The organism is Rhizobium sp. 05N49, from assembly GCF_056396805.1.
This window is the reverse complement of record NZ_JBFTME010000018.1, coordinates 56,836-110,772: the sequence shown is the minus strand read 5'-3', so window position 1 is coordinate 110,772 and position 53,937 is coordinate 56,836. Positions and strand designations below refer to the sequence as shown.

Here is a 53,937-nt window from a genome sequence, read left to right as displayed (position 1 = left end):
CAAGGCGCGCCGCGATCTCGCGACGCAAAAAAGGGCGCGGATCAGTTCCGCGCCCTTCTAATGTGTCCCGGCCGTCGTGAACAGGTTACTTTGAATTCTTATGGCTCTGTTCGCCAGCCTTGACGTGCTGTTCGTGCGTGCCGCCCTGCTTGCCGGACGAGCTAGAGCTCTTGTCGGACGACGATGACGCACTCTTGCTGCCGCCCGACTTTGCACCGCCTTTTGACTGCGAACCACTTGTCGATGCCATAATTTACTCCTCCTTTTTCGAGATCGGATTGACCCCGCCTTCTTAACTTCGCTTAACCTAATCTGTTCCTCAGGATATGGGGGCCATTACGTCTTCGACCTTCGCTGAAGCACGATCCGCGCCGTTCACAACCGCTCACGCTTTCCTCGCGCGCAAAAAACACTGTCGCTGGAGCAACCAGAAGGGCAAGACCCCCCGAAGACCTTGACGTGTTCCGTCAGTGCTTCCTCGCAGCGTTGTCATCGGTAACTGGCGCGCCTCAAGAACCGTCTGCGTCTTCTAGAGCTTGAAGTTCGTCATCACCTTCAGCGTGACGAACGTCGCACGTCGAGTTTCCAGATATTGCCGAGCGATCGGAGGCGGCAGGCTGGAGGCCTCAGTAGGTGCTCGTCGCGGTGATCGAGCGCGTCTATAACCGGGCGCTAATGATGGAACAAATGCCGAGGTTGAAAACGTCAACCGGAAGGGAGTCCTATAGATTATGCGGGCCGTGCCGCACCCTGCCTGTTTTTACACCAGTGAGCTCCTGAGCGGTCCGCCTGCCCCCACAGGGGAGGTTTTGACCCTTCAATTCCGCTTTATTGTAAGAACAGCGCGAGAAGCCGCAGACGCCTTGGTCAAGGGCTGGCCGTCTAGCGATGGCGAAGAGTATTTCGCCGCGATGAGGGCCGTGCGTCGATGTGATGATCGGGGATGCCAGTCCGCCACAGCTGCGAGAAGTCATCGTCACGGCGGCAGGCGAAGTGGGTGTCACTGTTGTCGCCGTGGTCCACTGATCAGACAAACAGAGATCAACGACCAAGCTCAGCCCAAGTAGTCGACCCGCCGCGCTCCACGCATGAAAAGGTGGCAACGGGAAGGCGCGATCGGCCGGCAAGGCTTCTCCTCCGGTTATGTAGAAAAGGCGCAGGAACCGTCTCGTCCTGCCGGCGTTCTGCTATCGATGGAGACGGTAGATGGATCAGGAAGAGTATAACTGGATAAGTCGCCGGGCGCATCAAATCTGGCAGGGCGAAGGCTGTCCGGACGGGCGGGATCGCGAACACTGGTCGCAGGCGGTCGCCGACTGGCAAGCGAGAGGCCATAGCGAGCCGCCTCTGGGTCCCGACGCTGGGACCTTTCCCGTCCGCAGGGTCCTCGTTGTGGACGACGAACCGCTCATCAGATTTGCGACAGTCGATGCGCTCGAGGAGGCGGGATTCGAGGTCCTGGAGGCCGGCAACGCCGACGAAGCTCTTGCCGTATTCGAAGCAACCCAGATCGACGCTGTCTTCACCGACGTTAACATGCCGGGTTCCACCGACGGGCTTGGCCTGATGACACGCGTCCGGGCGCGAGCGCCACAAACACGTGTCATCGTCACCTCGGGCCATGTCCGTCTTGGTGCGTTCGACCTTGCGAGCGGCGTCTCGTTCGTTCCCAAGCCGTACGATCATAGTGCGATTGTAGACATGCTTAAGGCGTCATTCGGTTCATTTCCCGGTCCCATTTAAGAAAGGGCACCGATGAAATTTTTCTTTCACCTCCGCGACGTGGACTCCTATGAAGAGGACCACGAGGGGATCGAATTCCCTTCGGTTGCGCAGGCCGTCGCCGAGGCAAGACGGTCCGCTCGGGAAATGGTTGCTGAACTTGTTTTGCATGACGACGTGGTCGATGGCCGATCCCTTGATATTGCGGGAGACGACGGTTCAGTCTTGGCAACCGTAGCGTTCAAGGACGCTGTTCTTATGCAATGAAATCAAAATTACGAACATCTGCGGCCGCATCGGGCGTCCGCCGTGTTATGAAGGAGAAAAGCTATGATGAGTGGTCCTTTGAAGGCCCTGCTGGGCGTGATCGCGGTGGCTGGTTACCAGAACCGTGACAAGATTGGCGAATTGCTGCGCGGGATCCAAAATCCGCAACGTAGACAGGACGCCCGACCAACAACTTCAGGTGAAGCTCCAGGGGGCCTAGAAGGGATTTTCGGTGGGCCTGGTGGATTTGGCGATCTCCTTAGCGGACTGTCGACAGGCGGAATCTTAAGAGGTGGTCTCGGCGACCTGCTGAAGACGTTCCAGCAAAATGGTCACGGAGAAAAAGCAGAAAGCTGGATCAGTCCGAGCTCCAACGCTCCGATCGATGGTGGCCAACTAGGTGAAGCTCTCGGTCCCGACATTCTCAACGAACTTGCTGCGAAGACCGGCCTTTCCCACGAAGAGATCTTAGAGCGGCTAAGCAGCGACCTGCCGAAGGCTGTTGACGATCTGACGCCTGATGGAAAACTGCCAGACGGGGAAGACGAATTGCCCTCAGCCGGCAGTAACCCGGCCGGTTTCGGCACGAAGGTTTGATGAGCACGCCGGGCCGTTGGCAGAGCGACAGCCTGCGGGCGTGGTCTTGAGCGTCGGCTCGGCTCGGCTCGGACAGATTTACGAATCGATCCTTGCAGCTCGTCGGCTGCAGACGGTGACCGCCCGACGCGATGATGAATCGCGCATTGAGCTCGGGTTTTGGAAATCATCTTCGCGCGTGCTGTGGGTGTCCGCCCCTTTCTGGCACCCGTTATCTATCTGCCTGCGCGATCCCACAGAATGCAGCTCAAACTAGCCCGCCCCGGCAGGCCTTTTTTGTTCTATGGGGCGGGAACAAAACAAGGCTTTTCAAGTATTTGCCTTGGGACCGCGCGGGGGCTAGCTCGTCTACCCTTCCCTTCAAAGAAACCGTGCGGTCCCACCATACAAGCCTCTTCGGCTCTAGCACGATGCTTGACCCGCGTTGGGCTACTCCATCACCGGGTGATGACCGAACTTATGCCGCGATCGTCGACGGGAAGATCCCGACCGCTTTTTATTGTCCAGGATGACTGCGCGACGCGTTTCAGGATCTAATCGACATGCGGCGGTGGCTGGAGGCCCAAGAGGCACTCGTTGCGGTGCTGAGCGAACAGCTTCCTGTTGAGTGTTGGCTCCTGATGTAGCCGGAACACCATTGAAACATCTTGCAAGTTATGGGGGGCGTGCGGCGCCCTCCTTGTTTTTTAGGGCACTGAGATGCTGCGCGGTCCGCTTTTGCCCGAACCACTCCCGAGTACCGCGTAGAAAACCATGACCGTGGCTTTCGTTAGAGCGTGAAGGTGGAGCGATTGATCCATGACTGCGAGACCCGGCTCGCCGCCCCGTCAGCCGGCTGCCACCCGGGTTGTGATCAATGCAATCCGGGGCGGGTGTTCGTGATGCAGGACTAATCCACACGTACTTCTGACGGGGGCAAGAAATAAGGGCGTGCGCCGGCCCCATCTACCGGGTTCGATGGTCGGGCGTGCCGCCTCGGCTCCACCCTCAGCTGTTCGGGCCGAGCCGGATATCTAGGTTCGTTCGCCGCCTCGCCAGTAGCTGTCGATGATATGCTGGCCATTGTTGACAATCCGCTGACCGAGGTCGGGATCGCCGCCTTGCAGCGTATCCGGATCGCCGCCGCATAGACGGACGAAAGTCACCTGCTGAGCCGTGAACATGAAATAGTCTTTGCTGGTAGGCTCGAAATCGAGACCCGCCTCCGCAAGTTTTTCCGCGACTTCGGCTGCCGCGCCGTCGATTGCCTTGAAGACCTTTTCTAACATCGAGCGCTCTGCCGCCTCCCGGATCTCGAGGAAACGGCGCTGTTCGGACGTCTGCACGGAGCAGCTCTTCTCTGTCATATCTTCTCCATAAGTCATAGTTGGCGCCCATGGATGCGTTATCTCAGGTGGAGACGCAGTAGTCGCGGATGAAAGTCCGGAAGTTCAGCATTTTTGACGCTGCGCTCGCCAAAGTGACCAGGAAACGTCCGTTACGATAAACCCCACAAGCGCATCAGTTCGAGAGGAGCTGAAACGTCGGATGCAAGTACGAAAGGATCCTTCGGGTTCGACCGGTCACTCGCGCGCTTCTTGACGGGCAGTCCGTGGGCCAGGTCGGCGACGGAATAAAAAGTTACTGAGGATCCATGTGCAGTCCGTCAGGAGTGCAGTTCTCCCCAGGCCTTTTTCTGAATATGGCTCGATTCCCGATTGATGTTCATCGCTTCCAGCCACTGGTCGACGCTCGCGTTTGCGTTCTTTGGATTTACGACGCTGTCGGCCGTGCCGTGCCAAATGCTGATCGAAGGCCATGACCGCCGCTCGGGAGAGATGCCGACGATGCGGCTGCCCCATCCTTCAGCGGGTGTCGGAGCACCCGCCCTCATCGCGCGAAGAGCCGACATCGCCTCGCGAGCAGCGCCGACCGGCATCCCGGCGACGATCGCTGCGCCTGCAAAAAGATCGGGATAGGTAGCCACCAAGACTGCGGTCATTGCTCCGCCTGCCGAAAGGCCGACAACGAAGACCCGTTTCCGATCGACACCATAACGCTTGCCCGCGTGTTCGATCATCTGCCTTACGGAGAGCAGCTCGCCACGATCGCGGGCGACAGAGCTCGGCCGAAACCAGTTGAAGCAGCCGTGCGGATTGTTGCTCTTCGACTGCTCGGGATAGACGACGACGAAGCCCTTTTCTCTTGCGAGACGGGAAAAGCCGCTCGCAGCGTCCAGGCTCTCGGGCGTCTGGCCGCACCCGTGAAGCACGACCACCACCGGCGGGCGCTCAGGCAGCTTGGGCGGCGCGAAAAATTTCATCACGAGCCGTCCCGGATTGCTGCCGAAGCCCACGATCGTCTCGAGCCGTTGCGGCGCCTTGCGCGTTCGCCGCCGGCGCGGCGGCTGCAGAACGGCTTCGACGAGCCTGACAATCTTCTTTTGTGACCGTATCGCCCTCGACAGGGATCTGGAAAAACCGATCTTCAAGAGGCGACCGCTTCCAGCTTTGCGAGCAAGGCCCGCAGGCCCGGCTGGCTTTCCTCGCCGACGGCGACCTTAAGTGAACACCATTTCTGCCTGCGCACCGTCTTCTCGGGGAATTCCGTAGAAAGTCCGGTGGCCTCGAGGAGGCGAACGGCAACGAGATGGCCCTTGGGTAAGCCCCAGCGACCATTTCTTTGGCTGCCGATCAAAAGGATGCAAAGCACGCGCTTGCCGTTGCGACGATAGCAGATGGCTCCAGCCTGCGCGACCCGGGACCTTGCCGTCGGTGTCGAGGAAATGAGCGGGTTGTCCGCGAGCATGTTTTCGATTTCTTCCTACGTTTCATCAAAACGATGTGGCACCGAACTACGACAGGTAGGTCGGCGTTTAACAGCTTCCACTATCAACCGGAGTTCATCTTTGTCGTCAGAAACCGAATTGAAGATCGATCTTTCGGAGGAAGCTCTCGAGCGCCTTGTTGGTTCCCATCTGCTAGGCGAGGCCGGACGGATTATCGAGCAGCGATCAACATACTTCGATACCCCGGATCGCAGGCTTTGGCGGGAAGGATGCACGCTTCGCATCCGTAAGGTCGGCGAAGCGCGCATGCAGACCGTCAAAGCCACCGGACCCGCACGCTCACTGTTTGCGCGGTCGGAGTGGGAAACGCCCGTCAACCGAGACGAGCCCGTCGTCGATCATACCAGTCCCCTCGCCGGCGAGTTCGGCAGCGAGCTCAAACTGGAACCGGTGTTCGACGTCGTGGTTGAACGGCGGCAATGGGATATCGAGGAGAACGGCTCGCGCTTCGAAGTCGTTGTCGATCAAGGAGAGGTTGTCGCCGGCGACCGTCGCTCCCCGATCCGCGAGGTCGAGGTCGAACTTAAAGACGGAAACCCGAGCGACCTTTTCGTCTTCGCGCGAAGGATCGACGCCGTCACGGGCTTCCGGTTTGGCGTGCGCTCGAAGGCTGAGCGAGGCTTCGCGCTCGTCGAAGCTCAGAAACTGGTCTTCAAGTCAGAACCTATCCATCTCGACCCGGACATGAATGCGGCTGCGGCATTCCAAGCGATCGCCGTTTCCTGTGTCCGGCAATTCCGATTGAATGAGGACGTGCTCCTCCAGAAGCGGAACTCGGAGGAGCTGCATCAGGCCCGCGTCGCTCTTCGACGGCTGCGGTCGGCTTTCTCCCTTTTCAGGGAGCTCATCCCGAGCGACGAAGCGCTTAGGCTCAGGGAAGACCTGCGATGGATCGCCGCTGCGCTCGGGGAGGCGCGAAACGTCGACGTCCTGCTCGCCAAGGCAGAGGATGCCGACCTTGTCCTCAAGCTCAAGTCAGCCAGGGACGTCGTTTACCGGGATGCAATTGAAGCATTGAATTCTCCGAGGTCACGGGCCCTGATGCTCGGCCTGATAGAATGGCTCTGGAGCAGGGACTATTCTTCCGGAGACATACCTGGCGCTCGTGATTTTGCAGCGCGCGCGCTCGACAAGCTGCGCAAACGGATAAAGAAGGGCGGGCAAGCGCTGGCGAAGATGGACGACGAGCACCGTCACGAGGTTCGCAAGGACGCGAAGAAGTTCCGGTATGCGGCGGAATTCTTCGCATCGCTGTTCGACGACAGACGAGGCGCCCGTCGACACAGGAAATTCCTCGCTGCGATGGAACTGCTTCAGGATGATCTTGGCAGCCTGAACGATCTTGCGACCGGCCCCGATGTACTGCAGAAGCACGGTCTATCGGACCACCCGGCGAAGGATTCGGTCCTTTCCCATGCAGACAAGGAGGCGTTGATCCATAGGGCGCAAGCGTCGGTCGATGAGGTGCTCGATACGAAGCGGTTTTGGAGATAGCAGCACCGCCTTGGTGGTTTGGCGAGCGATGCCGCGATGGACGAGCGGCCAAGTCTACGTTACGAGCCGCCATTGTCACTCGCCCCACCGAAAGCCAAGATTGGCCCAAGTCAGGGCTGCAGGGATTCGGCGCGACGCCTGATCCTGATCTCGATACGACGCCGTTCCTTGACGTTTCCGGCCCGTCCACTGGTGAGCGTGTCGCCGGGAATGACCAGCTGCGCAGCTGACATCGGCAAGACGGTCACGTCCTTCAGCTTCGGATTTGCCTTTAGGATATTTGCAACGGCGATCGCCCGCGCGAGACCGAGCCCGGCGTTGTCGGCTGGCTGAAGCGTCTCGACCGGAAGCGCGCCGTCGATCACTTCGATCGATGCGTCGTCGAGATTGGACATGCTCCTGGAAAGGCGCTGTTCGTCCGTATGTCCGATCACCTCGATCACATCGACCTTGTAGCGCTCAAGATTGTCGGCGATCTGGTCGGCGATCGATGTCTCAAGCCTGTCTTCGAACTCCGGTGTCAATGCGGCGCTACCTGACGTGAAATAATAGCCGCCGGCTTCGGAAAGGTTGATGATCGGTGGCCACTCATGGGGTTCGGTCTGACCGTGTAACAGCTGTTCGAGCCGGTCACGAGCCTGGTCGAGCGGGATATTATTCGCCACCAGCACCTTTCCGACCGCCGCAAGCTTGGCGAGATCAGCGGGGCTCGCATCATTCATTTTCAGCCTGTCTATGATCTGTCGGGCAGAGACGAGCTCGCGCCATTCGCTCTCGAATTTGACCCGATCGGCTGCCGACATGTTCGCGCCGAGCTTGGACTGTGCCTCGACAAGCTGGGCGGAAAGTTCCTTGTTCTGCTGTTCCAGCTGGGCGAGCCGTTGCTCGGCGTCCATCCGGTGCCTGCGTTCGGCCGTGATCATGGCGGCCGCGACCAGCAGCAGGCAGAAGACCAGCAGAAGCATGGATTCTGCCATCGTCAGCCCCAGAATGAGGCCGCGGTTATAGCCCTTGTGTTCCAGCTTTGGACCTGCGCTTGCCCTTGTCACCATTTGAACAACCGTCGCTTCGGCTCGCCCGGCGCTGGATTGGCTTTCGTCCTTTCAGGAGCCACCGACACCGGTTCTGTATCCACGGTCCTGTCCTCGCCCGCCACTATATCCTCGACAACCTCTGGGATTCTCGCAAGGCTGGACGACGACGAACCGTTCCGGTCACGCTCGAGAGCTTCGGCGATGCGATCGAGTTTGCTGTCGATGCTGCTCAGTGGCCTGAGCGCGTCGTCCACCGTAACAGTCTGCAAGCGCGTCTGCGCCATCACCTCCTCCATCCGCCGCAGATGGGCATCGGTCATGTCCCTGATGGCATCGATCGTGGGGGTCAACTCGAACCGGATCACATCTTCGGGCGGCCTGATCTCTCCAAGACGGGTCCCGACGCCCTCAACCGCAACCCCGAACCGGTCGATGATCGTCGAAAGTCTATCCGTGGTCTCGTTGAGTTTGCGACTTGCTTCTGCGGCCTGATCGGTCACCGAGCGATTGTGATCCCCGATGATCGATGAAAGCCTGGCCGCGGCTTCCTGGATCGGGATGATCGCCTCCTTGGTGATAGATTCGATCACCTTGCGGATTTCCTCGCCGTTTTTTTCCGCCTGACGACCGATCTCCTCGAAGCCCTCCGTCAACATCTGGTTGCTGACCCTGCGGTAGTTGGAGAACTCGCGGGCGGACGTGTCGAGCTCGGTTCGCACCCGCCGCGTCATTTCCGCAAGCTCGTGACGGGCGCTGCGTTCGATGTCGATTGGGTCGCGGCGCATCTGGTTGAAGAGGATGCGGAGTGTGACGCCGGCGATCGTCGATGTGACTGCGATCCCGAAGTTGCGCACGATCGTCTCGATCGACGTCTCGCCAGCAAACAGGTAGAGCGATACGCCAAGGCTCGAGAGGGTGAACAGAAACCCCATGTAGTAGAGGTTGTCGCCGGCCTGCTCGTTGTGCAGGCGGAAACCGGCAAGCGCGATCGATGCCAGGAAATAGACCGCCATCAGCACCAGGGGCACGGCGGTCACAACAAGGGTCGACCAAGCCGCGAGCTTCGCCGTCCAGATGAAGATCATTCCCCCAATCGTCACCACTGCAAACAGCACAACAGGCGCCCAATCGCGAAATGCGGTTCTTCCTGTCTCGTTCGACGCCATCACTCCAGTCCCTCCAGACGGGTGAAACCTGCGAACTCTCCGTTGTTCTTCTCCACCCAGGATTTCCAGAATGCCGCCAGGTCCTCCATCTTGAACTTTTGGCCCGGCCGCTGGAACGCCAGGATCCTGACCTGCACCCCATCCAACGAGGTCCTGAATTTCTCGCGCGCAGCACTGCTGTCGAATTTGGCGATCGAAACGCCGTCGCGATAGCTGGAAAACGCCGCAGTATGTTCGACCATGTCCGAGGCAATGTACAAGGTTTTCGGAATGCCAGCAGGCAAAGGCTGGAAGGCTTCGAGGTTAATGCGCTGAATGCCGGCCATGATCGGCGAAAACTCGCCTGAAGCGCCAGACCCGAGTTTTCCCGCGATGTCGTCGAGCGGCTTCTGGAAACCTTTCTCCCAGCGCTGCTGCACGAGCTTCGGATTGCTGGTCCACTCGTTGGCGAGATCACCGCTGCCCGGATTGCAGCCGTGGAAGGTTCTTTGAAGCTCGCCTTCCTTTTCGGTCAGCGCATAGACGTCGATCGCACCGCTGACGGGGACGCCAGACACAAGCCGCTGGAACTGGTTCTTCAAATCGAGGGACGTCGTGCCGGAAATCGGATCCGTGACATCAAGAAGGACGGCGGTCTCGCTGGTCGGACCCGTCGTCGGGCAGAGCGAGGCCTTGTCGAGCGAGACCGCGGACATCGCCTGATACTTCAGCCACCCAAAAGCGCCGATCATGGCCAGTGCCACTGCCGACAATGCAATCGTCGCCACCACAGCACCCGTCGAAAAGCCGCCTTTCCTTGAACGACTGTTACGCCGCCTGTTCCGCGCCAACGCCCGCCTCCGGGAATAGATTGTCCAGTCTGTGATACTGCTCGACGGCGACCTCGAAGGCAGAGCCGATTTTCCTGATCTGATCGCTGAGTTCGGCCTGGGCGACCTGGACGCGTTCCGACAGAACGCGATCGTCCCATTCCCCGCTGATTTTGAGGACCGGTACAATCCGCTCCAGCGTGTAGGCGCTCGTGAAGTACAAAGGCTCCGGTTCGCTTCTCGCGGCCCGGTTCGCCTCACGATAAGCCGTCAAAACAGCATTCGCCGTGCGCTCGAGATGACCCTGGTACTCGGCAAACAGCCCAGCCGTACGGATTCGGTGGGCGATGATCGCGGCCGACTCCTGCCGGCGCGTGCTCAGGTCTCTGACGATCTCCTCGATCTTGTCGTTGTGGTCGTCGCGAATTTCCCGAAGGTTGTCGATCAGATCAAGCTTTCCGGAAATGTAGTTTCGCCGCGCCTCGTCCAGCCGACGTTGGACGCCAGCAAAACCCGGATACGGGTCTGTGAGCATGCAGCCGTCAATAAACGCCAGGATCGAGAAAAAAATGCCGATCGCAAACAGCATCCAGGAATTCAATTCGCTCAAACCTAGCGGGTTTTCGCGGATCCGGCGGACGACTTCGGTCCCGGCCCCGTCGAGGATCGTGGCCGATACTTCGCGATAATGGGCGAGCGCAATATTCACGGCAAGCGCAACGACAATATAGCCGACCAGGCCGAACAATCCGCCGAGCTTCATGAGCCAGGACCGGTGCACAAGATTGCGAACGCAGAAGAAAGCGAATAGCAGTGCAGCGCCAATGTTGAGGACGGCAAAGACGACCGCCTCGGTTATGCCGCCGATGATGCCCTGTTCGCTGCCCTTGGCCAGAAAGTTGCCGTTCATGACGATCTCGATGAGGACGAGAACGATGAGCAGCGCGATCTTGACGCTCGTTGCGCCCGCACTCGGGACCTTTGCCGCGCGATCCAGCCGATGCTGCCTCTTGAAAGACCTCATTTCGTCCTCGGCAATCTTGAGATCGCGGCGCAAGCCGTGGAGTTCGTCGACGCCGCTGGCGATCTCGGCCTTGAAATCCGAAAGGCTAGAGGCGTTTGCCTGCCGGATCAGCCCGAACTGTCCCTCGAAATCGAGATTGCGCAACCGCCCGTCGAAGGTCTGGAACTGATCCTCAAGCAGCTGATAGGCGGACGCTTTTTCCTGCTCGATGCGACCGACGATCCGCTGTTCGACCTCATCGAGGAACTGGGCCGATGACGCCGGACGATTGGCCCTGCCGTTCTCGTCTCCCTTTTCGCGCACATCCAAGGTCTGGGTAAGCTTGTCCGTATCGAGTGACGGGAAAATCTCGGTCGATGCCCGGAAGTCGTGGCTGGATTCGCGAACGCTGGTCCAGAGCTTGTTCAGTGCGTCAAACGGCAATGCATCCTCGTCGGAAACATGATTGCGAAAATCCTAACATGCAATGCGTAGCGTAGTGGTTGTGATCGGTCCAGCAGCAGCATCCTCTTAGAGGGTTTAATTGCGGACCACGGTTAATCTGTGTCGTGTCGGCTATCCTGTCGCTTTAATCCTCGAATTCTCACCGCGCCATCGGATGGCGCCCGCGAAGCGACCATCTACAACAGAGTCCACCCGGGCTCGACCTGACGTGCAACGGTGGGAATGTCCACGCAGTAGATATTTCGACAGTCGAGCGTGTTTGGACCCCGATTATCGCGTGCCACTGCTTCAGCGTGTCCGATTTCCGCTGGAGGGCTTAGCATGCTCTTTGCTTTTAATTCCGCCGTGGCGGGATGATAAAGGCCTGATCGGGCCTCAAGGAGATGGTGGGATAATCGCTGCCGCTCGTCCCCAACAAAGAACGCTCGGCCTAGTCCTGCCACCGGCGCAGATCCGTCTGGTCGTGATAGCCCATACGGTCGGGCGTGGTGATAAATTCAATCGTCGTGCCCCATGGCATGCGGCAGTAGCAGACCTTGTTTCCAGGGCCTTTTTCGGTTGCGTAGGGTATAGCGCGCGGCGCGGTAAGAGAGGTGCCTCCAGCTTTTTCAAAGCGTTCTACCGACGCGTCGATGTCGTCGGTGTAGACACCGAAGTGAGTAATCCCAAAGTCGCTCGCTCGAACCGGCTTGGCTTGTGCGGGGCCATGCATTTCAAAGAGCTCGATGTCAGGTCCGGTACCGATCTTGACCATCGCCTGTGCGCGCACGACCGTTCCGGGGAAAGCACCGGTAGCCCGTTCGAAGTCGGGTCCCTGACGCGGCGCATCCCGCGGTCCGAAGGACTGGTAGATCACCTGACCGCCGAAAGCTTCCACCAAGAACGATTTTGCTGCTTCGATGTCGGGCACTGTGATGCCAATATGATTGACGCCGCGAATGACAGGTGCGGTCATGACAGTTTCCTTTCTTATTTAATCGATCGAATGCGGTAGGTGCGGGCGCAACTTGCCCGCAGCGTCGCGATCCGCCCCGCGACGGGGCGGCCGCAGAGTTTCAGCTGGCCTTGAGGAAATCGATGAGAGCGGCCGCCACTTCTGCCGATCGCTCGTCCGCGACATAGTGGCTGCACCGCTCAATCGAGCCGCCCGTCACATTGCTGGCGAACTCCTTCAGCATCGGGACCATATGCGCACCGAAGCGCTGATCCCCGCCGAGACCTAGTACTGGTATCTCGAGCGGTCGCTTCTTGTACTCCAGCGCGGCCGCATGATCGCCGGCGAGGGTACGATACCATTCCATGCCGGCGCGCGTGCGGCCAGGAAGTGCCAACGCTTTCGCGTAGATCTCGATGTCCGCCGGATTGAAGGTGCTGTGATCGTAGAACCGCTCAGCCATGAAGGTCGAAACATAGTCATATTCACGGCCATGGATCAGGCGCTCGGGTAGATCCCGGTTCATATGGAAGCTGAAGTGCCAGAGCCTTGCGATCGTCGCCTCCCATTGCGTCCAGCCGGGAAGCGGAACGTCGAGCACGGCCAGGTGGGTGACAGCCTCCCGATAGATGGCGGCCTGCGGCAATGCCACCATTCCGCCAATGTCATGACCGCACACGGCGTAGCGTTCATGCCCAAGGGCAAGCATGACCTCATGCGCGTCGCGCGCCATCGTCGCTTTGTCATAGCCGTCAAGCGGGCAGTCGGAAAAACCCGCGCCCCGCAGATCCATGGCCACCACGCTCAAATGCTCGGCCAGCAGCGGCATCACATGGTGCCATTCCCACCAGGTTTCCGGCCAACCGTGCAGGAGAAGGATCGGCGGGCCTGAGCCCCCAGTGGCGGCGTTGATCTTGATCCCATTCGCCGGCACCAGTTGCTGGGTAAACCCCTTCAGAGTTGCGATCATGGTCACTTTCCAGTCGATGTTGACGTTAGCAAAGCTCGCGGCCAGCGTTCAGGGCTGGTCGAAATCGGTGGCGATCGTGATGTCGCGCCATGCGTCGATATCGCTGCGGAAGGAAGCCAGCTTTCGCTCAGCGATCGAATGCGCGATCTGGCCGAGCGGCAGATGAAGCGGAGCGTCATCGGCGTCGACTGCCTGCAGGATCACCGAAATCGCCTTGTCGGGATCGCCCGCCTGATTGCCGTTGTTGGTTGCGCGATAATGCCTACGCGAGCTCGCGGCGTATTGCGGCATCTCATTGGCCGCCATCGTGATCGAACGGCCAAGGAAATCGGTGCGAAACGGCCCGGGCTCGACGATCAGCACGCGGATGCCGAACTGCTTCAGCTCGCCGGCGAGCGCTTCGGAAATTCCTTCTACGGCGAACTTGGCGGCATTGTAATATCCGGCACCGCCGCTGCCCGCGATGCCTGCGCCGGACGACATGTTGACAATCGTTCCGCCTGAACTTCGCAGGACGGGCAGAGCGGCTCTCGTGGTTTCAATCAGACCAAAGACGTTCACCTCAAACATCGGCCGATATTCTTCGGGCGTGCCTTCCTCGATCGCGCCGAACAGTCCGTAACCGGCATTGTTCACGAGCACGTCGAAGCCGCCGAAAATCTCGACCGCCTTTGCGGCCGCGGCCTCGGCTGCCGCCGCATCCGTCACGTCGAGCGGCAAGGTGATCATGCGGCCGTCGAAAGGCTCAGCCATTTCTTCGATCGTTTTAAGATTGCGGGCCGTGGCGATGACCTGATCGCCGCGCTGTGCTGCAGCGAGCGCGAGCCGGCGGCCGAAGCCGCTCGAGCAGCCTGTTATGAGCCAAGTTCTCATTATTTTGTCTCCGAGGTTAAGTTCACACGACACCCAAGGCGCGTTTCTTTCACTTGAGCGCCCTGATGAAAGTCGTCGGGACTGCATAAGGCGCGCCTTTACGATGACAAAAATCTAGGTGTTTAGGTTTGTTCTTTAAGTGACAGAATCGTATTCTCGGCGTTCAGTTTTGTTAGGGGCGTATGATGGAATGGAGTGACGTCAGAATCTTTCTTGCAATTGCGCGATCCGGCACGCTTGGCGGTGCCGCGCGTTCTCTTCAAACGAGCCATCCGACCGTCGGAAGGCGACTGCGCGCACTTGAGCAGGCGATCGGGCACACGCTCTTCCAGCGGACCGCCGACGGTCTCGTGCTGACCGAGGAGGGCCACGGGATCATCGCGCTGGCGGAGCAGATGGAAGAGGGCGCGCTGGGCATGGAGCGCCGGCTTGCGGGGCTGGAGCAGAATCTCAAAGGCAGTCTGCGCATTTCATCAGCGGACTGGTTCGGGGCCTACGTGCTGCCTCCCATCCTGGCGGATTTTTCCAACGCCTACCCCAATATCGACGTCGAGATCCTGACGGGCACGCGCCTGTTCAATCTCGCCCAGCGAGAGGCCGACGTCGCCTTTCGTATCGTTCCGTTCAACACTGCCGATGTCGTCCAGCGGCGGCTATTCACGCTCCAATACGGCGTCTACATCGCCGAGGATTCGCCTGCTCCCAAATATGGCGACGGAACCGGTTTCCGGCTGATTACACATGATACATCTACCGGTCAGTTCCCCGATATCGATTGGCTCATCAAGAGTTTCCCCAACGCGAGACCGATCCTGCGATCGAACAACCGCAACGTCCAGGGGCGCATGTGTCGGCAAGGTGTCGGGATCGCCGTGTTGCCTCGCGTAGTCGGAGATCAGATCGCCGGTATCCGCAGGCTGGAACTTTCAAAGTCGCCGCCGGCGCGAGATATCTGGATGGGATATCACCGGGACCTGAGACGTCTTCAGCGTCTTCGCGCGTTCATCTCGACCGTGTCTGCCCATCTCGTAAATGCAGGCGCGTGATATGCGATCAGGCCGAGCATCCGCTAGCCTCGACCCCGATCATATTCTTCTTGCGCGCGCTCAAGCTCGGAACCGTAGGTCATGGACCACGCATAGAGCGCTTCGAACGGTTGCTGAAGGGAGCGACCGAGCGAGGTGATGGTATATTCGACGCCAACCGGCGTCGTTGTTGTAAGCACTTCACGGTGGATGAGCCCATTGCGCTCCAGCCGTTTCAACGCGTCGGCGAGGGCTTTGTGCGTAATCCCGTCAAGACGACGCATGATCTCGTTGAAGCGTGACGGTTTGGTACATAGTACAGTCAGGATAAGGACAGACCACTTGTTAGCGATCTGCTCAAGCACCGGCCGCGCCTTCTCAACGTCCAACAACGTCTCGGCGGAAACAGCCTTGTGGCCAGGAGACGAGCAAGCTTTGATGAGCGGACCTTCGTCTGTTGTGGGCATCGGTATACACCTCGATATCTGCTTTACATATAGTGCGTAATTGACCGTAGGTATAGAGAATATATCTTGGCGCCATCAGTCTTGATGGAGTTAACATGAACAGACTAGCGAACAAGATTTCCCTCGTTATCGGCGGTGTCGGTGGCATTGGCGGAGCCATTTCTCAGAGGTTTGCCGGCGAAGGGGCGCAGGTCTACGCGACTAGCCGCAAGGGAGCCGAGAGCCAACCTGAGTCAGCCGGCATGGGCAGCATCCGAACGGTTCGGGCAGATGCCAGCGACAGCGCCGATCTTCAGCGTGTCTTCGAGCGGGTCCGATCGGAACAAGGCCGCATCGACGTGCTCGTCGTGAATGCGGGCCTATCCGAACACGCACAATTAGAAGACATTTCCGAGGATCATTTCGATCGGACATTCGGCCTGAACGTGCGAGCTCTCGTATTTGCGGCACAGGGCGCCGTCGACATCATGCAGCCGGGCGGAACGATTGTGCTGATTGGCTCCATCGCGGGCGGTATCGGCACCAAAGGCTATGGCGTCTACGGTGCGACCAAAGCCGCCGTCCGTTCGTTCGCACGCACATGGGCCAACGAACTTGCTCCCAAAGGCATACGCGTAAACGTTGTCAGCCCTGGACCGACGGATACTGCGATGATGGCGGCCGCCTCACTGGAAATTCGAGATGCACTGTCCAAGATGATCCCTCTTGGGCGTATGGCCAGACCTGATGAGGTGGCAGCCGCTGCCCTCTTCCTCGCAAGCGACGAGAGCAGTTTTACCACGGGTGCAGAAGTAGCCGTGGATGGGGGTATGGCTCAGGTCTGACACCTGCCTTCGACAAGCGCCGGAGACGGCACCCAAGCAGATGTTTGCTTTTTCTGATCAAGACAGCATTGGCGAGGCAGGCAACCTTCCAGCAGGACCTGCCGCAGGGCCGAAGGGGACAGGCTTCGACCGCCCCCTCGCCAGCTCGAACGTGAACTACCTTGATGCAGTTCAGATCCGGGCGCCGCCCGTGGCATCGATCATCAGGCCCGTCGTCCAACGCGCATCGTTCGATGCAAGGAAGGCGATAACGTCGGCGACATCCTCTGCCTTGCCAACGCGCGAGAAGACCGAGAGCGCTTCGGCGCCGGCGCGCGCGTCAGGCGAAGCCAGCCACTCCGCATTCATATCGGTTTCGGTCACACCCGGCAGCACGGCATTGACTGTGATCGCGCGCGCCGCAAACTCCGGTGCAAGCGCCAACGCCAAAGTCTCCAGGGCGCCCTTGGAAGCCGCATAGGCCGGATGGGTCGGTGCCGCGATACGTGTAAATCCGGTGGAGACATTGATGATCCGGCCGTTGTCGCGGACGTGGTCGGCGACTACCTGGATCAGGAAGAACGGCGCCTTGTAGTTGATCGTCATCACTTCATCAAACGCGGCTTCACTTGTCTGCTTCAAAGGCAGTGCTGGTGCAATACCTGCGTTGTTCACCAGAATGTCGAGAGCAGACGAACCGGTTTCTGCACGCGCCGCTTCGCCGAACTGGGTCCATAGGCTATCGGCAGCTTCCTTACCCTGTCGAAGGTCGCTTTTTACCGCAACGGCTTTCACGCCAAGCGTCTCGATATCGCGCACCGTTGCGCTGGCCGCATCCGCATTGGCGGAGTAGTGCACGCCGATTAGCGCGGCACCTTCCCTTGCGAAGGCAAGCGCAGCCGCCCGGCCGATGCCGCGCGAACTTCTAGCGTGCCTTGTCCGTGTTGCCTGGAAGTTGCAATCGATGGGCAGTATCGCGCTACCTTGACAAAATGTATGAAACATCCAGCACCGCGGCTGGCCACAACCGAAATCCATCTGACTTCGATCTCATCGAGCGCCCATTCACGCGGCCTTACGCGGGGCTGCCGATTATGGGCGGTTGTATGTTGTTCCGTGAGAGCTGCGCCAGCACTTCAGTGCTGAGCGTGCCTCTTGTCCCTGGGTGACGAAGGCGACCTTCATCGGCATAAGAATAGGTCTGTTCTTCAGCGGGACCGAACGTCATGAAGACTGCAACGCGATCCTGTGTAAAAGCGATGCGGCGGAGGATCGCGCGGCTCAGGGTGAAAGCCTTTTGCGCATCCAGATGAAGTGGGCGAGCGGCCAGCTCGCAAAACCTTCGTAGGCTTCGGTCAACAAATGTCGGCATCTGGCCGGCGTGCTCGATCCGCACGTCGAATATGATTGCATCACCCGCTTTGACACCGAGCCCTCTTGCCGGAAGGCTCTCGACCACGCCTTTCAAGTGAGATCGCGGGCGAACCTTCAACGTTGCCGGCGAATCGTCCCCCTGGTCTTGCAGATAGAACGCAATCTTGTAGACCCTGAACGTGTCGTCGGCAAAGATACTGCCATCCTTGCAGCGAGGATGGTGCGGGACATCGTTGTGCCATGACGACGTCGTGTTGATCATCAGGTCGCACTCGCCGGTAAGAACGACTTCGAGAGGATCGGTAATTTCCTTCAATCGAGCAAGGATGACGTCAGATGTCAAAAACCGCGCGATTTCCTCTGTCGTGTACATGGCGTGTAGCTGAAACTTGCCGCCATACAAATAGCGGCCGTTAGCCTTGAGCGATCGCCTGACGACCGGCCGCAAACTTTTCGCCTCCTGCGGGGTCAATAATCCTCTTATGATCGCAAAGCCATTGGATCGCAGTTCCTGTTGCAGCTGAGTGGTCACCGAGATATCTTTGGTGACATTTGCAAGTCGTGGCACTTCGCGGATTAAAGGTTCCATGTCAGCCTCCTGACGCCCTCGAGGCACCCCAGCCCTTACGAACTATCACCCATAGTTGAGCACTTAACAAACTACCCTTTGGAAGGGCGGTATCATCATAAGGTTCAGTCCATCACCGAAAGTGGTAGATGCTTCGTCTGCGCGCTTCCACCGCTGGAGAGTGTTGTGGCTGTCGACCAAACTTAGTTCGCAGCGAGTTTGCCCGTTCGAGCGACCGGCCAGAAGAAGCCTGTAGGATTCAGCATTACGACGCCGTCCAGGGTGGACCGGCGCCCGGGTTGCTGCAGGCATAATTTACCTATACGAGAATCTAACCTTTTGTCGATGCATCCAAAAGATGCACCGGCCGAAGTATTTTTAGTCCAAAATTGCTACGGAACAAATTACTGGGAAAACGGTTTTTACGCCGCACTGTTAGACGGATGCTTCTGGCAGGCCTGAGGGATGTGCGATGGACCGTGTACTTGTTGCCTTCATTCGACACCGGGTGATCGGCAACGCAAATGTCGACCTGGGGGAGCTTTTGGACGCTGCCGACCGGTTTTTCAACGGCAAGCTTGAGCCGCGTGAATTTTTCAGTGCCCTCAACCAGGTCTCACGCGACCGCCGTATTCGGCGCCGAAACCGGGTCACCGCCAACGACGAGCACAATGGCTACAGCTGATCGAACTGAGTTCTCCTGCCGCTCATGGGGCCGGCACTCCTGCTCGGGGCCTCACGTTGGCCTTAAACGCGTTGACAGTTGCAGAACAGGATTCATCGCATGTACGCCGTATGCCGAAGCACATAAGCATACTTGGAGCGTTTCGTAGATCAAAAGGCGGCAGTCCGCGCAGGCGAGTAATGCTGCCGTAATCGAGGATGTAAAGACAGCGAACGCCAGCTCCCCCTGACTACTACCCCGACCATGTCATAGTGAGTATCAGAACTCGCTGTTTGAGCGTATATTCTGTTCATCGGCCTCATTAACTCATGGTAGTGGTCGCTTGGGAGTGCGCTTTGCTTCTGCCGTTATGCCGCAGGAGCATAGAGATGTTGCTACCCGTCATATCACTCTCAGATTCCGAAATTGAAGTGGTTACGAGTGCTGTCCGCGAATGGTGCCGCACGCGCCACTGCGGCATCGACAGCATTGAGGGTCGCAGGGCTCTCAGTATTGCAATCGATCTTGCTCAGTCCAAATACGATAAGGCGTCGCTTGTCTCAGAGTTGCTGCAACGACTGACGCCGCTAGATGACGGGCCGGGACAACTTCCACAATCGCACGTCGGGTGACCCGAAGTCCGCACGGCTTCTTTTCTTACTCGTGTCCCCGCACAAGCCGGGCGTTTTCCCGGCCGCCGCAGGCCAGTGCGACGGTCTTCGCCTCAATGCCCTCTCGCACTCCGTGGTGCCAGAGGCGCGCCTTTCGGGCGCGGCCGGTTTCAAAGTCGAGATCCAGTCTGACAACGGTGACATTGGGCACGATATGCAGGTTGGGAAGGCACGTGATCTCGGCCTGGTGCAGCCTGGAAATATGGGGCTGCTATGCCCAGGTCTCGATCGAGGGCGAATGCCCCCGGCACTTTGGGCTTGTCGAGCGCCGGAAGATCGGCGCAGTGGAAGACGCGAGCAGGGCCGTAGAAGGAGCGATCTCGCTGTGGTCCGATCGAATTGGCGATCACGTCACTGCGGAACAGTGAAGCGGCGCGGAAGCTATCGATCATCGTGAACGCTGCCTGATACGTTCGGCCACGATTCCGAGAAACCTTAATTGATCTCGACTCGCGCCAGGATGAGCGAATGCCGACTATCATTGGCGCTTCGCAACGCAAGTCTCCCATGCACGGCACAGGGGGCACCTCAGACTGAAGTCCCAAGATCGGAACTGCTCGAGCTCGGATCGCGTTATCATTTTCCGGGGAACCAAGGAGGTTTTCATGAGCGACAACGCAATGTCCAAGGGATTTTCAAAGTTCGCATCCGCCATTGCAGACCTTTCCGGAAAGCCGGCGACCTTCGTGCTCGCCGTTGTTCTTGTCCTGGCGTGGGCAGTCTCCGGCCCCTTTTTCGACTATTCCGAGACCTGGCAGCTCGTCATTAACACGAGCACGACGATCGTTACCTTCCTCATGGTCTTTGTTCTTCAGAACTCGCAGAACCGCGATGGCAAGGCTCTTCAGGCGAAACTGGACGAGCTGATCCTGACATCGCAGGCACAGAACAAGTTCGTCGGCATCGAGAAGCTGGAGGAACAAGAGCTTCGGGAAATGAGCCGAAAGCTGGCGGAAAAGGCCGAGTGTGTCGAGGAGGTCGCCGAGGACAAAGCCGAGGAACGGGAGCGCAATCCTACTTAGGCGCCCTGTCTCGGTGCTACAGACGGCGGTTGGGTCGCCGCCGACCGTGACGAGAAGCCTTGCATCTAAAGCGCCCAAGTAAGATTCCTAGCCCTCCTACGGTGCCTCCCGCCAATGCGCCCGACGCTGCGTTCAGTCCGTAGAGCTGAAGGGTGAACATGCCTTCCAGCACGAGGATGGCGCATGCGGCAGCGACTGCGATTTCCCTAATCATGGATACCTCCGACGACGACGTTAAACCATTGTACGATGCTGCAGTTCCACTAGTTCGCGATCGGCCAACACTAATTAACCGTCATCTAATGTCACGACGTCGGGGGTCGCTGCTTTCGAAACGCGCGGCCGCTCGATATCGCCGCGCGAACCGCCCGAACCCGATTACGTTGTCCGGTTCTCGGCCAATCTTTCCAACTCTTCGGCCTCGAGCCGCTCGATGCCGATCATGTGGTTTCCAGCCTCACTCGACCGGATGAGTTCGTCGACCTTCACCTGGAGCGCCGCCATGTCCCGATTCTGACTATGCTGCATGATTAGGAGAAGGAAGAGCGTCACGAGCGTGCCGAACATTGCCGACAAAAGATGCCACTCCTTTGGCAGACCGAGCGCAAAACCGACGGCGCACCAGACGACGATGAGAGCGGCGGCTCCTGCAAGGACGAGAGAATGCCCCGCCAGAGAAACGACGGTTTCCGACAGGTTGAGGAACGCGGCTCGGATCTTCATCCGGTGGAAATGGTTTCAAGAGGCGTGGGTTCCGTCGCTCGGCATAGGAACTCTGCCGCACCCGCCCCCCATCTGATCGATGTGCCGTATGGATCACCGATGTCGCCGCTGGCAAGCGCCGCGGGCACCGCTTCCGTGGTCCATGGTGAAAGACATGACCGCAAGGAATGCCAGATATACTCCAAGCACTGGATGTTTCTATTAGTTAGGTAAACATCGTCATACCGCTAGCTCATCAGCCTTTAGGAGAAGGCGAGCATCGTTCGCCCGGAAGTTTTGTTCGTCGCTGAATTACGGCGTCAGAGGGGTTAAGCCGGCAGTTAGAAACGATCTATTTTGGTTGGCGTTACGGCAACTTCGCGAGCTCGTCCTGGGTCATGGATACGTTCGTGAACCACCTGGCTCGCGACCTGGATGCGAGCACGCCAGCCCGTCAACCGCTGGCATGTCCAATCCCTGCTTCACACTGGCAATCCCAATAGGCAGTCTCACCTCTTCCTCGGAGACAACGACTTCGACAATGGCTTGTCGTCTGGCATGGATGATTCCGGTAGTTGAAAAGACGGCGCTGCCAGTGGCTGGCTCGGCAAAGGTGCTCTTGAAGCATATGCGTTCACACCATCTCGCGCAGAAATGTTTAGATCGCTCTAAAGTTCCTCATTATCACAAAGGAAGCATGCCAGATAGCGCACCTCAGCAGCCGCCTCCCCTGCTCTACTCGACTGCGCCCAGATCTTGGAACGACTGCCGTTGCTCCATGGACGCCTCGGCGTCGGCGATAACACGAAATGCCTTGCCCTGGGACCTCAGCTCCTTGGCTGTCTTTATGGCATCGGGATAGAGAAGTTTCGGCTCATTGTCCCTATCGCGTCCATCCGGATCGAGCGAGCTCAGAGCAATCACCTGGAACCTCGGCAGCACGGCGTCTTCATTGTGATCCACGGCGGTCTATCCCTCGTTTCCGTCGGAAACAAAATCGTCGGGCACAGTCTCGCGCGCCGTGGCCAGCGCTCTCGGCTTTTCAAGCCACTTCTTGTTCAAAACGTCCTCGATTGCGAATACGACGTCGTCGGTACTCCAATCAGCGTCCTCGAGTTCGCGGATGAGCGCGGCGAGTTTTTCGGTGATCACGCCAACCAGCTCGTCATCATCTGCGTGCCTTGACTGCCTCATCGAAGGTTCCTCGCTTTATTTTCCGGTAACGCGGATTGCACCCGAATCCCCCAGGCTGCGCTGGACCGCCGGGATTTTGTCGGGTGTGAATTCGACGGACACCTCGATGTCACCCTCGAGAGCGGCGTCATGTCGGACGCCGCCAGGATGCGATGCGTCGCCGCCTGACGGCAGCGAACCGGCACTGTTGCGCTTACCGTTTGCCTGTATGAAAATGTCAGGCCGGGAAATACGATGCTGCTGAACCAGATGTTCGACTGCAATGTCCGCCGCCTCACGTGTCTCAAACGTTGCCGTGATCGTTGTCGTACTGTTGTGCGCCATCTAAGCTCTCCCTTCATGACCTTGCTAACAGCAACCCCGAACCGACGTCGGAGTTCCACATCTGTCATGGATTCAAACGCCGACTTTGCGGGCTTTAGAGATGATGGCGTTGATCTGCTCAGCGAACAGACACCGCGCTGCGAGGATTGGAAGAGCCCGCCCGGAGCCGGGCTTGCCGCTGAAATCGACCGAACTGTGCATAGGTGGCGGCAAAATGATACGCTCGGCGTGCTGCAGGATGTCCACTAGTTGTCAGGCATCGCCGGCTCTTTCCCCACCTATACGATCGACAACATCATGTCCTCGCAGCTCTTCGCCGCGACGCAGGAGAGGGCAATCGGAGCGATACCGTCGAAGCAGCGTAAAACGTTTCGACCTCAATCGAAACGGAACCGCTAGGATGGATACGAGCGCAGGCTTCGACGCTGCTTCCTTGATCGACCACATCGAAGCGGCGATCATGCTCCTCGAACTTCTTGGTGAAATGGCGCTCGCTGGACCGGTCTTCTCGGGAAGGGAGATGATCTTTTCAGAGCGGAAGCTATCGTGCCCCCTGGGGCTAGCCAATCATATGATGATTGAGGTCTCTAATCCGGAGTGACTGTCGAAGGCGGCCGGATGTCAGTGACGGGCCGGTTTCCATTGTCGCCGTTGAACTCATCGGAAGCATTCTGATTGGCTTCCGTGACATCGGCAGCTTCTTTTTCAGTTGCCTCATGCTGCTCTTCGGCACGCCGCCAATGGTCTGCGTGCTGGCCATCCGGGCGACCTTCATCCTCCCAGATCTTATAGGCGCGCTCACGCCGCTGCTGTTCTCTGTCCATGATGCTCCTCCTATCAGGCATAGGATAAGTTCCCTCCCCGCTGAACGTTCCGTCGAGTGACTGCAACGCCGTGGAAAAAGGTGAGGAAAAAGGGGAACGGCCATCGGCAGAACGTAATTGGTCCGACGATTGGGAGGCTCGTGCGGTATTGGACGCCTTCACCCCACGATCAAATCACGAGACGCATTTCACGGTCTCTCTGGATTCCTCTCCGGCACGAAACGCTCCAGCCTGGCAAACCGCAGACGAACGCGTCAGCGCGGCGGTTGTTGTGAAAGACGCTCAGTTCAAAGCTTTGCGCTTTTTGTTTCTTTGCGCCGGCTAGCCGGCACATGTTTCGAGGATCGGTGTCATCCGCTTCACATGCGTCGGTCCGTTCGAGCACCTTCTCCGGAGTAAACGCACGTTACGGCAGCGGCCACCAGAGATTGTTTACGCGTTCAACTGTCTCGGCCACCGCTTTTAGCAAAGCGGGTTCCGGCATACGTGTGCAATTGGCGAAGACCCTCCATTGCTGCGCGTTCATTGCCTCACGTCACGGGGTGATAGGTAAGCACATCATCCGAAAAGAACTGATCTGTCTGCAGATCCGACCGGCGTCGAGCCGTGCACTTACTTGCCGTCTGACCCGTCAGTTGTTATGCATCTGGCTTCGGCATCTCGGAAATTCGTGAGCGAGATCGTGGTCCTGCAGACAAAGGCCTGAATCCGACGACTGACAGGATCAAAACCATCCTTTGCGCCAAAACCAGAGCAGCGGCGCGACGGCGCTCAAGATAATGATCGTCCATGCAAAGGGATACCCCCAGGTCCAGCTAAGCTCCGGCATGAACTTGAAATTCATTCCCCATACTCCAGCCATTAACGTGGGCGGCACACCAACGACAGACGCGATTGTCAGCACTTTGAAGATGTCGTTCTGTTCGATGGTGATGAAGCCCAGAACTGCGTCCAGCAAGAACTGCGTTTTGTCGGAAAGATGCGTCTCGTAGTCGCTCAGCGAAGCGACATCCTTCGTCACGGCGTGGAGCTGGTCTCGAAATTCGTCCGACAGCATATCGTGACACACATCCAACGTGAAAGCGGCCATCCTGCCAACACCGAGGAGCACGTCTCTGGCCTTTGACGATCGATCACCGAGTGCCCCAACCTTGGACAGCGCCCGACGGAGCGTAAAATTGGAGCTGTGAGGAGATGCCGAGCCTTTGAGGTCTCCCTTGAAAACTGTCTTGGACACCTCATCGACGGCGGACGCCAGGTGTTCCAGCACGTCTGCGCCGCGGTCCACGATTGCTTCCAGCAGCGCAACGAAAACCCCCATGCCGCTAGCCAACGTTGCGTCGTGCACCAGCCGCTCAGCAACTGCATCGAAAGCGGCTTGGCTGTCATAGCGAACTGTTATCAGAAAATCGCGGCCGACGATAAAACCTGCCGGGGAAAGCTCGGCATGCTCGAGCGTCGCGTGTGCAATGACCGGCGCACTCAGATAGATGCGATTGCCCTCTTTCGACAACCTGCTCGACGCTTCGATCTCGCTTAGTGCTTCGCGCGTCGGTACCCTCACCTTCGCCCGGCGCCTGACAAATTCGATCTCCTTTTCGTCGGGATTGAGCAAGTCCATCCAGATCACGTGACCCGGCAAATCGTCATCGGCTCCGCCCGACCTGACGGTGCCCTCGGTGTCGCGGTAAATTTTCAGCAAACGGTACTCCTTGAAAATCGGGAGAGAAGAATCCGCTATACCCGACCAATGCTGAGCGGCTATCGGATCGTTAGGAGATAGTCCAGAGACCACTAAAGTCATGTTGAGCTGATATTTTGGCTTGCCTCACCCTGCACTCCGTCAACGGATAGTCGCTGCGGGTGACCAGTGACATCCGAGGAATTATCGTCGCAGATATCGCTGATGTCGTCATACGAGTTGCGTAAAAATCGCGCCGCCCGAGAGTGATCCATATGCGTCCGGGAGGACAAAGGAACATCTACTTTGTGCGGTTGTTCTTCTTTCCATGACCGACAAGGTGAACACTCTACTCAATCAACTGCGCGAACCCAATCGCATCTACCAGGGTCTAGCTGATCAGGAGACGGCAAGGAAGCTGGCTGACCTCCTGGAGGAGGCCGTGTCGGGCAAGGCCCCTCAGAGCACCCGTGACATTCTGATAGCGGCGGCGCGTCGCTTAATCAACCAGTCGATACTCGCGCACTGGCACCGCACTTAACCACATTTGGGGCTCTCTTGTTTCTCGATTAGGAGGCGAGCCCTGCTTGCACCCTTCAGATCATTTCGTACTGCGTTTACGATCGATTACGCTCAACGGGCGGTCACTCACGGGGAGCGCAGATCCTCGAGATCGATCTCGCTTCTCGTAGACAGCGGGCTCTCCTTGGCGAATGCCAGAAGGTAGCGCTCATGGGCAATCGAGAAGAAGCGCAATGAGCCGATATTCTCCACCGGCCGGATGAAGCCGAGATTGATGCGGCCTGCCTCGATATGGCGGATGATGTCATCGGTGGTGCCGCTTTCGATATGCATGCGGATATCGGGATACTTCCTGCCGATGCGCGACAGGAAGGACGGCAGCACGCCGATCGTGGCCGGATAGACCGTGCCAATCGCGATCTTGCGGTCGTCTTGCCGGCGATTGAGCGGGCGATCTCTCGCGACAGTCCAGCTCGCTCAGTGTCCTCACCGAGCGCTCATAAAGGACGCCCCTTCAGGACGTGAAATTCTAAGTAATTGATCAGATGCACAGGACTGCCACTAGCTGGGTTGAATCGCACCAACGGGTGCATCGCTTTTCCCCTGACACGATCAAGCTGCAGCACGTTGCGCCCAACAAGTTGACAAAGGACAACAGCTGATCAGACTGTTGGTCATGGCAACAACGATTGACTTCCTGGAAATGCGGGCTTTCGTTGCGGTCGTGACGGAGGGTTCGTTCACGGCCGCTGCGCAACGCCTCGACACCGACAAAGCGCGCGTGAGCCGTACAGTTCGGCGCATGGAAGAAAAGCTCGGTGCGCGCCTGCTCAACAGATCGACCCGACATCTCAGCGTTACCGACGTTGGTCGCGATTATTTCGAGAGAGCGTCTTCGATATTGGCTGCTGCGGAAGCTGCGGAGGCTGCCGTGGCCCAGCAAGCGCAGGAACCTCAGGGTCGGTTGAAGGTGACCGCAGGGGTCGAATTCGGAACAACCCAGGTCGACGCCTGGATCGCCGATTTCCTCCAGCGCTGGTCGAAGGTTTCGGTAGAGACCGAGTACACGAACAGGCTCATCGACCTCGTCCACGAGAGCTTTGACGTCGCCATCCGCATTGGACCTCTGCAGGACTCGGGTCTTTCCGCTCGGAAGCTGGGCGAGCTGTCCTACGGTCTCTATGCCTCGCCAGAGTATCTTCGCAGCCGACCCGACATCCAAGGTGTGCCTGACCTCGCGGATCACGATCTGATCATGCACACTCCCCGAGGACGCCCTTCCTGGACTCTGGTTAACAGCAATCAGATCGAAAAGATCGCCCGGACGCCTCGGTGCGTGGTCAACAATACGATCACCGCACGAAACCTCGCTCTCTCTGGTCTCGGGATCGTTCAGCTACCCCAGTATTTGGCATTGCAGCACATCGGCGACGGGACCTTGGAGGTCGTCCTTCCGGGCTGGGCACGGAGTACGGTTCCCGTTCACGCGGTCTTCGCCTCGACGCGATACATGGACCCCAAGGTTAGGCGGTTCATTGATCTCTGCCGCGAACGGTTCAGGGACAACCTCTCGCCCTCGAACTAGTGCCGCTTCGATTGTCCGCATCAGGGACAACAGTCAGTTGCTCGGGCTCGCACTGTTATGCCTCCGAACAAAACCGCATCTCAGGTCGTGCCGCGGACGAAGCCCAAGCGAGGTTCGCCGCAGGCACCACGACATGTTGGCGGGCCTCCGCCGTTCAGAGAGAGAAACGGAAAATGACTCAAATAATCGGAATCATCGGCTCCGGCCTCGTTGGCAAGGCAGTCGCTCGCCTGGCCGTCGCAGCTGGGTACCACGTCGTGATCAGCAACTCCCGCGGGCCGGAGACGCTCGCTGACCTCGTAGAGGAACTCGGCCCTCTTGCCCGCGCAGGCACGGTCGGGGAGGCTATCGCGAGCGCCGATATCGTCTCGATCGCGATCCCGTTGGCGACATTCGAGGCGCTGCCAGCCGACAAGCTCGCGGGAAAGATCGTTCTCGACCAGAGCAACTATTACCCCGGCCTTGGAGAGTTTCGCAGAGCGGATCTCGACAACGGCGAACTGACGTCGAGCGAACTCGTGCAGCGACACCTTCGAGGCGCGAAGGTCGTCAAGGGAATGCACAATCTCGGCTGGATCCACATGGAAGGTAACGCACGTCCGAAGGGCGACGCCCGCCGGACGACGCTCCCCATCGCGGAAAGCGATGCAGCTGCCAAGGAGGTCGTCATGCGCTTCATCGAAAACATCGGATATGACGTTGTCGACGCTGGCTCCCTCGCCGATAGCTGGAGGATCGAACCCAATACAGCGATCTACTTTACGCCCTATGCGCCAAAGATCCCTGACGGCTTGACGGAAGAAGAGGCGAAGAAGGTCTACAAGCAGCCGGGCGAACCACTGTCGCCATCCGAGGCGCGGAAGCTGATCGAAACGGCCGTACGTCCATCGCCGATCGGAGGGACGCTTGAATCCATGCCGGCCGTCCACGTCGCCCTGTTCCTTGAACTCGCCAGTGGTGACACGATCAAGAAGTGAGTGCCGGGGCGCCCGTGCGCGGGCGCCCTCTCGCTTTCCTAGCTGCTTCTGGAGACCTGAATGACGGCGACAATCGGCTTTTCGGAGATGAGGGTATTCGTCGCCGTCGTAACGAATGCGTCCTTCACGGCAGCAGCGCAGCGGCTCGACACTGACAAGGCGCGGGTGAGCCGGATCGTGCAACGGATCGAGGAAAAGCTCGGCGCCCGACTGCTCAATCGTTCGACAAGACGGCTCAGCGTAACCGAGGTCGGCAGGGATTATTTCGAGCGGGCGTCCTCGATTTTGGCGGCTGCCGAAGCGGCCGAAGCTGCGGTTGCCCACCAACATCAGGAACCGCAAGGGCGCTTGAAGATCACCGCGACGCCGGAATTCGGAACCACCCGCGTCGACAACTGGATCGCGGCATATCTCAAGCTGTGGCCGAAGGTGGCGGTAGAGACCGTCTACTCCATCAGGTTCGTCGACATCATTCACGAGGGCGTGGACGTCGCCATTCGTCTCGGCACACTGCCGGACTCCGATCTTTCTGCGCGGAAGCTCGGGGAGATCACCTACGGCTTATACGCAAGCCCGGAATATCTTCAGCGGTCGCAGCCGGTTCGGTCCGTCGGCGATTTGAACGAACACGAGCTCGTCATGAAATCGTCGAAGGGACGCCCGAGCTGGACGCTCGTAAACGGCGAGACCACCGAAAACATCTTCCGCTCGCCCCGATGCTCGGTCGACAATATCGTCGCGGCCAGGAACCTGGCAGTCGCCGGGCTTGGCGTCGCGCACCTTCCTCGCTTCATGGCATGTCCCGATGTCGAACGAGGTACTCTGGTTCACCTGTTACCAGAGTGGGCGGGCACGCCGATGCCAGTCCACGCGGTCTTTGCGTCCACGAGGTACATGGATCCGAAGGTAAGAAGCTTCGTCGATCTATGTCGGGGATCCTTCAGCCAGGACTAAACGAGGTCTGATTGGGCGTTCCTACGGGATTGTTGCTCATCGAAGCAACAGATTGAGGTGACTGCGGCGTCTAATCCCCTTCGATGGACATCCTTAAGTCTCATGCCGACGCAAGCACCCCAGCGTCGAAGCTTGAAGTCAAAGGAACGAAGATGAAAATCGGAATATTGAATGCCGGCAACGTTGGCGGACGCCTTGCGCGCGCCTGGGCTGCCGCAGGCCACGACCTTGTCATTGCAAAGGACGGAGAGGATCGGAAGCTCGCACCGCTCTTGGCGGAGTTGGGAGGAAAGGCCCTCCTTGGCACCATTCGGGAAGCCGCCGAGTTCGGCGAGGTTGTGCTATTTTCGGTCTACTGGCCGCGGGTAGAGGCGATCGTCGCCGAAGTCGGCGACGCGCTCGACGGCAAGATTGTTATCGAGACCATGAACCCGCTCGACGTCACGTCGGACTTCGTGCACTTCCATGACGTGGAATTCATGCGCGACAGCTCGACCTCGGAGAACCTTCAGCAGCGCTTGCCAAAGGCGCGTGTCGTGAAGGGCTTCAACCTTCTCGCCGCCCCGGTTCTTGAAGCAGCCGCCTGGTCGGAAGCGCCTGTCGGCCCGGCCGTCTTCTACGCAACCGACGACGTTCAGGCCGGACAGATAACCCGGAGCCTGGTGGTCGATGCCGGATTCCGGCCAGTCAATGCTGGGCCCTTGAAGGCGGCCCGTCAGATCGAACAGGTTGCCGTGCTCCTGCACAAGGTTGCAGACAATGAGTTCAACGGCGACGCCGATCTCATACGATTGGCCATGACGGTCATCGAAGCGGCTCCCGGCCCGATCGCGCGCGACCGCGTCGCCTGACGCAACCCTATCGACCTCTTTTGAAAATGAAGGAACATTCCATGTCGCAGACACTCAAGGGAAAGACCGCGCTCGTGACGGGAGGGTCGCGGGGCATCGGCCGGGCGATCGCAGAACGTCTTGCAAAGGAAGGCGCAACCGTCGCCCTCACCTACAACGCAAACAGGTCGGGTGCCGACGAGGCCGTGAAGTCTATCGAAGATGCCGGGGGTGCGGCGTTCGCACTTCATGCCGATCTGGCGGATGCAGAAACTATCCCGTCCCTGTTCGACCAGCTTGGTCGCGAACTGACGGAGCGCAACGGAGCTTCCTCCCTCCATATCCTGGTCAACAATGCCGGAAACTCCGGATGGGGCGGGCTGGCGGATGCTACGCCGCAGAGCTGGGATGAGATGGTTGCAGTCCATGCGCGCGCACCTTTCTTCGTCGTGCAGGCAGCGTTGAAACGCCTTGCGGACGGCGGTCGCATCATCAATGTGTCCTCTGCGGCTGGCGCTCGGCCAATGCCCGTGGTTCCGATCTATTCAATGGTCAAAGCCGCCATCAACAATCTCACGCATGCGCTCGCCGCCGAACTTGGCCCGCGTCGTATTACCGTGAATGCCGTCGCGCCAGGTTGGATCAGCACGGACATGAACGCGGCCGTTCGCGAGAATGCAGAAATGGTGAAGGCGATCGAGGCAGATACGGCGCTGGGTCGCTTTGGCGAAACCTCCGACGTCTCGGCTGTGGTGGCCTTCCTCGCATCCAATGAAGGTCGGTGGGTCACCGCGCAGGTGATCGAAACGAGCGGCGGATATAAGCTGTAGCCTGCGAAAGTCGGGTCCATCTGCGGTGGCGGCGCATTTGCGGCCACCGCCGGTGTCAGAAATCTTAGCTCAACATTCGAACAAGCTCTTCCGGGACGAAGCCTGGAGTTGCGATTGGCGCCTTAAACCGCCAGCATCGACTGGGCAGAAGAGCCCGCACGGCGCTTGACCCGGAATGTCCCTGCCGGCAGAGGCCGCAGGATTTCTTCTTCCCCCTGAAGCCCATCGAGCCAAGCCATGCGCTGATCGCGTGTCAGAACCGCCATCTGCCGATCGTGGTAGGGCACGATATCCGCATTCGCTTCGATAGTCAGAATCGCGTAGGCCTCCGGCCATCCACTGGTCTCGGGCCGCCAAATCCCTGCGAAATAGAACCAGTCACTGTTAGCGAGCGAGAAGCTGAAGTTTTTGTGGCGAAACTCGAAAGCCGGCACCAGACAGCGGTGGGCTGGAAAGGTCCGTCCTTCCGATCGGACGACATTGACGGCGCCCGGGCCGCCCTCGCGGGGACGCAGCCCCCATGGCAGCTCGACCATCTCCACATCGCCGTCATGGCGTCTTATGATGACGCGGCGCTCGTCGAGCGGGGCGTCGGACTGGAAAACCTTCGCGCTCATCATAAATAGAACATATCAGGAACCTCTACTTCAAGCAACCAACCTGAAATGGGGAACGCATGTGTAATGATTATCGACTGACGGTGGACGCTGCCTCGATCGCCAAGGACTTCTCCGATCTTAAGATCAAGATCCGCTTCGGCGAGGGCATACCGAACCTCCAAGCGCGTGAGGATATCAAGATCACGGATGTCGGGCCAATCGTCCGGTCCATTGATGGCGTTCGCGACGAGGCTGAGCTCGTGCAGCGGCGCTGGAGCTGGCCGGGTCCGAACAAGCGGCCAGTGTATAATTTCCGGTCAGAAGGACGGGAGTTTACTTCCAACCGCTGCCTGATCATTGCCGACGGCTTCTACGAGTTCACCGAACCGAAGGTCCCTAAAAAGAAACGCAAGGACAAGTGGCTGTTCACGAAAAAGGACGAGCCGATCTTCTGCATCGCGGGCACCTGGCGCGAAACGCCGGAGGTGGGGCCGGCTTTCACCATGCTGACGATGGAGCCGGGACCGGACATCGCGCCCTACCATGACCGTCAGATCGTCATCCTCGAACGCGACGCATGGGCCGGCTGGCTCGATCCGACCGTTTCGGCAAAGTCGTTGATCAGGCCGCTCTCAGCGGGCACCCTGACTGTGGAGCAGGTCGGCTAAAACGACGCCTCCGAGACGATCGCCATAAGACAGCCGATAACAGATAGGGCGGACCGGGGAACGTGGGATCAAAATACCGTTTACGCACGATCGGCCTCTCGGCAGGCAATGATCCAGTCTCCTGGCGGCCAGTATTGAACCAGACCACGCTGGGCGACAGCAAATTGACGATACCGTCTGCGAGGATGGCCGCGTCGACGCTTCTTCTCCACAATATCAGTCACGACGACTGCTGTTTACAAGGTCAACGTTCCGCGGCGATGGTTGCCACCATCACGCCGCGCTTCGGCAGCCCCAATGTTCGCAAGCAATGCGATCACCATCAACATGCTCGGACCCTTCGCGGTTCTGGAAGACAATATTTCGAACATTCAGGATCGCGACAAGGCGATCTCGATCGATGCCATGATGGTGGTGTCGAAAACGTCGACGAGTCGGATGTTGCGCCGCGTAGTAAACCAATGATTTGGCAGCCTCGGACTAAGGTCCGGTGGACCCCGGACTGAGGTCCCGGGTCTGGAACGAGTGCTCGGCGCGAAGGTTTGGCCTCCCAGCGGAATGGTCCGCTAAAGGAGGAAACATCGTGAAAATTAGAGCAGCAATCGCAACTGCCGTGCTCCTGACCTCGAGCGCCGCATTCGCTCAGTCGGCCATGCCGTCGGAGAAGGTCATCACTTTCGTCCAGAAGGCTCCTGCTCCCAAAGAACGCGTGGTCGTCAAGGAGAAGATCGTTGTCGGACAGGCTCTTCCTGACACCGTTGTCGTGACGCCAATCCCTGATGAAACTGGCTACGCCTACGCCATCGTCAACGATGAGCGCGTGATCGTCGAACCTACCACCCGCAAGGTAATCCAGGTCATCCAGTAAGTCACTTGAGCCGCGATCGGTAGGCGGCGACAGCCGTCAATCATCAACAAGCGGCGACCCCGGCCGCAGCACAGATTTTCCGCTGCGGCCGCGCTGCCGTGCAGAATTCGGAGAGTTTATCATGAGACACACTAATCTTGCAGCGGTCCTGGCCGCACTATCACTGAGCGTCTCGCCGCTAGCAACCGCTCCGGCCGCCGCCCAGAGCAGCACGAAGACGCAGTCAGATGCTCAATCGGGTACGCAATCCGGGTCAACCTCCACCGATGCCGTCGCTGGGCCTCAGTCGAGCCAGCCAAAGCCCGGCGCGAATGCCTCTGGAACTGACTGCACTCCCGACGCTTCAGGCGCATGTCCGCAATCCAAAGATCAATCCGAGCAGAAGGGCGGCGAAGGGTCCGATACGCAGAAAAGCTCGAAACAACAGTCGACCGACGGTTCGAGCGAGGGAACTCTGCCCGGCAAATCCTCTACCGACATGAAAAAGAAGCCTGCGTCGCAGGATACCTCCGGCGGCACGACGACTGAGGAGAAGTCGACGTTGGGCAGTAACGGCGCGGTGCCGGGCTCAAGGAGCGGCACTACAGAGAATTCCACGACTTCTGGGACGAGTACCCAGAGCGGTGACGCTTCAAAGAATTCCGTTGATCAGAGCACGACCAACAAAAATTCGACCGAGACGAACGTCAATAACAGAGCGTCGACCAATTCCAAGGCCAACGTCAACGTCACCGTCGAACAGCGGACTGAAATCCGGCAGGTCATCCAGGAAGTCCACGTCGAACCTGTGAAAGAGGTCGACTTCACGGTCTCCGTCGGCACCACAATCCCTAAGCGGGTTCACCTTGAAAGGCTGCCGCCGAGAATTGTGAAGATCGTGCCAGCGTACGAAGGCTACAGTTTCTTTCTCCTTGCGGATGGCCGGATCGTTATCGTCGATCCTGATGCGCTAACGATCGTCTACATCATCGAGGCCTAGCAGGCAGTACCGGCGGCGTCGCACTGCGCCGTCGGGGCCGCCAAGAGGAATGTCCATGATCTACGAAGAAGAAAAATCCTCAGGTATTCGTTTTCCGTTAATCGTCATTCTTATCGCTATCGCCGCTATCTGTGGAGCATTGGTGGTGACGGCGGAACACCCATCGCCCGCACGCGTGTTCGTGCCTGCGGCCGCAATTTCTCATGAATGATCGAACATTATTGGTACGGAAGCGCACCAGACCTAAGTTCGTGCTTACATGGTGTAACTGTCGTAGCGTAGTTTTGTCCAAATCCTGAAGGACATCGGAAGCCTCTATGGGATGTGTTGCTTGTTTCCCTGGTGGCTTCCCCGACTTGGGACCCTGGCCGTGAGCGATAGTTTAGGTGGTCACGGAAAACCTCCTCCTTGCAGTGCTCCCCAGAACGCCGTCGTCGAGGCTCGTTCGATATTCGATAACCGTTGGGATCGTTCTGTTGGCGGCTCTGCTGCGGATGGCCCTCGATGAAACCCTCAAACACTACCCTCTGTTGTTGTTCGTTCCTGCCGTCTTCTTGGCAGCTCTATTGTTCGACCGAGGGTCCGGCCTTCTCGCTACCGTCCTAAGCGCCATTATAGCCGCGTGGATTTTCATTCCTCCCGAATGGAGCTTGTCCGTTGGTGCCGACCAATGGTTCGCCGTCGTCCTGTTCGTTGTGATTGGTTGCGGAATAACGATGATCACCGAATCAAGGGGCCCGGCTCGGTCCGCTTCGGATGCGTCGGTTTGCGACTGAACGTCACTGCGCAGGTTCACCGCCATCTTCAGGCTAGTCACGAAAATGGTGTCTGTCGACATCGCCGACTATCTGGAGGAGCTCATCCACGGTCTGGCTGATCTCCTCCGATATGTCAGACCCATCGCTCTGAGAGTTAGGTGTCGTCATCTTCTTCCGCCTACCAATCAGGCGTCGTCCCTAGGTCTCACGTCGCTGGTCGTGGCGAACCTTCCTAAACCGATGTTGTGGCGCAGGGGTCCAAGCCCTCCCTTCCGTGAGTTCAGTGCATCGACGTCGACGAAGGAGCGTTCACACGTGTCGCAGCCAGCCCAACGTATGTCTCGATCAGCAACGTCGCCATCTCATCTACTGACCGACAGCCTTTATCGTAGAGCGCGATAGCGGCATCACACAGGAATGACGAAGCGTGGTCGTCCCAAGGCGCATTGTAGTAGCGGTACCACTGGCTCACCGCCTTTGAAATGATCAAATGGTCAGGATGTTCTACCTGTGACATCCAATGCCTCACGCGAATGCATCGTTGCAGCCGCCGCCCGATGGCCATGAAGTTCGAGCACCTGCAAGTCGTTCGTGGCGGGCGCGCACGGCGGTCGTCAACGGCTTCGATAATTCCGCCACTCGGGTCCGATCAGTGACGACCGATTTCGGTTTCGACTTTCTTCCGGGAGTTTCCGGCGCTCCTCACCGCCTTCTTGACGGCATCTTTTGAGACGCCTTCCTTTTTCGCTTCGTACTTGACCTCATGATCCTGGCCGCCTGCGACGCGTGCGCGATCTTGAGCGCGACCACGGGATGTCTGTTTGTTTGTCATTGAGCATCTCCTCGTGAATGGGTTACCACTGGAGAAACTCGCCGCGATTCCAGTGGTTCCCGGGAAATAGTCGAAGTCCATCAGATAAAGCTTGTAGCGCTAGCCGAACCCGTTATCAGAGTGGCGGAAGAACAGGATTGATCACGCGCTATCTTTGGACGTTGGAATGGACACCGACCCCGCGGCCTAGACGCCGTCGATGACCTCGCGGCAGTCATTCGAGCCGAAAATCTGCCAGGGGTGATGCCTCTAGATGGGGTCGTCGCGACGCTTCAGATGGACGCGGACGATGGGGGCGTCGCCGTCCACGCCTCCCCGCTCGACTGGCGGATCCGAGCCAGGCGGATGACTTGACGAACGAAATTATCAACCGCCGATACAGCGCTTTTATTGGAATCAATTTCTAAGCGCGATTCCCTAAGTAATTGAAAAATGATTCGTTTCGAGTCGGAACGAATCATCCCCGCACGTCTTTGAGTCAGCACCACTGATTCGGAGTACAGCGCATGGCATCGGGACATAGAGCCCAATGGAAGGGCTTTCTGAGATTTGGCGAAGTGAGCTGTGGCGTCGCCCTGTACACCGCAGCCTCGACGAGCGAGCGCATCACCTTCAACACGATCAACAAGGCATCGGGCAACCGGGTCAACCGTGTCTTCATCGACAGCGAGACGGAGGATCCCGTTCCTAAGGAGAATCAGACCAAGGGTTTCGAGATCGGCAACGGCCAGTACATCATCATCGACCCCGAGGAAGTCGCTGCTACGATCCCGGAAAGCAACAAGACGCTTGAGATCGATGCTTTCATCCCTTGCTCCGAGGTCGACGACGTCTACTTCGACAAGCCCTATTATCTGACCCCGGACAAAATGGGCGGCGACGCTTTCGTCGCCCTGCGCGATGGCATGAAGAAGTCGAAGGTCGCAGCCATTGCCCGTGCCGTGCTGTTCCGCCGCATGCGAACCGTGCTCATACGCCCGCACGGCAAGGGCTTGATCGCCACCACGATGAACTACGACTACGAAGTCCGATCGTCGAAGAAGGCATTCGAGGAGATGCCCAAGCTGAAGATCGAGGGCGAGATGCTGGACCTCGCGAAGCACATCATCGCGACCAAGAAAGGCGAGTTCAATCCCGCGACCTTCGACGACCGCTATGAGGCCGCCCTCGCCGAGCTTGTTAAGGCGAAGATGGAGGGCAAGTCGCTTCCGAAGCCGAAGAAGGTCGAGGTCTCCAAGCCGAACGACCTGCTGGCGGCTCTTCGCGAGAGCGCGGGGCTTCTCAAAGCTGGCGCCTCCGTCGAGTCCAAAACGAAACGGACTGCTGCCAATGCCAATCAAGGCGGTGGTCGGCAGCGCGCCGCACGCGGAGTGGCGTCGAAGGCCGCCTCCTCCGGAGCCGCTCCGCGTCGCAAGGCAAGCTGAGGGAGACAGTTCATGGCGCCGCGATACTACTGGAAAGGCTACCTCAAGCTGTCGCTAGTCACGTGCCCCGTGGCGATGACCCCCGCGACGTCCGAGTCCGAGAAGGTTCGCTTCCATACGCTGAACAGGGATACCGGGAACAGGGTTGTCTCCCAGTACATCGATAGCGTGACGGGGAAACCTGTCAAGGAGGGCAACGAGGCCAAGGGTTATGCTCGCGGCGAGAACGACTACGTGATCCTGACGGAGGACGATCTGGATCGGGTCGCGCTCGACACCGTAAAGACCATCGACATCGAGAAGTTCGCTCCGGCAGACAGCATCGAATGGATCTACTTGGAGAAGCCGCATTATCTGATGCCCGACGATACCGTGGGCAACGAAGCCTTCGCGGTTATCCGAGATGCCATGAAGTCGGAGGGTGTCGTCGGCGTCTCCAAGCTTGTTATGGGACGCCGAGAGCGCGCCGTGATCCTGGAGCCTCGTGACGAAGGCATCGTCCTGTGGTCGCTGCGGTTCGGCGACGAGGTGCGGCCGGAGGAGAGCTATTTCGAGGATATCGAGGACCACGCCGATCCCGATCTCGTGCCGCTTGTTCAGAAGCTCATCAAGCAAAAGTCTGCGCATTGGTCGCCGAACATGGTCAGCGATCCCATCCAGACCAGCCTGCTCAAGCTGATCAACGAGAAGAAGAAGGCGCTGAAGCCGAAGAAGACGGCGAAAGGGAAAGCCGAGGAAGCGGCGCCCAAATCCAACGTGGTCAATATCATGGACGCTCTTCGCAAGAGCGTCGAGGCAGACCTCAAGGGCCGCAAGGCGGGTTGAAGCCATGCACCTGACAAACACGAAGGTGATCCACGAAAGCAACGGCTGGCGCGTCGACTTCATCGGCGATGACGGTGATGCTGTGACCGTTTACGTTGCAGACGCGGCCTATATCGACGAACACACTGCCGTCGACCGAGCCCGAGAGATCATGATCGGCCTGACCGCCTTTGGTACGCGTGGCGGCGGCAGAAGCGTGAACTCCTATGATGCGGCCAGCAATGGTAACTTTGATGATGGCGAACCTTTGTTGACCCGGCACTAGCCTGAACAGGCATTTTCTTCGCGAGCGGGAGCCGTGAGAACTCTCCCCCTGAGGGATAGGTGTATGGATTATGGAGCCCATCGCAACGACACCCCGCCGACCCGTCAATCCCGCTGAAGCGCTGTTCAAGCCGGCCAAGACACCCGCGACGGCCGTCGAGCGTCGTTCAGGTCCTGTCGCGACTGAGACCGTCTCGATGCGATCGACGGCGATGTGCTGGCCTCTTTTCAGGAAGATGGCCCGGGTTGGCAGGACCGCATCAACGCAGCGCTTCGCAAAGCGACGAGGCTTTGCGCTGATCAGACAGCGAGGTAGAAAACGCTATAGTCTCAGGCCCAAGGTTTTCGTGCGTGAGATCGACCGCTTCAGCTCCATCTGATGCGTCAGCTCGGCGAGATGGCTCCGGTCTGCCAAGCGCACCACGTCGCGGATACGATCGATATCACCACTCGGCAGATGGCCTGCCCGCTTTAGCTGATCTGCAAGATCCGAGGGGTCGGCGCGCCCGAACCGCTTCTCCATCGCGCCTGCGATTTCCCTCGCTTCGTCCAGCGCGCGACGACCTTCCGGCGATGCCAGCAGTTCTGCAAGGGCGCGATCCTTGTCGGTGCGGAACGCGGCAACAAGCCCGCGAAGCAGGTTCTCGGACCGGCTGCTCAGCCCTGGCACCGCAATCCCGTCCTGCTTGTCGCGCTTCCAGCGCTCGGAATTCGTTTCAGCCTCGAGACGTCGCTGCCAAGTCTTTCCGGACTGCTCGACATGGGAGGCCAGCCCCTTGATGAGGCCGAGTGCTTGCCGGCGCTCCGGATTGTCGCCGAACATGCCTGTCTTGCCCACGAGAGGCCCGAACGTTGCTGGCGAGGATCGAAGCTGTTTGCCGAGTTCGGCAGGATCCATGTTCCTATCGAGGATGCTCCCGCGCAGTCCGTCCATCGCCTTTTCTGGGTTCGCATAGATCCGCCCGGCCAGCGACTTTGCCGTCTCCCATTCGCGCTCGAAGGCCGGTAGCGCCTTTGACCGTGCAATGTCCTCCACGCTCCTCTCATATTTGGCGATTGCCGGAATGAGGATTGGACGATCACCACGCTGATCACTGCCTTCGAGCCGGTCGCCCACCGTCACATCGCGATCGACCGTGGGTCCTATTCGACGCGCCGGCTCAATAGCGCTCTCCGCGCGATCTGTTGGGCGCTGTCGCGGCGCCTCGCCATAGTCTTGCTGTCCCCTGCCCGCGTCGTGGTGACTTTCCATGCCGCGCCGACCCTGGAGATCATTGCTGTAGTCGAGCGTCGTTTCCTTGACGCCTGACCGGCTCAAGGTCTCGCCGAGCGATTGCACGGTTTTGAACTCATCGAGCCCCGCATAGAGCTGCACGGATTCTCGATGACGCGTCATCGCAACATATGTCAGATGCCGGTCCATCGTCCCTGATGCCAGCACGAAACTGCGATCGACCGTGGCGCCCTGCGTCTTATGGATCGTCGTGGCGTAGCCGTGGTCAAAGGCTTGGTAACTATTGGCCGGTATGGTCACTTCGCGTTGCCCGCCCGACGGCTGCGCCTTGCCGTCAAGCCGAACTTGTATTGCGTCCGGCGCGACGGCGATGACCTCGCCCAGCATGCCATTCTTGACGCCGAGGTCGCGATTGTTTTCCAGGAAGACGATGCGGTCACCGGGTGCAAAGGCACGTTTCCCAACGCTCGTCTGATAGGTTAGCTCGTCGCCTCGATCGACCGATCCGGCAATGCCCTTGGCCAGCTCGCCACGCGCCTGCAGCGCGGCGCGAACACCGGCATTGATCGCTGCCACATCCCGACGTCGATGCGCCATCGCGATGCGCGTACCGTTCGGATTTCCCGAGCAATCGGCGACGTAATCTGCGACGACCGCCGCCAGCACGTCTTCGCGGTTCGCCTTCAGCTGGACGTTGCCATGCGCCTCATAGGCAGCCAGTCCTTCCACCGTTCGGTGGGAGGCAAAGTCGATCGAGGCCTGCTTCTGCCAATCGGCTTTCTGTCGTCGGACTTCCGACAATTGCGCATGCCCGACGGCTTGCGCGATCGCCCGGAATGGAGCCCCTGCTCCGATCGCCTGCAGCTGCTCATGGTCACCGACGAGGACCAGCTTTGCACCTGCCCGATTGACCTCGTCGACGAAGCGCGCCAGCTGCCGGCTGCCGACCATTCCCGCCTCGTCGATGACGAAAACGTCGCGTGCGCTGAGGCGACTGCGATTGTTCTGCCAGGAATAGTCCCAGGACGCCAAGGTGCGGCTTGAAATGCCCGAGGATTCCTCCAGACCTTCAGCCGCCTTGCCGGCGAGCGCAGCACCCTGAACACGATAGCCCTGCGCCTCCCAGGCATGACGTGCGGCGGCCAGCATCGTGCTCTTGCCGGCACCGGCAAGACCGACAACGGCGGCAATCTGACTGGATGCTGTGACATGCTCGATCGCACCGCGCTGCTCGGCCGACAGCCCCTGCCCCGGCGATCCGCTCGCGGCCTGGATCGACCGGTCCTGTTCGGCGATCGCCGCATCGACATAGCGCCTGGCCACTCCAAACTTCCGGCGCTCATGCATCGCCACAGCGGACTTCGCCATCGCCGCCTCGATCGCGACGATCTCGACCGTTGAATAGCGTGCCTCACCGTCACGGCCGCGAACCTGCGCATTGTCGGGTTTCAGTTTGACGAGTGCCTTTGACGCCAGGACCGAGGCGAAGGCATTCTGGAAAGTCTGCTGATCATCATTGATGTACCGGTGCAGGGCGCGGGCGATATCGTACTTGTTGAAGACGCTCTTCTCGTTGGTGATCAGCCGCAAGATGTCTTCGGGTCGGTTGCGGATAATCTCGGCGTTCCGATCCGCCGATTGCGAAGAGATACGCGATCGCGAGACCGTGCCGCCCTGACGTTCGACCTGGGTCGCATGCACACCGACATGCTCGGTCGGCTCCAGCGTGATGCCGGCTTCCAGATGCGAGCGGTTGTCAATGCGAATATCGAGACCGGCAATCGCCAGATGCCGGTTGGCGAGCTGCTCCCAGACTTGACGGATGTCCTTGAGCTGCAGCTGCGCCGGCGGCAGGTTGTTCGCCAGCAGCCAACGGTTCTCGCGCTCGAGCATGGTCTTGTCGCCAAGTCCGCTCTCCGTTACCTGCCGTGTCGTCATCATCAGATGCGCATGGCTGTTGCGGAGATCGCCGCCCCCGCCCGGCTGATGAATGGCGAAATCGACGGCGGCGCCGTAGCGGTTGGCGAGTTCCTGCGCAAAGACCCGCGTCAGCGCCAGACGCTGCTCCGCGTTCAGCTCATGCGGCAGCGCGATCTCGAATTCCCGGGCAACGCGGGCGTCGCTGCGCTTCTCGGCACGCTCTGCAGCGTTCCATAAGGTGGACCGCTTCCTGGCCCAATCGGCGTCGACACCCGACGGCATGATGATCTCCGCATGCTCGACGCCCTGCCGGTTGGAATAGTCATGGACCAGCCCATCGCGCTCGTTCTTCAGCCGCACGGCGGCACGATAGGCGGCAGAGGCGACGGCGCTGCGGCCGCCGCTGCGGGCGATCGGCTTCATGCTCATATGATAGATCGCCATCGCCCTCCCCTTGTTTGGGCCGCCGGCCCGCGCCTTGAGTTGCCCCGCAACTCGTAAGTGCGCCCTTGTGCCTTCCTCGACTTCGCTCCTCAGGCCCTGGTGGGAGCACGTCGCACGCGCCTCATGCCGTCCTAGGCCGATCGTCCCGACGCTACTACTCACAGATCTGCGAGTAGTCCAACTGCCACCCATCGTTGCATTATCCGCACATGCGATCGCGGGCGGCCATCATCCGGATGCCCGCTCGGGCCATCGCTCGAACGTCAACAGAAAGAGGAATCCGTGGCTCGCAAAACCATCGGGGAACGACTGGCGCAGCTCGAGGCCCAGCGAAAGACGTTGCAGATCCGGCTTTCCAGGCAGGAACGCGCCATCGACACACGCCGCAAGGTGTTGATCGGAGCGCTGATCCTTTATCGGCTGGAGACCAATCGCGACATTCAGATTGGCGGAGGACTGGCCGGCTGGCTGAGAGCCGAACTGCCAAAATTCCTGACGCGCGATGGCGATCGAGACCTGTTCGACGACCTCCTGAAGCCCGCGGTAAACGAGCCCCTCGATGGCAACAGCGGGACCAGCAGCGACGGGACGAGCGGTTACAGGAGTGTCCCATGATCCTCTATACCGGGCTGATCAAGATCGCCCTTGCCAACATGATGCGCATGGCCGCCCGCGACCCGCTCTGGGCCATCGTCGCGCTGATCACCTTCCCGCTGCGCTCTGCCAGGTCCTTCGTGATGGGCGCGACCGGCTATTTTATTGTCGTGTTTATCGTTGGTTTCGGCATCGACTATGCCCTGCGCGTGGTCCTCGGGGCCGACAAAGGCGACATCCTCTGGCATATCGGCAACTGGGCCTTCGTGCTCTTTGTCATCCTGCTGCTCATCCGGCTCCTGACGAGCCCGCTCATCGCCCATTTCGCTACCGCCGGTGATGCCGACACGCATGGGACGGCACGCTTCGCCCGATCGAGCGAAATTGCGCCACTTAAGAAATCGGAAAGCGGATTGCTGATCGGGCGGTGGCCAGGCAACGGCAAGCTTCTGCGCTATGACGGACCCGCCCATCTTATGACCATGGCACCGACGCGTAGCGGCAAGGGTGTCGGCACGATCATCCCGAACCTTTTGACGGTCGACCGCTCGATCATTTGCATCGATCCGAAAGGGGAGAATGCGACGATCGCCGATGAGGCACGGCTAAGCTTCGGGCCGGTTCATCTTCTCGATCCCTTTGGCGTCACCGGCAAGCCGTCGGCGACCTTCAATCCGATGGAGGGATTGGATTGTGACAACATCGATGTAGTTGAAGAGGTCTCGACGCTAGCCGATGCCCTGGTGTTCGATGAACCCGGCCTGTCAGGCGACGCGCATTGGAACGAGGAAGCGAAGGCGCTGATTGCGGGTCTGCTGCTCTATGTGCTTGCCAGCCAGCCGGAGGAGCGGCGCACGCTGACGACGCTCAGGCACATGCTGACGCTTTCGTCGGACGCCTTCCGTCGCGCGCTCGATGCGATGCAGGCAAGTGAGGCGGTCAACGGGCTGATCGCACGTGCCGCCAACCGCCATCTCGGCAAGTCGGACCGCGAAGCGAGTGGTGTTCTGTCGGCCGCGCAGCGACACACGCATTTCCTCGACAGTCCGCGCATGACCGCGGTTCTCGCACGATCGGATTTCCGCTTCGGCGATCTTAAGGCAAATACGGCAACCGTCTTCCTGGTCCTGCCTCCGGACAGGCTCGCCGCCTATTCGCGCTGGCTGCGTCTGCTCGTCGCCCGGAGCCTCACCGACATGGCGCGAACGGCACCCTCGCCGCAGCCATCAACGCCGCCCGTTCTCTATCTTCTCGACGAGTTTGCAAGCCTCGGTCATCTCGCCCCGATCGAACGGGCCATGGGGCTGATGGCAGGTTACGGGGTGCAGCTCTGGCCGATCGTCCAGGACATCCATCAGCTACGCGCCACCTATGGCCAGCGCGCCGGCACGTTTTTCGCGAATGCGGGCGTGCTGCAGGTCTTCGGCGTCAACGATCACGATAGTGCGCGTCTCGTCTCCGATCTCCTCGGACAGGAGACCGTGGTCTTCAATACGGCAGCGCGCGCGCTCGACGCGGAAAAGACCGGCCTCACCTTCGCCGAACAGCATGTCGGTCGTCCTCTGCTCACACCGGATGAGGTCCGCAACCTGCCGACCTGCCTCGAACTCTTATTCATTGCAGGCCGCCGGCCGATCATGGCGACGAAGCTGCGCTATTATGCCGATCCGGAGTTCGCGGATTTGTTCTCAAGACTGGAAGATTGAGTTGCTGACATCAGCAACGTGAATCGGTCAGGCCGGATCGATTCACAAATGTCGTTGGACGTCGCGAACGCTCATTTGCGATTCTGCCGGCAAGAGCTCGCAACCCTATCGTCTCTACGCAGAACGCATCGACCCGTCGAAGAACATGGCGCGCTACTATGCTCTGTCGATCGAGCCGACGCTGTTCGGCGAGACATCATTGGTCCGAAGCTGGGGACGGATCGGCAGTCGCGGTCAGCGGCTGGTGCACCTCTTCAGGACCGAGCCGGAAGCAGTCGAGCTTTTCCTCGAAATTCTGCGCGTCAAGCGTGGTCGAGGGTATAAAGCAAGAACGTTCTGATTTGCTTCAGGTCGGGCGGCGTCTACCTGCATATCTCGCGTTTGGATTTTTCGAACAAGCTGACGCAAAAACGAAAAAAGCCTGCCGCGGGAGGAGGTGCGGCAGGCTTTCGAAAAGAACCGAACAGCGACTGGGAGGAGGAGTGCCGCTGTTCCTCGAGACAGACCTGGGAGGAGGAGAGGCCTGTCTGGACTCGAAGCGTTGCGGGAGGAGATGCATCGCTTCGATGTGCTTATGTTTATCGCTTGTTACTAAGGATTTCTATTGCATATGCTGCACTGCACCTATGCAAAATTCACTGTCCAAGCTTTCACAATCGTGCCCGCTATCGCGGCCATGACTACCGGCGCGGTTGCCACCAGACTTTCGATGCTTTGGCACGATCGTTCGGCCGATGAGGCAATTCCGGACGAGCGCAGACGTCACGCTCGACGAGCGGCTCGCTTTGCGAGCGCGTGATTAAACCGGTTTGGACTGGCCGGCGGACTTTCCCTTGAACCACTTGTTCCAGTTGATACCGCGCCCGCGATCGCGCGGGTCGAACCATTCACCTCCGTATCGGCCCATGAAGGTCTGGGCGCCGACCCTGGTCGCAAAGCAGTGAACAGTGTAATGCCGGTCTTCGAAGAAGACGCTATGACCGCGATGGCATTTCATCAACCGAGCGCAGAATGCTTCCTGCTCCGCGGCCTGTTCTCCCAGCGACAGTTCGGCCAACAGGGCAACTTGGAACGGCCATCCTCGATCAATCTCAGCGGGGCTCAATTCGCCTTTTCGCCTGTTCGTCATCCCATCTCCCTTTAGCTTTTGCGGACGGATTGACTCTTAGCCAAAAGAGAACAAAATAGGAACATCTTAATACTCGAGGATGCGACATGAGCGACATCGACCGTTCTGCGACCCTAAAACCAGCCTCGCCCGTTGCGCGGAAGTGCCATTGCGGCGATTGGGCCGGGTTCGGTTTCTCCAAGGGCGAGCGTCAGGATTGGTGGTGCTGGAAGCACTATCCCTACAAGACCTCGGCGCGCCTCGAAGCCGCCGAAATTGCCGACATGCTGGCGAACAAGGTCGCCTAACATCTTGTGCTTCGATGAATGCGAGTTGGCGACGAACGGAAATGCAACAAACCGATGCGTCGTCCTTGCAGCATCGCCAGGATCGTCCGACAGGACAACGCGATATCTCTGGACACTTGATCGCGCCGGCCGGCCTCTACCAATCGGTTTCGATACGATGGATGATCTCACAGCATTTCACGCGAACGAAGACCTGCCCGGCGTCATGCCGGCCGACTGGCTGGTGATGGCCCTTCTGATGGACGAGGATGAAACGGGCGCGGCATTTCTTGCCTCCCCGCATGGCTGGACGCTCGAGGCAAAGTGGAGCGAACGCCGGGCCTCAACGGATCAGGTTCACTCCGCGATCCTGTAGACCGCGGCATTGTCCTGAACCTCCCGCAGGCCCTTGTAGGAGGCATGTCTCAGCTTGCCGTCGTCGGTCCAGGCGCGGTATTCGATTTCCGCGATCAATGTCGGCTGAACCCAGACGAGGTCCTTGGTGCGCCCGTCATAAGCGACGGTCGGCTTCTTGGTCGCAAGCCTGTCCATCAGTGTGCGAAGTTCGACGGCGATCTTGTAGGAAAAGCCGGTACCGACCGAGCCGACGAAGTGCAGTTGGCTGCCCTTCCAGGCTGCGAGCAACAGGCTGCCGACACCACCGCGGGCGGCTGCTGATTTCTCGTAGCCGACGATGAAGAAGCTTTCGCTCTGGATACATTTGACCTTCAGCCAGTCGCCGGATCTGTCGGAGCGGTAGGGACTGTCCGGATCCTTGAAGATAACGCCTTCCAGGCCGTGCTCGCAGGCAGCCGCAAAGATCGCCTGCGGCTCTCCCTCGAGCTCGTCGGAAAACCGGATCGCACCCGCACGCTGCCCGATGAGATCGGCAAGCAGATGCCGGCGGCTCGACAGTTCCATGGTTCTGAGGTCGTGGCCGTCGAGATAAAGAAGATCGAAGGCAAAGAAGATTGCGCTGGACGACGGGAGCTTGCCGCCCCGCCCGCCGAGCGACCGCTGGAGCGCGCCGAAATCGGAGCGTCCCTCCTCGTCGAGCACCACGGCCTCACCATCGAGAATAGCGCTGGCAACACGAAGCTCTTGGGCCTCTGCCGCAATCGCCGGGAATCGCGCAGTCCAGTCATGGCCGCCACGCGTCAGGACCCTGATCCCCTTAGGCTCGATATGGATCGCCAGCCTGTAGCCATCGAACTTCAGTTCGGCGATGGTGCGTGGATTGCCGGGTGGCTTGTCCTTCAAGAGAGCAAGCGCCGGCTCGACGCGATCGGGCATCGGATCCAAAAGCAGGTTCGGCTGTTCGGGATCGCGTTTTCTGCGAACGGCGCCTTTGAGCGGCCGTTCATTGGCAAGAAGGGGTTTGCTGCGGGGACGGTCGATCATGTGTGGATTACATCAGCAATATCTAAAGAAGAGGTTGTCGAGGCGGTTCATGATGGTATCGTTCTGTCGTCACCTTACCGGGTGCACTGCTTCTCTGTGATGACCTCGAACTGCCCCGCGTTCTGCGGGGCTTTTGTCATTTCTCATCGCTTTGTCTGATCCCTTCCATATCGTCGGGCAGGACATGCATGCTCGAAGCATGGGCAGCCTCGTCGAAGGCCTGGCGGGCGATCTCCGGATCGAGATGGAGCTGCACCGCGTCCATCGAGGTCGCCAACGCATGGTGGAACCGCACCGGATCGTTTTCGAGATGCGGGCATTTCTCGCTGAGGAGAAACGCTGCGAGATCCTCGACGCTGTAGGCCTGGCGACATTTCGACATGCCGTCGATCCCTGCATGCAGCGGCCTGATCGGCGTGGATGAGGAAAGTGATTCCATGACGCGGTACTCCCGGTGTCTCGACAGAGTCACATGGGAAGCGATTCGCGCGAGTCGAGTCGCCGGGTGCAGAATCGTTTGCGCACGGACGCGCGTTCCCAGCACCGCGTCGATCCATGATGATCGAGACGGAAGTTCCGCAATCCCGATCACGGCTCGGAGACATGGTGAGGAAAACGGCGCTCACGCGCCGTCTCCCGAAGCCTGCCAGACCGGAATGCCAAGGCGCCGGGCCTTGTCGGCGAGATTGTCGGTGATGCCGTTGCCCGGGAAGACGATCAATCCTGCCGGCATGACAGACAGCATCTCGTCGTTGCGGCGGAAGGGGGCCGCCTTGGCATGTTTGCTCCAGTTCGGCTTGAAGATGATCTGGGTTACCTTGCGGGCTTCTGCCCAGCAGGCGGCGATGCGTTCTGCCCCTTTCGGTGCGCCACCGTGCAACAGCACCATCTCGGGGTGCTTGGCATGGGCCTGGTCGAGCTTTTTCCAGATGCGGTCATGATCGTTGTAGTCCATGCCGCCGGCAAAGCCGATCTTCGTGCCCGCCGGGATCATGACCTCGGTCTCGGCATGTCGACGTGCGGACAGGAAGTCCTTCGAGTCGATCATCGCCGCTGTCATGTTGGCATGGTTGACCTTCGAGCCTGTGCGTGGCCGCCAGGCAGAACCGGTCTGAGCCTCGAAGAGGTCTGCGCTGTGGTCGCGCATGAACTCGAATGTGTTGCGCCGTTCGAGAAGGGTGATGCCCTCGGCGATCAGCCGTTCCAGTTCGATGCTTTTGACCTCCGATCCGTCCTGCTCGCGTTGGCCTGTGCGCTGCGCCTCCTCATTGCGATCGAGTACGCGCTGGATGCGATCGGCGCCGCGATGGAAGAGATTGACGGTCGACCAGAGCAGGTCTTCGAGATCGGGTTCCAGCCTTGTGTCGGCGAGCATATCGGACAAGGCGTCGAAGATGGTCATCAGCGATGCTTGGACGATAGGCTCTTCGGGCAAGGGCCGGGGGTCGGGTTCGTCCTGGAAAGGCCGATAGCCATGGACCTGCATTTCGTAGATGAAGCGATCGGTCGGCGAGGATGCGTGGTGCGGTTCTGCGGTATCGTCGAGCAAGGTTGAGCAAGTCATTGAGGATCTCCGTGGTTTGAGCCGCTCTTCGCGGCCTGACGGCGATCCCTTCCCATGCCGGTCGCGGCCGGAACCGCTGCGCGAAGTGCTGCGGCCCAGCGCAGCGCTGGGCGGTTGAGGGCCGGTTTCTTGCTGCGCGAGGAGCGCGGGAACCGCGCGGGGAAGAAACCGGACCGATCCGCTGAAGGCTGCGACCGGCATGGTACGGGTCGCCACCCGACAGGCCCTCAGGCGCGGTCCCACACATGGCGATCCGTCAGCCGCGCGCTCGACGGCCTCACCGCAGAAACGTTCGCGTATCAACGCCGGGCGCCGCTATCGCGAAAGATAGGCGGTCGCATCGTCCGGGACGAGCTGGCGGGCCAGGTTCGCCACTAGACGGGAAGATCCAAGCCGACGCAGATCCTCGTTGAAATCGCCAAGCTCGGGCGTGAGCACCAATGGCAGCACGCCGAGAGCGGTGGCGGCCCGGCCCAATCCCTCGACCCCGTGGCGCCCCGCCGCATCGGCGTCGGCAGCGATATAGAGGCGCTTGCATGCCGCAGGCAGCAGGAAGGCTGCGAGATGATGGGCCGAAAGCGCTGCCACCATCGCCATGCCGGGAAGGACTTCCGAAAGAGACAGCACGGTCTCGATACCCTCGCCGACGGCCAGGACCGGGCTTTGCGATCCCGGCGGCATGTTGAAGCGCACGCCGTTGCCGATCAGGCGACCGAGTGCCCGGCGCGGTTCGTTGACCCGGGCCTTGCCGTTTCCATCAGGATCAAGCCATGTCCGGTGGACGCCGGTCAGCCGGCCCTCGACATCGGTGACCGCAGCGATCAGCGCCGGCAGGCCTGTCGTGCCGCCGGTCGAAAGATCTCGGTAGTAACAGGAGGGATGGAACCGCAGAGCGCGACGGCTTGCAGCGCCCGAGATACCGCGGCTCTGCAGGTAACGTTCGCCCACCGTACCGGCGATCGGCACGGCACCGGCAAACAGCAGCCCTGCCCGCGCCGCGGTCGATCGGCTGTCGGACGCATTGGCGTCCCGACGTTCTGCCGCCATGGGTTCCAGCCGCGGCAGGTTCAGAAACAGCCGTGCCTCCGCCGCTACATCGGCGAAGGCGATCAGGCCGCAGATCGCGCGGATGAGGTCAAGGAGATCGCCATATTGGCCGGTCGCCGCATCGCTCCAGCGGCCAGCACGCGGACCGGTCAGCCGCACAAACAGCGACCGACCCTTGTTGTTGCCCGTATCGCCGGCGATCCAGTAATTGCCGTATCGCCGGCCTGCCGACAGATAATGACGGCAGACCGCCTCGGCATGACACGCGAGGCGGTCGGCCAGGTCGGAGGCCCAGCCTGTCATTGGCTGGCACTTTCAAGCAGTTTCTTCGCCTTGCCCTCGAGATCGAGGCGGACGTCCTGGTTGGTCCGGGTGCGCGCGAGTGCGGTGATACCCTGCACGAAATCGAAGATCGATTCCGGCGGACGTCCCTCCTCCGACAACACCATGTCGATGACCTTGCCGGTCTCGCCTTTGGAGAAGCCGCGCCGCCGCAGAAACGCCTCCCGGTCGTCATCCTGGCGGGCAACGATCGTCTCGCGTGCCGCCTTGATGCCGGCAACGAAGGGGGCTGGCGAGGAATTGGCGAAGCTTGCAAGGGCGGGGGCCGCCTCATGGGCGAAACGCTCGCCGGCGAATTTTGAATGCCGGATGGTGATTTCCTCGAACTGTTCCGTGCCCCAGAGATTGCGGTTGGCGCAGACGGCCCTCAGATAAAACGAGGCGATGCCGAGCGTCTTGGAGCCGACCTCGGAGTTCCAGGCATAAAAGCCCCGGAAATACAGATCGGGCTCGCCGTTCGGAAGGCGCCCCGCCTCGATCGGGTGAGTGTCGTCGACGAGGAAGAGGAAGACGTCGCGGTCACTGGCGTAAAGCGTCGTCGTATCCTTGGTGATATCGACGAAGGGATTGTGGGTCATGGTCGCCCAGTTGAGCTGACCCGGCACCTTCCACATCGTGTCGCCGGTGCCATTGCCGGCGATCTTCATCACGGCTGCAACCAGCTCATGGTCCCAGATGCGGCCATAGTCGGGACCGGTGACGGCGCGAAGTTCGAGGCGCCCGTCGTCCATCTCCAGCGTCTTCACCAGTTCGGCGCGATGGGACAGCAGTCCGTGCTGGAGATTGATGGCGGCGAGCGGCGCCGGCAGCTGGCGCATATAGGTCGCAGGTGCACCGACCAGGCTGCAGAGCTGGCCGTAGCTCCAATGGGTCGGCGCGATCGGTTGAGCATCACGTTGACCTCGGCTTGCGTTCTCGCCGGAGACGATCAGTTCGAGCCGTTCGGCATTGTCGCGTGTCGCTTCGACGCGGATGGCGCTGGTCTCGATGGTCCGGGCATGCGCCCGATCGGCGCGCGAGCGCACGGTGTCGTAGAGCGCACTGAGCGACAGGAAACGCTCGTCGTCGGGGCGCGAGAACCATTCGGACGAGACGCGGCCGATGCGCTCGCCGCGCGAGATATCGACCCTGAAGCCGGAAGACGACACGGGACTGTTGAAACTGGAATTGGTCATGACAGATCTCCTGAAACGAAAAGGCCCGGCGCTGTGGCCGGGCTTGAGGTGAAGGAATGGGGATGGCAGGTTTAAGCGAACCGGCCCGGCACCATGTGGAACCGGGCCGTTCTGGGTGAGAGGCCGCTATTCGGCCGCGATCGGATGGATGAAGTCGGTCCCGGCGGGCTCAGCGATCTCGGGATCCTCTTCGACCACGTCGGCCGCGTCTGTCCCTTGAACCTCATCGATCGGCACCAGCGGATCGAGGATGGTTTCGTCCGGAAATACCGCCTCTTCGATCAGGTCCGGATCATCAGCCGCGGTAGCCGGCAGGCGCAGCGGCTCCGGCAACCAACCGCTGCCGGCCAACAGCCGTTCGCCCTCCCGGGCCATGTCGGGCTTCTTCAGATCGGCGATCAATGCAGCGACCTGCTCGCCTTTCGCCTCGCAGACGGCTTGCAGGATATGGGCCTTGGTGACGCGGCCGAGATAGGCCTCGACTGTCGGCGTCCAGCCGGCCTCGACCATGTCGAAGCCGATGGCGCGGGCGATCTCGTCGGCATTGGCGATGGCGCGGCTGCGCCTGTTCCAGGGTTCGATGACGGCATTGAGCGATAGCGAGGCGCAATGAGCAAACAGCGCCTGTCGGCTGACGCCGTCGAGACCGATGAGGAAAGCGAAGAGGGCGGTCGGATCTCTCGGCAGGTCGTTCCCCCAGGCTTCCTGCCGCTCGCCGATTTCCCTGACGGCGACCAAGTCGCCCAATCCCGATGTCTCGCTCAACCGGGCGCTTTGGACCGTGACCTCCAGGCACGTGTCTGCGCCCCGCAGATAAAAGGTCTTCAGCACGAAGGCATGCAGGACGGCGACGAAGGCGACCTCCGGATCCCGGGCGAGCGCGTTGCGCAGCGCGACGGTCCTGGCGGCGGTCAGGTCGAGGACCAGACGATCGGCAAGCGGCTTCAGCGTCTCCTCCCCGTCATCGGTCTCGGCCTTGTTTGCTGCCTCCACCTCCGATACCGCTCCGCCGGCTGGCGCGACTGGTGCGGGCACGATGTTGTCCTGGTCGTCGCTGACGCAGCTCATCATCTCCACCTGCGGTTCGTCTTCAGGCCTGACATAGCCGCGTTCGATCCGGAGCCTGCCGTCCGCCTCGAGCGAGACGAAGACACCGCCGCGGGCAAGCTCGGCGGGATCAAAGACGAAGGGACGCTCGTTCAGACGGTCGAGCTCCGCACCGAGTGCTTGGAGTCTCTGCTCGCTCTCCTCGCAATATTGGCTGGCAGAGGCATATTCTGCATCGAGCCGATCGTAGTCGGCGCGAAGAACATCGTGACGGGCAAGATCCTCTTTGCTCCATTCGGCCTGCTGACCGTAGACCCTGCGAAGACCCGACGTGTGGCCATAGGGAAAGTCGAAAGCGGCCTCGACCCATTTCCAGCCTTCCTCCGCCTGTAGGGCCGCCAATTTCTCCAGCACGAGCTGATCGAGCAGCGCCGGATCCTGCAGCCATCCGCCCCTGTCCTCGTCGAAGAGATCGCGCATGACGACGCCGCCAGCCGCATCATAGGCATCGATGCCGATATAGAGCGAGCGCCGATCGGTCGCCCGGACCGCCGTCTCGGTCAGCAGGCGCCTGATGTAATAGGGCTCGCGGCTGTGCGAGCGTGCGATCGCCTCGAACACCTGTTCCTGACGGGCATGGTCCTTGCTGATCGAAAAGGCCATCAGCTGCTCGAGCGTCATGGCGTCTTCGTCATAGAGATCCAGAAGTTTCGGCGAGACCGACGCCAGGCGCAGGCGTTGCTTCACCGTCGCGACCGGGACGAAGAAGCGGGCGGCGATCTCTTCCTCGTCCATCCCCTGCCCGCGCAGGGTCTCGAAGGCGCGAAACTGGTCGAGCGGATGCAGGCTCTCGCGATGGACGTTCTCGGCAAGCGAATCTTCGGCCTCCGCCGTCTCGCCCCTGCTGATCACGCAGGGAATGCCTGCCGTCTTCGACAGACGTCTCGATGACACCAGCAGTGCCAGCGCCCGGTAGCGGCGCCCGCCGGCCGGGATGCGATACATGCCGGTCTCGTTACCGTCGCCGTCCAATTCCGGGCGGACGCTGAGGCTGGTCAACAGACCGCGCCGCGCAATGTCTTCGGCAAGCTCCGCGATCGAGACACCCGCTTTGATCTTACGGATGTTTTCCTGGCTGAGAACAAGCTTGTTGAAGGGAATGTCGCAGGCGGTCGCAAGCGTGACCTTACCAGTCTTTTCGGTTCTTTCTGTCTTCCCAGACTTCTCAATCTTCTGAGACATGTCGGTTTCTCCATGACAGACCGGGCGGAACCTCTCTCCAACCCTTCCAATCCGTCACAAAGCTCCCGTCCCTCCTCTTCCTCTCTGTCTCCCACCAAGGCTTGCCTTCACCTCCGAGGGCAAAGCAGAGTCCCCCGCTGGCGAGGCGCGGCGGCCGACGCGCCAGCGGCGGGCAAGACTTCATAAAAAGTGGCGATTGCGCAGAACCAGGAGGCGATCTGAAAGCGTCGACCAGCAACAGAACGCACGTCGAGGCTTCAGCAGCGCGGCGCGTGGACAAGGGCGCAAAAGCAAGCGGGCCGATCTAAGGAGAAGCGTGTCTCGCCCACGGGAACCTTACAAAGTCTTAACTGTTCATGAGCCTCAGCTAATGCGACGAGATAGAGTCAGAACTGGAGCAGCCAATGCAGCAAGTCTTCCAACGCTATGCC

General features: G+C 59.7%; 63 protein-coding genes and 2 pseudogenes (1 of these 65 only partly in view). 33 read left to right on the top strand and 32 right to left on the bottom strand.

Features of this window, described 5'->3' with window-relative positions; all coding sequences use genetic code 11:
- Positions 1-85: 85 nt before the first annotated feature.
- Positions 86-250, bottom strand: coding sequence for a hypothetical protein (locus tag AC1DF8_RS28250; protein ID WP_018114688.1), 165 nt, complete (start codon positions 248-250; stop codon positions 86-88).
- A 481-nt stretch (positions 251-731) separates the two neighbouring features.
- On the opposite strand from AC1DF8_RS28250, the gene AC1DF8_RS28245 reads away from it, so the two are divergent.
- From AC1DF8_RS28245 to AC1DF8_RS28230, 4 genes are all read left to right on the top strand, one after another.
- Entirely contained in the window at positions 732-1,067 is a 336-nt protein-coding gene (locus AC1DF8_RS28245; RefSeq protein ID WP_246715778.1) for a DUF982 domain-containing protein, read from the top strand.
- Positions 1,068-1,206: 139 nt separating this feature from the next.
- Positions 1,207-1,743, top strand: a complete 537-nt coding sequence (locus AC1DF8_RS28240) for a response regulator (protein WP_018114687.1) — start codon at positions 1,207-1,209, stop codon at positions 1,741-1,743.
- A gap of 12 nt (positions 1,744-1,755) precedes the next feature.
- Entirely contained in the window at positions 1,756-1,989 is a 234-nt protein-coding gene (locus tag AC1DF8_RS28235) for a DUF6894 family protein (RefSeq protein ID WP_113207543.1), read from the top strand.
- A gap of 63 nt (positions 1,990-2,052) precedes the next feature.
- On the top strand, positions 2,053-2,586 hold the full coding sequence (locus tag AC1DF8_RS28230) for a YidB family protein (RefSeq protein WP_018114685.1): 534 nt from the start codon (positions 2,053-2,055) through the stop codon (positions 2,584-2,586).
- A gap of 1,013 nt (positions 2,587-3,599) precedes the next feature.
- Here the strand turns inward: AC1DF8_RS28230 and AC1DF8_RS28225 are convergent.
- The 3 genes from AC1DF8_RS28225 to AC1DF8_RS28215 all read right to left on the bottom strand — a co-directional run bounded on the left by AC1DF8_RS28225 (position 3,600) and on the right by AC1DF8_RS28215 (position 5,373).
- Positions 3,600-3,932, bottom strand: coding sequence for a hypothetical protein (locus AC1DF8_RS28225; RefSeq protein ID WP_018114684.1), 333 nt, complete (start codon positions 3,930-3,932; stop codon positions 3,600-3,602).
- Positions 3,933-4,231: 299 nt separating this feature from the next.
- Complete coding sequence (locus AC1DF8_RS28220) at positions 4,232-5,056, bottom strand: extracellular catalytic domain type 1 short-chain-length polyhydroxyalkanoate depolymerase (protein ID WP_478155840.1); 825 nt, start codon at positions 5,054-5,056, stop codon at positions 4,232-4,234.
- Positions 5,053-5,373, bottom strand: a complete 321-nt coding sequence (locus AC1DF8_RS28215) for an NUDIX hydrolase (protein WP_018114682.1) — start codon at positions 5,371-5,373, stop codon at positions 5,053-5,055. Before AC1DF8_RS28215 ends, AC1DF8_RS28220 begins: the two co-directional genes overlap by 4 nt.
- Before the next feature lie 100 nt (positions 5,374-5,473).
- On the opposite strand from AC1DF8_RS28215, the gene AC1DF8_RS28210 reads away from it, so the two are divergent.
- Positions 5,474-6,907, top strand: a complete 1,434-nt coding sequence (locus tag AC1DF8_RS28210; protein WP_113207542.1) for a CHAD domain-containing protein — start codon at positions 5,474-5,476, stop codon at positions 6,905-6,907.
- 110 nt (positions 6,908-7,017) lie between these two features.
- Here the strand turns inward: AC1DF8_RS28210 and AC1DF8_RS28205 are convergent, their stop codons facing one another.
- The 7 genes from AC1DF8_RS28205 to AC1DF8_RS28175 form a co-directional block, all read right to left on the bottom strand.
- Positions 7,018-7,959, bottom strand: a complete 942-nt coding sequence (locus tag AC1DF8_RS28205; protein ID WP_183851339.1) for an OmpA family protein — start codon at positions 7,957-7,959, stop codon at positions 7,018-7,020.
- Positions 7,953-9,107, bottom strand: coding sequence for an MFS transporter (locus AC1DF8_RS28200; protein WP_113207540.1), 1,155 nt, complete (start codon positions 9,105-9,107; stop codon positions 7,953-7,955). The genes AC1DF8_RS28205 and AC1DF8_RS28200 overlap by 7 nt, the downstream gene beginning before the upstream one ends.
- The gene (locus tag AC1DF8_RS28195; RefSeq protein WP_029616392.1) at positions 9,107-9,937 is read right to left on the bottom strand and encodes a hypothetical protein; all 831 of its coding nucleotides are present in this window, start codon (positions 9,935-9,937) and stop codon (positions 9,107-9,109) included. The genes AC1DF8_RS28200 and AC1DF8_RS28195 overlap by 1 nt, the downstream gene beginning before the upstream one ends.
- On the bottom strand, positions 9,915-11,363 hold the full coding sequence (locus AC1DF8_RS28190) for a hypothetical protein (protein ID WP_113207539.1): 1,449 nt from the start codon (positions 11,361-11,363) through the stop codon (positions 9,915-9,917). The genes AC1DF8_RS28195 and AC1DF8_RS28190 overlap by 23 nt, the downstream gene beginning before the upstream one ends.
- 451 nt (positions 11,364-11,814) lie before the next feature.
- Positions 11,815-12,339 carry a VOC family protein gene (locus AC1DF8_RS28185; RefSeq protein WP_018114676.1) on the bottom strand — a complete coding sequence of 175 codons (525 nt, stop codon included), beginning with the start codon at positions 12,337-12,339 and terminating at the stop codon, positions 11,815-11,817.
- Between the two features lie 100 nt (positions 12,340-12,439).
- Positions 12,440-13,288 carry an alpha/beta fold hydrolase gene (locus AC1DF8_RS28180; RefSeq protein WP_113207538.1) on the bottom strand — a complete coding sequence of 283 codons (849 nt, stop codon included), beginning with the start codon at positions 13,286-13,288 and terminating at the stop codon, positions 12,440-12,442.
- Between the two features lie 48 nt (positions 13,289-13,336).
- Entirely contained in the window at positions 13,337-14,161 is an 825-nt protein-coding gene (locus AC1DF8_RS28175) for an oxidoreductase (RefSeq protein WP_113207537.1), read from the bottom strand.
- A 185-nt stretch (positions 14,162-14,346) separates the two neighbouring features.
- Here AC1DF8_RS28175 and AC1DF8_RS28170 point away from each other — a divergent pair, with 185 nt between their 5' ends.
- Positions 14,347-15,207, top strand: a complete 861-nt coding sequence (locus AC1DF8_RS28170) for a LysR family transcriptional regulator (RefSeq protein WP_018114673.1) — start codon at positions 14,347-14,349, stop codon at positions 15,205-15,207.
- A 23-nt stretch (positions 15,208-15,230) separates the two neighbouring features.
- On the opposite strand, the gene AC1DF8_RS28165 is transcribed toward AC1DF8_RS28170, so the two are convergent.
- On the bottom strand, positions 15,231-15,653 hold the full coding sequence (locus AC1DF8_RS28165) for a winged helix-turn-helix transcriptional regulator (RefSeq protein ID WP_113207536.1): 423 nt from the start codon (positions 15,651-15,653) through the stop codon (positions 15,231-15,233).
- A gap of 95 nt (positions 15,654-15,748) precedes the next feature.
- Between AC1DF8_RS28165 and AC1DF8_RS28160 the strand changes: the two genes are divergently transcribed.
- Positions 15,749-16,477 (top strand): SDR family NAD(P)-dependent oxidoreductase, encoded by a 729-nt coding sequence (locus tag AC1DF8_RS28160; protein WP_113207535.1) that lies wholly within the window; start codon positions 15,749-15,751, stop codon positions 16,475-16,477.
- 171 nt (positions 16,478-16,648) lie between these two features.
- Here AC1DF8_RS28160 and AC1DF8_RS28155 read toward each other — a convergent pair whose 3' ends face one another.
- Positions 16,649-17,461, bottom strand: a complete 813-nt coding sequence (locus AC1DF8_RS28155; protein ID WP_478155839.1) for an SDR family oxidoreductase — start codon at positions 17,459-17,461, stop codon at positions 16,649-16,651.
- Between the two features lie 70 nt (positions 17,462-17,531).
- Entirely contained in the window at positions 17,532-18,419 is an 888-nt protein-coding gene (locus tag AC1DF8_RS28150) for a phytanoyl-CoA dioxygenase family protein (protein WP_478155838.1), read from the bottom strand.
- Between the two features lie 451 nt (positions 18,420-18,870).
- Here AC1DF8_RS28150 and AC1DF8_RS28145 point away from each other — a divergent pair, with 451 nt between their 5' ends.
- Positions 18,871-19,083, top strand: a complete 213-nt coding sequence (locus tag AC1DF8_RS28145) for a hypothetical protein (RefSeq protein ID WP_018115239.1) — start codon at positions 18,871-18,873, stop codon at positions 19,081-19,083.
- Positions 19,084-20,338: 1,255 nt separating this feature from the next.
- Positions 20,339-20,755: a low affinity iron permease family protein gene (locus AC1DF8_RS28140; protein WP_113207531.1), complete on the top strand. Its 417-nt coding sequence runs from the start codon at positions 20,339-20,341 to the stop codon at positions 20,753-20,755.
- 378 nt (positions 20,756-21,133) lie between these two features.
- Here AC1DF8_RS28140 and AC1DF8_RS28135 read toward each other — a convergent pair whose 3' ends face one another.
- From AC1DF8_RS28135 to AC1DF8_RS28120, 4 genes are all read right to left on the bottom strand, one after another.
- Positions 21,134-21,478: a low affinity iron permease family protein gene (locus AC1DF8_RS28135; RefSeq protein WP_018115242.1), complete on the bottom strand. Its 345-nt coding sequence runs from the start codon at positions 21,476-21,478 to the stop codon at positions 21,134-21,136.
- 714 nt (positions 21,479-22,192) lie between these two features.
- Entirely contained in the window at positions 22,193-22,420 is a 228-nt protein-coding gene (locus AC1DF8_RS28130; protein ID WP_113207530.1) for a hypothetical protein, read from the bottom strand.
- A 6-nt stretch (positions 22,421-22,426) separates the two neighbouring features.
- On the bottom strand, positions 22,427-22,651 hold the full coding sequence (locus AC1DF8_RS28125) for a hypothetical protein (protein ID WP_113207529.1): 225 nt from the start codon (positions 22,649-22,651) through the stop codon (positions 22,427-22,429).
- 15 nt (positions 22,652-22,666) lie between these two features.
- Positions 22,667-22,975, bottom strand: coding sequence for a hypothetical protein (locus AC1DF8_RS28120; RefSeq protein ID WP_478155837.1), 309 nt, complete (start codon positions 22,973-22,975; stop codon positions 22,667-22,669).
- A gap of 66 nt (positions 22,976-23,041) precedes the next feature.
- Here AC1DF8_RS28120 and AC1DF8_RS28115 point away from each other — a divergent pair, with 66 nt between their 5' ends.
- Together AC1DF8_RS28115 and AC1DF8_RS28110 are read left to right on the top strand one after the other, a co-directional pair.
- Positions 23,042-23,224 (top strand): hypothetical protein, encoded by a 183-nt coding sequence (locus tag AC1DF8_RS28115; RefSeq protein ID WP_183851331.1) that lies wholly within the window; start codon positions 23,042-23,044, stop codon positions 23,222-23,224.
- A gap of 151 nt (positions 23,225-23,375) precedes the next feature.
- Positions 23,376-23,576, top strand: coding sequence for a hypothetical protein (locus AC1DF8_RS28110; protein ID WP_113207527.1), 201 nt, complete (start codon positions 23,376-23,378; stop codon positions 23,574-23,576).
- Here the strand turns inward: AC1DF8_RS28110 and AC1DF8_RS28105 are convergent.
- Positions 23,563-23,799, bottom strand: coding sequence for a DUF2934 domain-containing protein (locus AC1DF8_RS28105; protein ID WP_113207526.1), 237 nt, complete (start codon positions 23,797-23,799; stop codon positions 23,563-23,565). The genes AC1DF8_RS28110 and AC1DF8_RS28105 overlap by 14 nt on opposite strands.
- A 724-nt stretch (positions 23,800-24,523) precedes the next feature.
- On the bottom strand, positions 24,524-25,501 hold the full coding sequence (locus tag AC1DF8_RS28100; RefSeq protein WP_018115249.1) for a magnesium transporter CorA family protein: 978 nt from the start codon (positions 25,499-25,501) through the stop codon (positions 24,524-24,526).
- Positions 25,502-25,808: 307 nt separating this feature from the next.
- On the opposite strand from AC1DF8_RS28100, the gene AC1DF8_RS28095 reads away from it, so the two are divergent.
- Positions 25,809-26,021 carry a hypothetical protein gene (locus tag AC1DF8_RS28095; RefSeq protein ID WP_183851330.1) on the top strand — a complete coding sequence of 71 codons (213 nt, stop codon included), beginning with the start codon at positions 25,809-25,811 and terminating at the stop codon, positions 26,019-26,021.
- Positions 26,022-26,137: 116 nt separating this feature from the next.
- Here the strand turns inward: AC1DF8_RS28095 and AC1DF8_RS28090 are convergent.
- Positions 26,138-26,510 (bottom strand): annotated as a pseudogene (locus tag AC1DF8_RS28090) (LysR substrate-binding domain-containing protein); the annotation flags it as partial.
- Between the two features lie 168 nt (positions 26,511-26,678).
- Here AC1DF8_RS28090 and AC1DF8_RS28085 point away from each other — a divergent pair.
- The 5 genes from AC1DF8_RS28085 to AC1DF8_RS28065 all read left to right on the top strand — a co-directional run bounded on the left by AC1DF8_RS28085 (position 26,679) and on the right by AC1DF8_RS28065 (position 31,178).
- Complete coding sequence (locus tag AC1DF8_RS28085; protein ID WP_113207524.1) at positions 26,679-27,587, top strand: LysR family transcriptional regulator; 909 nt, start codon at positions 26,679-26,681, stop codon at positions 27,585-27,587.
- Positions 27,587-28,564 carry an NADPH-dependent F420 reductase gene (locus AC1DF8_RS28080; protein ID WP_478155836.1) on the top strand — a complete coding sequence of 326 codons (978 nt, stop codon included), beginning with the start codon at positions 27,587-27,589 and terminating at the stop codon, positions 28,562-28,564. Before AC1DF8_RS28085 ends, AC1DF8_RS28080 begins: the two co-directional genes overlap by 1 nt.
- Before the next feature lie 60 nt (positions 28,565-28,624).
- On the top strand, positions 28,625-29,518 hold the full coding sequence (locus AC1DF8_RS28075) for a LysR family transcriptional regulator (RefSeq protein WP_018115255.1): 894 nt from the start codon (positions 28,625-28,627) through the stop codon (positions 29,516-29,518).
- An 83-nt stretch (positions 29,519-29,601) separates the two neighbouring features.
- Positions 29,602-30,369, top strand: coding sequence for an NADPH-dependent F420 reductase (locus tag AC1DF8_RS28070; protein WP_018115256.1), 768 nt, complete (start codon positions 29,602-29,604; stop codon positions 30,367-30,369).
- A 41-nt stretch (positions 30,370-30,410) separates the two neighbouring features.
- Positions 30,411-31,178: an SDR family oxidoreductase gene (locus AC1DF8_RS28065; protein WP_113207522.1), complete on the top strand. Its 768-nt coding sequence runs from the start codon at positions 30,411-30,413 to the stop codon at positions 31,176-31,178.
- Positions 31,179-31,300: 122 nt separating this feature from the next.
- On the opposite strand, the gene AC1DF8_RS28060 is transcribed toward AC1DF8_RS28065, so the two are convergent.
- Complete coding sequence (locus AC1DF8_RS28060) at positions 31,301-31,798, bottom strand: SOS response-associated peptidase (RefSeq protein ID WP_162735819.1); 498 nt, start codon at positions 31,796-31,798, stop codon at positions 31,301-31,303.
- 56 nt (positions 31,799-31,854) lie between these two features.
- Here AC1DF8_RS28060 and AC1DF8_RS28055 point away from each other — a divergent pair, with 56 nt between their 5' ends.
- The 6 genes from AC1DF8_RS28055 to AC1DF8_RS28030 all read left to right on the top strand — a co-directional run bounded on the left by AC1DF8_RS28055 (position 31,855) and on the right by AC1DF8_RS28030 (position 35,068).
- Positions 31,855-32,445, top strand: a complete 591-nt coding sequence (locus AC1DF8_RS28055) for an SOS response-associated peptidase (RefSeq protein ID WP_113207521.1) — start codon at positions 31,855-31,857, stop codon at positions 32,443-32,445.
- Between the two features lie 297 nt (positions 32,446-32,742).
- The gene (locus AC1DF8_RS28050; RefSeq protein ID WP_246715769.1) at positions 32,743-32,910 is read left to right on the top strand and encodes a hypothetical protein; all 168 of its coding nucleotides are present in this window, start codon (positions 32,743-32,745) and stop codon (positions 32,908-32,910) included.
- Between the two features lie 115 nt (positions 32,911-33,025).
- Positions 33,026-33,313, top strand: coding sequence for a DUF1236 domain-containing protein (locus tag AC1DF8_RS28045; protein WP_478155847.1), 288 nt, complete (start codon positions 33,026-33,028; stop codon positions 33,311-33,313).
- Positions 33,314-33,434: 121 nt separating this feature from the next.
- Positions 33,435-34,292: a DUF1236 domain-containing protein gene (locus AC1DF8_RS28040; protein ID WP_113207520.1), complete on the top strand. Its 858-nt coding sequence runs from the start codon at positions 33,435-33,437 to the stop codon at positions 34,290-34,292.
- A 55-nt stretch (positions 34,293-34,347) separates the two neighbouring features.
- Positions 34,348-34,503 (top strand): hypothetical protein, encoded by a 156-nt coding sequence (locus AC1DF8_RS28035; RefSeq protein WP_183851326.1) that lies wholly within the window; start codon positions 34,348-34,350, stop codon positions 34,501-34,503.
- Positions 34,504-34,678: 175 nt separating this feature from the next.
- Positions 34,679-35,068 (top strand): DUF4118 domain-containing protein, encoded by a 390-nt coding sequence (locus tag AC1DF8_RS28030; protein ID WP_478155835.1) that lies wholly within the window; start codon positions 34,679-34,681, stop codon positions 35,066-35,068.
- Positions 35,069-35,330: 262 nt separating this feature from the next.
- Here the strand turns inward: AC1DF8_RS28030 and AC1DF8_RS28025 are convergent, their stop codons facing one another.
- A complete protein-coding gene (locus tag AC1DF8_RS28025) occupies positions 35,331-35,567 on the bottom strand; it encodes a hypothetical protein (protein WP_113207518.1) in 237 nt (78 codons plus the stop codon).
- A 132-nt stretch (positions 35,568-35,699) separates the two neighbouring features.
- The gene (locus AC1DF8_RS28020; RefSeq protein WP_018115260.1) at positions 35,700-35,882 is read right to left on the bottom strand and encodes a DUF3606 domain-containing protein; all 183 of its coding nucleotides are present in this window, start codon (positions 35,880-35,882) and stop codon (positions 35,700-35,702) included.
- A gap of 506 nt (positions 35,883-36,388) precedes the next feature.
- On the opposite strand from AC1DF8_RS28020, the gene ku (AC1DF8_RS28015) reads away from it, so the two are divergent.
- From ku (AC1DF8_RS28015) to AC1DF8_RS28000, 4 genes and pseudogenes are all read left to right on the top strand, one after another.
- The gene (gene ku, locus AC1DF8_RS28015) at positions 36,389-37,306 is read left to right on the top strand and encodes a non-homologous end joining protein Ku (RefSeq protein ID WP_018115262.1); all 918 of its coding nucleotides are present in this window, start codon (positions 36,389-36,391) and stop codon (positions 37,304-37,306) included.
- A gap of 12 nt (positions 37,307-37,318) precedes the next feature.
- Positions 37,319-38,131, top strand: a complete 813-nt coding sequence (gene ku / locus AC1DF8_RS28010) for a non-homologous end joining protein Ku (RefSeq protein ID WP_018115263.1) — start codon at positions 37,319-37,321, stop codon at positions 38,129-38,131.
- Between the two features lie 4 nt (positions 38,132-38,135).
- Entirely contained in the window at positions 38,136-38,396 is a 261-nt protein-coding gene (locus AC1DF8_RS28005; protein ID WP_018115264.1) for a hypothetical protein, read from the top strand.
- A gap of 79 nt (positions 38,397-38,475) precedes the next feature.
- Positions 38,476-38,711, top strand: a pseudogene (locus AC1DF8_RS28000) (BrnA antitoxin family protein).
- 6 nt (positions 38,712-38,717) lie between these two features.
- Here AC1DF8_RS28000 and traA read toward each other — a convergent pair.
- Positions 38,718-41,993 carry a Ti-type conjugative transfer relaxase TraA gene (gene traA, locus AC1DF8_RS27995; protein ID WP_478155834.1) on the bottom strand — a complete coding sequence of 1,092 codons (3,276 nt, stop codon included), beginning with the start codon at positions 41,991-41,993 and terminating at the stop codon, positions 38,718-38,720.
- A gap of 282 nt (positions 41,994-42,275) precedes the next feature.
- Here traA and AC1DF8_RS27990 point away from each other — a divergent pair, with 282 nt between their 5' ends.
- The 3 genes from AC1DF8_RS27990 to AC1DF8_RS27980 all read left to right on the top strand — a co-directional run bounded on the left by AC1DF8_RS27990 (position 42,276) and on the right by AC1DF8_RS27980 (position 44,633).
- Positions 42,276-42,608, top strand: a complete 333-nt coding sequence (locus tag AC1DF8_RS27990; protein ID WP_112547278.1) for a mobilization protein — start codon at positions 42,276-42,278, stop codon at positions 42,606-42,608.
- Positions 42,605-44,293 (top strand): type IV secretory system conjugative DNA transfer family protein, encoded by a 1,689-nt coding sequence (locus tag AC1DF8_RS27985; protein WP_478155833.1) that lies wholly within the window; start codon positions 42,605-42,607, stop codon positions 44,291-44,293. Before AC1DF8_RS27990 ends, AC1DF8_RS27985 begins: the two co-directional genes overlap by 4 nt.
- Positions 44,294-44,366: 73 nt before the next feature.
- On the top strand, positions 44,367-44,633 hold the full coding sequence (locus AC1DF8_RS27980) for a WGR domain-containing protein (RefSeq protein ID WP_478155846.1): 267 nt from the start codon (positions 44,367-44,369) through the stop codon (positions 44,631-44,633).
- A 459-nt stretch (positions 44,634-45,092) separates the two neighbouring features.
- On the opposite strand, the gene AC1DF8_RS27975 is transcribed toward AC1DF8_RS27980, so the two are convergent.
- The gene (locus AC1DF8_RS27975; RefSeq protein WP_478155832.1) at positions 45,093-45,422 is read right to left on the bottom strand and encodes a hypothetical protein; all 330 of its coding nucleotides are present in this window, start codon (positions 45,420-45,422) and stop codon (positions 45,093-45,095) included.
- A gap of 86 nt (positions 45,423-45,508) precedes the next feature.
- Between AC1DF8_RS27975 and AC1DF8_RS27970 the strand changes: the two genes are divergently transcribed.
- Positions 45,509-45,709, top strand: a complete 201-nt coding sequence (locus AC1DF8_RS27970; protein WP_112547277.1) for a hypothetical protein — start codon at positions 45,509-45,511, stop codon at positions 45,707-45,709.
- Between the two features lie 157 nt (positions 45,710-45,866).
- The gene (locus tag AC1DF8_RS27965; RefSeq protein ID WP_478155831.1) at positions 45,867-46,064 is read left to right on the top strand and encodes a hypothetical protein; all 198 of its coding nucleotides are present in this window, start codon (positions 45,867-45,869) and stop codon (positions 46,062-46,064) included.
- Here AC1DF8_RS27965 and ligD read toward each other — a convergent pair.
- The 6 genes from ligD to AC1DF8_RS27935 form a co-directional block, all read right to left on the bottom strand.
- The gene (ligD, locus tag AC1DF8_RS27960; RefSeq protein ID WP_478155830.1) at positions 46,046-47,089 is read right to left on the bottom strand and encodes a non-homologous end-joining DNA ligase; all 1,044 of its coding nucleotides are present in this window, start codon (positions 47,087-47,089) and stop codon (positions 46,046-46,048) included. The genes AC1DF8_RS27965 and ligD overlap by 19 nt on opposite strands.
- A gap of 136 nt (positions 47,090-47,225) precedes the next feature.
- A complete protein-coding gene (locus AC1DF8_RS27955; RefSeq protein WP_478155829.1) occupies positions 47,226-47,528 on the bottom strand; it encodes a DUF982 domain-containing protein in 303 nt (100 codons plus the stop codon).
- 183 nt (positions 47,529-47,711) lie between these two features.
- Positions 47,712-48,653, bottom strand: a complete 942-nt coding sequence (locus AC1DF8_RS27950) for a DUF2493 domain-containing protein (protein WP_478155828.1) — start codon at positions 48,651-48,653, stop codon at positions 47,712-47,714.
- Between the two features lie 315 nt (positions 48,654-48,968).
- Positions 48,969-50,003 (bottom strand): DUF7146 domain-containing protein, encoded by a 1,035-nt coding sequence (locus tag AC1DF8_RS27945; RefSeq protein WP_478155827.1) that lies wholly within the window; start codon positions 50,001-50,003, stop codon positions 48,969-48,971.
- Complete coding sequence (locus AC1DF8_RS27940; RefSeq protein ID WP_478155826.1) at positions 50,000-51,217, bottom strand: DUF932 domain-containing protein; 1,218 nt, start codon at positions 51,215-51,217, stop codon at positions 50,000-50,002. Before AC1DF8_RS27940 ends, AC1DF8_RS27945 begins: the two co-directional genes overlap by 4 nt.
- A gap of 126 nt (positions 51,218-51,343) precedes the next feature.
- The gene (locus AC1DF8_RS27935) at positions 51,344-53,506 is read right to left on the bottom strand and encodes a ParB/RepB/Spo0J family partition protein (RefSeq protein ID WP_478155825.1); all 2,163 of its coding nucleotides are present in this window, start codon (positions 53,504-53,506) and stop codon (positions 51,344-51,346) included.
- 404 nt (positions 53,507-53,910) lie between these two features.
- Here AC1DF8_RS27935 and AC1DF8_RS27930 point away from each other — a divergent pair, with 404 nt between their 5' ends.
- Positions 53,911-53,937, top strand: partial view of a DUF4405 domain-containing protein gene (locus AC1DF8_RS27930; RefSeq protein ID WP_478155824.1) — the start only. The gene runs 489 nt beyond the window's last position; the window shows 27 of its 516 coding nt (coding positions 1-27); its start codon is at positions 53,911-53,913; its stop codon lies beyond the right edge, outside the window.

Excerpts from the sequence above, each read along its gene's own strand:
- AC1DF8_RS28250 (WP_018114688.1), bottom strand. The coding sequence starts at position 250 with ATGGCATCGACAAGTGGTTCGCAGTCAAAAGGCGGTGCAAAGTCGGGC.
- AC1DF8_RS28245 (WP_246715778.1), top strand. The coding sequence starts at position 732 with ATGCGGGCCGTGCCGCACCCTGCCTGTTTTTACACCAGTGAGCTCCTG.
- AC1DF8_RS28240 (WP_018114687.1), top strand. The coding sequence starts at position 1,207 with ATGGATCAGGAAGAGTATAACTGGATAAGTCGCCGGGCGCATCAAATC.
- AC1DF8_RS28235 (WP_113207543.1), top strand. The coding sequence starts at position 1,756 with ATGAAATTTTTCTTTCACCTCCGCGACGTGGACTCCTATGAAGAGGAC.
- AC1DF8_RS28230 (WP_018114685.1), top strand. The coding sequence starts at position 2,053 with ATGATGAGTGGTCCTTTGAAGGCCCTGCTGGGCGTGATCGCGGTGGCT.
- AC1DF8_RS28225 (WP_018114684.1), bottom strand. The coding sequence starts at position 3,932 with ATGACAGAGAAGAGCTGCTCCGTGCAGACGTCCGAACAGCGCCGTTTC.
- AC1DF8_RS28215 (WP_018114682.1), bottom strand. The coding sequence starts at position 5,373 with ATGCTCGCGGACAACCCGCTCATTTCCTCGACACCGACGGCAAGGTCC.
- AC1DF8_RS28205 (WP_183851339.1), bottom strand. The coding sequence starts at position 7,959 with ATGGTGACAAGGGCAAGCGCAGGTCCAAAGCTGGAACACAAGGGCTAT.
- AC1DF8_RS28200 (WP_113207540.1), bottom strand. The coding sequence starts at position 9,107 with ATGGCGTCGAACGAGACAGGAAGAACCGCATTTCGCGATTGGGCGCCT.
- AC1DF8_RS28185 (WP_018114676.1), bottom strand. The coding sequence starts at position 12,339 with ATGACCGCACCTGTCATTCGCGGCGTCAATCATATTGGCATCACAGTG.
- AC1DF8_RS28180 (WP_113207538.1), bottom strand. The coding sequence starts at position 13,288 with ATGATCGCAACTCTGAAGGGGTTTACCCAGCAACTGGTGCCGGCGAAT.
- AC1DF8_RS28175 (WP_113207537.1), bottom strand. The coding sequence starts at position 14,161 with ATGAGAACTTGGCTCATAACAGGCTGCTCGAGCGGCTTCGGCCGCCGG.
- AC1DF8_RS28170 (WP_018114673.1), top strand. The coding sequence starts at position 14,347 with ATGGAATGGAGTGACGTCAGAATCTTTCTTGCAATTGCGCGATCCGGC.
- AC1DF8_RS28165 (WP_113207536.1), bottom strand. The coding sequence starts at position 15,653 with ATGCCCACAACAGACGAAGGTCCGCTCATCAAAGCTTGCTCGTCTCCT.
- AC1DF8_RS28160 (WP_113207535.1), top strand. The coding sequence starts at position 15,749 with ATGAACAGACTAGCGAACAAGATTTCCCTCGTTATCGGCGGTGTCGGT.
- AC1DF8_RS28155 (WP_478155839.1), bottom strand. The coding sequence starts at position 17,461 with ATGTTTCATACATTTTGTCAAGGTAGCGCGATACTGCCCATCGATTGC.
- AC1DF8_RS28150 (WP_478155838.1), bottom strand. The coding sequence starts at position 18,419 with ATGGAACCTTTAATCCGCGAAGTGCCACGACTTGCAAATGTCACCAAA.
- AC1DF8_RS28145 (WP_018115239.1), top strand. The coding sequence starts at position 18,871 with ATGGACCGTGTACTTGTTGCCTTCATTCGACACCGGGTGATCGGCAAC.
- AC1DF8_RS28140 (WP_113207531.1), top strand. The coding sequence starts at position 20,339 with ATGAGCGACAACGCAATGTCCAAGGGATTTTCAAAGTTCGCATCCGCC.
- AC1DF8_RS28135 (WP_018115242.1), bottom strand. The coding sequence starts at position 21,478 with ATGAAGATCCGAGCCGCGTTCCTCAACCTGTCGGAAACCGTCGTTTCT.
- AC1DF8_RS28125 (WP_113207529.1), bottom strand. The coding sequence starts at position 22,651 with ATGAGGCAGTCAAGGCACGCAGATGATGACGAGCTGGTTGGCGTGATC.
- AC1DF8_RS28120 (WP_478155837.1), bottom strand. The coding sequence starts at position 22,975 with ATGGCGCACAACAGTACGACAACGATCACGGCAACGTTTGAGACACGT.
- AC1DF8_RS28115 (WP_183851331.1), top strand. The coding sequence starts at position 23,042 with ATGGATTCAAACGCCGACTTTGCGGGCTTTAGAGATGATGGCGTTGAT.
- AC1DF8_RS28110 (WP_113207527.1), top strand. The coding sequence starts at position 23,376 with ATGGATACGAGCGCAGGCTTCGACGCTGCTTCCTTGATCGACCACATC.
- AC1DF8_RS28105 (WP_113207526.1), bottom strand. The coding sequence starts at position 23,799 with ATGGACAGAGAACAGCAGCGGCGTGAGCGCGCCTATAAGATCTGGGAG.
- AC1DF8_RS28095 (WP_183851330.1), top strand. The coding sequence starts at position 25,809 with ATGACCGACAAGGTGAACACTCTACTCAATCAACTGCGCGAACCCAAT.
- AC1DF8_RS28085 (WP_113207524.1), top strand. The coding sequence starts at position 26,679 with ATGGCAACAACGATTGACTTCCTGGAAATGCGGGCTTTCGTTGCGGTC.
- AC1DF8_RS28075 (WP_018115255.1), top strand. The coding sequence starts at position 28,625 with ATGACGGCGACAATCGGCTTTTCGGAGATGAGGGTATTCGTCGCCGTC.
- AC1DF8_RS28070 (WP_018115256.1), top strand. The coding sequence starts at position 29,602 with ATGGACATCCTTAAGTCTCATGCCGACGCAAGCACCCCAGCGTCGAAG.
- AC1DF8_RS28065 (WP_113207522.1), top strand. The coding sequence starts at position 30,411 with ATGTCGCAGACACTCAAGGGAAAGACCGCGCTCGTGACGGGAGGGTCG.
- AC1DF8_RS28060 (WP_162735819.1), bottom strand. The coding sequence starts at position 31,798 with ATGATGAGCGCGAAGGTTTTCCAGTCCGACGCCCCGCTCGACGAGCGC.
- AC1DF8_RS28055 (WP_113207521.1), top strand. The coding sequence starts at position 31,855 with ATGTGTAATGATTATCGACTGACGGTGGACGCTGCCTCGATCGCCAAG.
- AC1DF8_RS28050 (WP_246715769.1), top strand. The coding sequence starts at position 32,743 with ATGTTCGCAAGCAATGCGATCACCATCAACATGCTCGGACCCTTCGCG.
- AC1DF8_RS28040 (WP_113207520.1), top strand. The coding sequence starts at position 33,435 with ATGAGACACACTAATCTTGCAGCGGTCCTGGCCGCACTATCACTGAGC.
- AC1DF8_RS28035 (WP_183851326.1), top strand. The coding sequence starts at position 34,348 with ATGATCTACGAAGAAGAAAAATCCTCAGGTATTCGTTTTCCGTTAATC.
- AC1DF8_RS28025 (WP_113207518.1), bottom strand. The coding sequence starts at position 35,567 with ATGTCACAGGTAGAACATCCTGACCATTTGATCATTTCAAAGGCGGTG.
- AC1DF8_RS28020 (WP_018115260.1), bottom strand. The coding sequence starts at position 35,882 with ATGACAAACAAACAGACATCCCGTGGTCGCGCTCAAGATCGCGCACGC.
- ku (WP_018115262.1), top strand. The coding sequence starts at position 36,389 with ATGGCATCGGGACATAGAGCCCAATGGAAGGGCTTTCTGAGATTTGGC.
- ku (WP_018115263.1), top strand. The coding sequence starts at position 37,319 with ATGGCGCCGCGATACTACTGGAAAGGCTACCTCAAGCTGTCGCTAGTC.
- AC1DF8_RS28005 (WP_018115264.1), top strand. The coding sequence starts at position 38,136 with ATGCACCTGACAAACACGAAGGTGATCCACGAAAGCAACGGCTGGCGC.
- traA (WP_478155834.1), bottom strand. The coding sequence starts at position 41,993 with ATGGCGATCTATCATATGAGCATGAAGCCGATCGCCCGCAGCGGCGGC.
- AC1DF8_RS27985 (WP_478155833.1), top strand. The coding sequence starts at position 42,605 with ATGATCCTCTATACCGGGCTGATCAAGATCGCCCTTGCCAACATGATG.
- AC1DF8_RS27975 (WP_478155832.1), bottom strand. The coding sequence starts at position 45,422 with ATGACGAACAGGCGAAAAGGCGAATTGAGCCCCGCTGAGATTGATCGA.
- AC1DF8_RS27970 (WP_112547277.1), top strand. The coding sequence starts at position 45,509 with ATGAGCGACATCGACCGTTCTGCGACCCTAAAACCAGCCTCGCCCGTT.
- AC1DF8_RS27965 (WP_478155831.1), top strand. The coding sequence starts at position 45,867 with ATGGATGATCTCACAGCATTTCACGCGAACGAAGACCTGCCCGGCGTC.
- ligD (WP_478155830.1), bottom strand. The coding sequence starts at position 47,089 with ATGATCGACCGTCCCCGCAGCAAACCCCTTCTTGCCAATGAACGGCCG.
- AC1DF8_RS27955 (WP_478155829.1), bottom strand. The coding sequence starts at position 47,528 with ATGGAATCACTTTCCTCATCCACGCCGATCAGGCCGCTGCATGCAGGG.
- AC1DF8_RS27950 (WP_478155828.1), bottom strand. The coding sequence starts at position 48,653 with ATGACTTGCTCAACCTTGCTCGACGATACCGCAGAACCGCACCACGCA.
- AC1DF8_RS27945 (WP_478155827.1), bottom strand. The coding sequence starts at position 50,003 with ATGACAGGCTGGGCCTCCGACCTGGCCGACCGCCTCGCGTGTCATGCC.
- AC1DF8_RS27940 (WP_478155826.1), bottom strand. The coding sequence starts at position 51,217 with ATGACCAATTCCAGTTTCAACAGTCCCGTGTCGTCTTCCGGCTTCAGG.
- AC1DF8_RS27935 (WP_478155825.1), bottom strand. The coding sequence starts at position 53,506 with ATGTCTCAGAAGATTGAGAAGTCTGGGAAGACAGAAAGAACCGAAAAG.